Consider the following 57,671-nt stretch of genomic DNA (forward strand, 5'->3'; position numbering starts at 1 on the left):
TATAAACGAAATAAACATAATGACCACACTTATTGAATTACAACCTTCTACAACTCTAGCTACAAATTTTCCTCTTACTATCAATTTCATTGAAAGCTCATTTTCATGTGGTTTAAGAACCGTTTCATAGCCAAACGTATTGAGAAGAGATTCACTTTGTTGAGCTACTAGATTGGTCATATAATCTGGATAGTATTTCGAACCATCAGAGAAATCTAAATAATATTTATAGGCTAATGTGAGCACAAAATATACCGAAAGAAAGGTCAGTATAAATTTGACGACCGACTTATATTTTACAAGAAGTGCTTTCATTGAGAGTTAAAATTATACAAAATGAATCTAGAAATAGCACTTTTTAAATACTTTTACCAAAATTTTTGAAACCTATGACATTTGAAACCCTAAAACCTCAAGTTGAAACTATACTTTCTAACACTACACAAACTGTTGACGAAAGACTATTAAGTGTATGCGAACTTCTTGAAAATCACATAGATTATTATAACTGGGTTGGTTTTTATTTTAAAAATGGAGATAAAAACGAATTAAAGTTAGGTCCCTATGTTGGTGAACCTACAGATCATATCATTATTCCTTTCGGAAAAGGGATTTGTGGTCAAGTTGCTGTTTCAAATGAAAACTTTGTTGTACCAGATGTTGCAGCACAAGACAATTATATTGCTTGTAGTATCACTGTTAAAGCTGAAATCGTTATTCCTATTTTTGTAAATGGCGAAAACATAGGACAAATAGATATCGATTCTAATACACCAGACCCTTTTACTGAAAAGGATGAACGTTTTTTAGAGTTTGTTTGTAAGAAAGTTTCAGCAATTTTGTAATTAAGCCTGCTCGTTAAACCTAGCTATTTTCATAACTAATGCAGTTATTAAAGACAGAAAACCAACGGCAGCTGCAAGATATAAAAACACACCTATCCAAAATTTATAGTTAGACATATCCCATGCCCAACCTACAGTTTTGTTAATACCATAGTTAAAATCACTTAATAACATAACCGCTATAAAAAAAGCTATTGTTAAAAGTGTCACTCTAAGAAAATACCACCAAAATCCTTTTCGAGAATAACTGCGAGACATAGACATATTATTAATTGGTTTAAGTTACATTCCTGTTCTAATAGCTTCAACTGGATCTAATCTTGAAGCTGTAATTGCAGGTATTACACCAGAGATTAAGCCAATAAATGTAGACAGAGAAAACCCTAAGAATATATTAGAAAACGACAGCACAAAATCAAAATCTAAGGCTGCTGTAGCTATTAAAGAAATTAACCACACCATTATAATGCCTATTAAACCTCCTAAAACAGATAAGATAACTGCCTCAAATAAAAACTGAAACATTATAAATTTGTTTTTGGCACCCAACGACTTTTGAATTCCAATGAGGTTTGTACGTTCGCGAACGCTAACAAACATAATATTAGCAATACCAAAACCTCCAACTAAGAGTGAGAAGCCACTTATAATCCATCCGATCATATTTAAGGTGGCAATGATACCATCAATAAATGCAGTAAATCCAGATATTTTATTAATAAAAAAATTATCTGGCTCATCAGCTTTTAAACCTCTATATGCGCGATACTTTTGTTTTAAAACAGCTTCGAAAGCTCCCATATCAACACCTTTAACAGGTTTAATAATAACAGCTCCTGGAAGACCGCTGGCACCTCCATTTTTAAATCGTCGTACAAAATTAGCAGGCACATAAGCTTTTTCATCAGGAGAGTCTCCCAATCCTGTTCCAACTTTCTTCAATACACCAATCACAGTCATCTTTCGTCCATAAGCACGAACCGTTTTTCCAATAGGATTTGTAGTTCCAAAAAGATTTTCAGCTGTAGCACTACCAACAACCATTACATTAGCTCCAGAATTAGATTCGGCTTCAGAATAAAAACGACCTTCAGATATCTTCAAATTCTCAATTTCATAAATCCCATCAGATATTGGGGTAACATCTACTCCTGTAACTGTTGTTCCTTCATATTTTATATTTTCAGAACTCCCAAAAATCACATACGCAATAGCATCAATATCTGGCACATTTCGCTCTATAAATTGATAATCATCATGTTCGGTTTGCGGGAAATTCTCTCTTTGCCATCTTGGTACTTCCGTAGGTCCAAAAGAATATTTGGTAAGGTACATTGTGTTTTTATCTAAACCACTAAGTTGATCTTTAATACTCTTATCTAAAGAATCTACAGCTGCAAGTACAGCTATAATTGAAAAAATCCCTATCGTAATACCTAAAAGGGATAAAAATGTACGTAGCTTATTATTGCGCAATGCATTAATTGCAAACGAAAAACTTTCTTTGAATAACCTTAAATAAACGAGCATGAGATTGGTTTAGTTTTCAACGATTATAAAGATAGGACGTTTTCAACAATTTATTGTTACAAAAAACTTAAATAAACTGTGATTTCAATTTACATTAACTCGTGATATTACGTATTTTTGGGCTTTAATTTTTCACAACTTCGAGAAATTCTCGAAACACAACGACAACAACACAGCAATGAGCAACAACAAAACCATTAAATCGGCTTTAATTTCGGTTTTTAGTAAAGACGGATTAGAACCTATTGTCAAACAACTTGACCAACAAAATGTAACTATTTATTCTACAGGAGGCACAGAAAAATTCATAAAGGATTTAGGTATCGATGTCGTTCCTGTTGAAGACATTACCTCTTATCCTTCTATTCTTGGCGGGCGAGTAAAAACACTTCACCCTAAGGTATTCGGAGGCATTTTAAACAGACAAAATAACGAAAGTGATGTTGCAGAATTAGTTGATTTTGATATTCCTCAAATCGATTTGGTGATTGTTGATTTATATCCTTTTGAAAAAACCGTAGCTTCTGGCGCATCTAATCAAGACATTATTGAAAAAATTGATATTGGAGGGATTTCTCTTATTAGGGCTGCAGCAAAAAATTACGCCGACGTGATTTGCGTCTCTTCAGTAGATGATTATGCCGAATTTTTAACATTGCTAAAATCGCAAAATGGAGATACTTCTGAAGCAGACAGAAAACAATTTGCAGCAAAAGCCTTCAATGTATCGTCTCATTATGACGCTGCTATTTTCAATTATTTTAATGCAGATCATAACATCGCTTCTCTTAAAATAAGTGAAACAAATGGTAAAGTATTGCGTTATGGCGAAAACCCGCATCAACGTGGTTTTTTCTTCGGAAATTTTGATGATATATTTACTAAACTCCACGGAAAAGAGCTGAGCTATAACAATCTTTTAGATGTTGACGCTGCTGTTAACCTCATGAACGAATTTAAAAACGAAGCGCCAACATTTGCCATTCTTAAACATAACAACGCTTGCGGCTTTGCACAACGTGACTCAATTCATCAAGCTTATGTTGATGCATTAGCGGGCGACCCTGTATCTGCATTTGGAGGTATTTTGATTGCCAACACAGAAATTGACAAATCAACTGCAGAAGCTATACATTCTCTATTTTGCGAAGTGGTTATTGCGCCTTCATTTTCAGACGAAGCCTTAGATATCTTAAAAGGAAAGAAGAATCGAATTTTATTAATCTTACATGATGTTGGTTTTTCAGAAATGACAGTAAGAACTTGCTTAAATGGTGTTTTGGTGCAAGACAAAGACAACAAAACGGATAATGTTGCCGATTTATCTCATGCTACTAACACGCAACCGTCTCAAAGTGAGTTGGACGATTTAATATTTGCTTCAAAAATTTGCAAGCACACCAAATCTAATACCATTGTCTTGGTGAAAGATAAGCAGCTATGTGCTAGTGGAACAGGACAAACTAGCCGTGTTGATGCTCTTAATCAAGCCATTCATAAGGCACAATCATTTAATTTTGATTTAAAAGGTGCGGTTATGGCAAGTGATGCATTTTTCCCATTTCCTGATTGTGTAGAAATTGCCGATAATGCAGGCATCACTGCTGTGATACAACCTGGAGGTTCTATTAAAGATCAATTAACTATCGATTATTGCAATGAACACGATGTTGCCATGGTGATGACTGGCACACGACATTTTAAACATTAAAGTGTCTTTTTAGGAGGACGTTTAATTCAATATTTTTTTTCAATTTGAAAAGTCCAAAAGTTAAAACCAAACGTTTAACTATAAAAAGTAAAGCGCTTAACTTTCATATAAATTGAAATTGAAATAAACAACAAATATTTCGTAAGTTTTATTACATTTACAACACGCCAAAAAATTAGTACAATAACGACCTCATAATATTAGAATAACGAATGGGATTTTTTGATTTCTTAACCGAAGAAATAGCCATAGATTTAGGTACCGCAAACACACTTATCATCCACAACGACAAAGTTGTAGTTGATAGTCCGTCAATTGTTGCTAGAGACCGAATTTCAGGCAAAATCATTGCCGTTGGTAAAGAAGCCAACATGATGCAAGGTAAAACACACGAAAACATCAAAACAATTAGACCACTCAAGGATGGGGTGATTGCCGATTTTGATGCATCAGAGCAAATGATAAGTATGTTTATTAAAAATATTCCTGCTTTAAAAAAGAAATTATTTACACCTGCCCTTCGTATGGTAGTATGTATTCCATCAGGTATTACAGAAGTAGAAATGCGTGCTGTAAAAGAATCTTGTGAGCGTGTAAATGGTAAAGAAGTGTATTTAATTCATGAACCAATGGCTGCTGCTATTGGTATTGGTATTGATATTATGCAACCAAAAGGAAACATGATTGTTGATATTGGCGGTGGTACTACTGAAATTGCTGTTATTGCTTTAGGTGGTATTGTTTGTGACAAATCTGTAAAAGTTGCTGGTGATGTGTTTACCAATGATATTATTTACTACATGCGCACGCAACACAACCTTTACGTAGGTGATCGCACTGCTGAAAAAATTAAAATTCAAATTGGTGCTGCTACAGAAGATCTTGACCTTCCGCCAGAAGAAATGAGCGTTCAAGGACGTGATCTACTAACAGGAAAGCCAAAACAAGTTCAAATTTCATATCGTGAAATTGCAAAAGCTTTAGACAAATCCATCTTAAGAATTGAAGATTCTGTGATGGAAACCCTCTCACAAACACCACCAGAATTAGCTGCCGATATTTACAATACAGGTATCTATTTAGCGGGAGGTGGATCCATGCTAAGAGGCTTAGACAAACGATTATCGCAAAAGACTGACTTACCTGTATATATTGCTGAAGACCCGCTAAGAGCGGTTGTAAGAGGCACGGGAATCACACTTAAGAATCTTGCTAAATTTAAAAGTGTATTGATAAAATAACTTAGAATACCTACATCGCATGCAACAAATTATCAACTTTGTCATTAGAAACAAAACCTCCCTTTTGTTTCTATTGCTGTTCGGTATTTCTTTGGCTCTCACCATTCAATCACATTCTTATCACAAAAGTAAATTCATTAATTCTGCCAACTTTATAACTGGTGGTATTTATGACAAAGCAAACGGTATTTCAAATTACTTTAACCTTAAAAAACAAAACGACATACTCATTGAAGAAAACACTAGACTTCGTTCTCAGGTTTTTAACGATGGTGATTCTACAACCAAATCAATTATTGACAGCACGTCATATGCTGGTAGATATAAATTACAGTCGGCAAGAATAATTAATAATAATTATGCATCGTCAAAGAATTATCTCACTATAAACAAAGGAGAACAAGATAGCATAAGTGAAGACCTTGGTGTGGTGACTTCAAGAGGAATTGTAGGAATCATAGACAACACATCTAACGGTTATGCACGTGTACTATCTATATTAAATACGAAAAGCCGTATTAATGCTCAACTCAAAACTTCAAATCATTTTGGGTCTTTAAAATGGGATGGTAAACTAGCATCCATAGTTCAATTAACAGATATTTCAAAGTTTGCTCCAGTTAGAGAGGGCGACACCATCGTTACGGGAGGAAAATCGTCTATATTTCCAAAGGGCATTCCAATAGGCACTATAGACGGATTTGACTTAGATATTAGCGGAGACACCTATACCATAAATGTGAAATTATTCAATGACATGACCAATCTTTCTCATGTTTATATTATTGAAAATTTAGATGCAGAAGAAATCAATCGTTTAGAAAACCCAATTGATGAATAGTCTAAATTTTAATAGCATCGTTAGATTTGTTGTGCTCATCTTAGCACAAGTATTAATATTCAGCAATATTAATTTTATGGGTTACATCAATCCATATCCATACGTACTTTTCATTTTATTATTCCCAGTTAACAATAATCGGCTACTTTTTATTTTTATGAGCTTTATGCTGGGATTATTTGTTGACATTTTTTCAGATTCTGGAGGGGTTAATGCAGCTGCATGCGTTACTATTGCTTTTATAAGACCTGCTGTATTGAAATTTGCATTTGGAATGATATACGAACACCAAAGTATCAAATTCAACAATACCGAATTTGGTAACCGATTAATTTACTTTTCTATTTTAATCGTCATACACCATTTTATTATGTTCTCATTGGAGATTTTTAACATTTCGAACATAATTTTAATATTAGAGAAGACGTTATTTTCAAGTATCTTTACGATTATCCTTTGTGTATTAATTTCTGTACTTTTTAGTAGCAAACAACGATGAGAAAACTTCTACTTTTATTAACAGTAGTTACTGTTGGACTAGTTTTTATTGCACGCTTGTTTTATTTACAAGTATACAATAACAAAAGCTATAGTCTATTAGACGACAATGCTATTAGAAAAGTATACGACTACCCTAAACGTGGTTACGTTTATGACAGGAATGGAAAACTTTTAGTTGCTAATCAGCCCTCTTATGATGTCATGATTATCCCAAGGGAAGTAGAACCTTTAGATACTTTAGAATTTTGCAGTTTACTAAAAATCACCAAGGAAGATTTTAAAAAAACTTTCGCTAAATCAAAAAATTACTCTCCAAGATTACCTTCGGTATTTGTACCTCAACTCTCCAAAACAGATTATGCTGTCCTTCAAGAAAAGATGCGAAAATTTAAAGGCTTCTATATTCAAAAACGTTTTTTACGTGACTATAGAACTTCAATTGGAGCAAATGTTCTAGGCGACATTGGAGAGGTTAATCGTCGTATTATTGAGAAACAACCCTATTATAAAATGGGTGACCTTATTGGTAAACAAGGCATTGAACTATCTTATGAGAATACTTTGAGAGGCGTAAAGGGAACAAAGTTCATTCAAAAAGATCGATTCAACAAAAATATAGGTCCGTTTAAAGAGGGGCGTTACGATACCTTGCCTAAGCCAGGAAAAGACATTACAATCACCATTGACTCGGCGTTACAGGAATATGGCGAGTTATTAATGACCAATAAACGTGGTGGAATTGTTGCTATTGACCCGAGTAATGGTGAAATTTTAGCTATGGTTACAGGCCCTAGTTATAACCCAAATTTACTTGTAGGTCGTGAGCGAAATAAAAATTTCTCGAAATTGTTTTTAGATTCTATTTCTAAACCAACTTTTGATAGAGGCTTACAAGCACAATATCCTCCAGGTTCTCCTTTTAAAGTCATTAATGCACTCATCGCCTTACAAGAGGGCGTCGTTGACACAAACGATAAGGTATCCTGCAGAATGGGCTATTATTATGGAAATAGAAGGCTCACAGGTTGCCATCACCATAAAAGTCCTGTAGACATGAACGATGGAATTGCACAGTCTTGCAACGCCTATTTTGTGAATGTATACCGAAGGATTATAGATAATTATGACGACGCTGGAAACGCCATGAATATTTGGGCAAATCACGCCAAAAGCTTTGGTTTAGGTGATTTTTTAAACAACGATTTGTCAGTTGGTAGACCAGGTAGAATTCCAGACGGAGACTATTATGACCACGCTTATGGTGACAATCGTTGGGGTTCAACCTATATTGTATCTAACGCCATTGGTCAAGGTGAAGTAGAAGCAACTCCTATTCAATTAGCAAATATGGCTGCTGCTATTGGCAATCGTGGATACTATTACACACCACATATTATTAAAAAAATTGAAGGAGAAACGATTGATTCTAAATATACAACTCCAAAATACACTACCATTGACAAGAGACATTTCGAGCCTGTTGTGCAAGGTATGTTTGATGTGTATAACAAAGGAACTGCAGCAACTCTCAGAATTCCTGGCATTGACATCTGCGGGAAGACGGGAACTGCTGAAAATTTTGTGAAAATTGATAGTGTTAAAACGCAATTGACCGATCATTCAATTTTTGTGGCGTTTGCTCCTAAAGACAATCCAAAAATTGCTATAGCCGTATTTGTTGAAAATGGGTATTGGGGAAGTCGTTTTGCTGGAAGAATGGCTAGTTTAATGATTGAAAAATATATTAAAGGTGAAATTACTAGAACCGATATGGAAAACTGGATTCTCACCCATAGTTTGGAAAATGAATATGCAAAACCTTATTCTGGGGAGCCCTTTAAGATTAATGGAGAAACCACCCTACAGGTCATAGACAAGGTTGAAAAACCGCAAAATGATGACCTCAACAATTCTATTAAGATACATGCAAACCGTCCAAATCCAAACTAATGTATAGAGAAAATCACAGAGGTTTTAGATTTGACTGGATTACCATTGTTTTATTTTTACTACTGGTTGGTTTTGGATGGCTAAACATCTTATCAGCATCACATGAAGGTGAAATCGTTAGCTATTTCGACATGAGCCAACTTTACGGAAAACATCTTGTTTTTATTGGTCTTACTTTAGTTTTAATTGTCATAATACTCTCTTTAGAAGCTAAATTTTATGAGCGTTTTGCAAGTATCATTTACATAACAGCCATGCTCGCGCTAGTGGGACTTTTTATTTTCGGAAAAGATGTTAATGGAGCACGATCTTGGTACGGTATAGGTAGCATGACTATTCAGCCCAGTGAGTTTGCAAAATTTGCAACTGCCTTAGCATTGGCTAAATATATGAGTGATCTTCAAACCAATATGAACACCTTAAAAGATCAACTTAGAGCGGTTGCCATCATAATAGTTCCAGCAGTTTTAATTTTACTACAAAATGATGCGGGAAGCACACTAGTTTATGCATCGTTCTTTTTTGTGTTTTATAGAGAAGGCTTGCAACAAATCTATTTAATCATCGCCCTATCAACCATTATTTTGGCGGTTTTAGCTTTAAAATTCGGATTGATTGCAACAACTATAGTAGCTGCTATTGTTCTCGTTGCTATTTACTTTTTCAGAAGAAAAAAACGTGTTTCTATCGTACAATCTGTCATTATTCTTTTGGTGTGTGTTTCGTTTTCGGCTGGTGTAAAACTATTCTATAACCACGTGTTACAACCACATCAGCAAAACAGAATTAGTCTATGGTTACGATTGGAAAAAGATCCTGTCTTGCTTGAAAAAATGAAAAAAGAAGAGGCTTATAACCTCATTCAGTCTGAGGAAGCTATCAGTTCTGGTGGTGTATTTGGTAAAGGCTTTTTACAAGGTACCAGAACCAAGGGAAAGTTTGTGCCAGAGCAAGAAACAGATTATATTTTCAGTACTGTTGGTGAAGAATGGGGGTTTTTAGGTAGTACAATGGTGGTTATATTATTTATGGCTTTAATTATAAGAATACTATACTTAGCCGAATCGCAAAAGTCACAATTTAGCCGCGTATATGGCTATGGTGTAGCATCTGTATTCTTTATTCATTTTACAATTAACACAGGAATGGTTATGGGACTAATTCCTACTGTTGGAATTCCCTTGCCTTTTTTTAGTTATGGTGGCTCCGGACTTTGGGGCTTCACTATCCTGCTATTCATTTTTGTAAAGTTAGATAGTAATAAAATCAACGAATGGTAAAAAAAAAGACCATTAAACTAATGGTCTTCTTTCTCTTTTATAAAATATCTATTTTCTTATTGTAAACTAGCTAAACTACCTTTAATAGTTTCAATTTTAGCTAAAGCATCTGATTCTTTTTTCTTTTCTGAAGCAACTACTTGTTCCGGAGCATTATTTACAAAACGCTCATTCGATAATTTTTTCTGAACTGATATTAAGAATCCTTCAGTGTAATTTAATTCCTCGGTAAGTTTCTTTATTTCTGCCTCAACATCAATACTGCCTTCCATTGGAATAAAATACTCATTTGATCTTACACGATACGTTAAAGCACCTTCAACTGTATCATTAACATAATCGAAACTTTCTAGGTTACCCAATTTCGAAATAACCGCATCAAAGGTGGTTGCCGTGTTTTCGTTATTGACTACTGAAAACTGAATAGCATCCTTAAAAGCAATGTTCTTTTGTTTTCTAATATTTCTGATACCAGAGATCACTTCAGAAGCAAATTCAAATTCAGAGATTAAGTTTTCGTTTATTGATTTTGGCTCTGGCCATTTAGCAACAATTAATGCTTCTTCAGAAGAACGATCCTTAATAAATTGCCAGATCTCTTCCGTGAGGAAAGGCATAAATGGATGCAATATTTTTAACAAGTCTTCAAATATACCATTCACCTCCTCTAATGTTTTCGCATCAATAGGTTGTTGATAGGCTGGTTTTATAATTTCTAATAACCATGACGCAAAATCATCCCAAATCAACTTATAAGTCGCCATAAGTGCATCACTTAAACGATACTTACTAAAATGGTCTTCAATCTCTAACAATGTTTTCTGAAACTTAGAAGAGAACCATTCTATGGCAATTTTGCTCGAATTTGGCTGACTTATTGTATCACTAACTTCCCATCCATTGACTAATCGGAATGCGTTCCATATTTTGTTAGCGAATTGTTTTCCTTGTTGACATAGATCTTCATCAAACATTAAATCATTTCCAGCTGCAGAACTTAATAATAGTCCAACCCTTACTCCATCTGCCCCATAATCATCAATTAACTTTAAAGCATCTGGTGAATTACCCAAAGATTTAGACATTTTTCTGCGTTGCTTATCTCTAACTAAACCTGTTAGATACACATTTTCAAATGGTCTAGAATCTTTATATTCATATCCTGCAACAATCATCCTTGCGACCCAGAAAAATAAAATGTCTGGCCCTGTCACTAGGTCATTGGTTGGATAATAGTATTTAATCTCTTCGTTTTCTGGGTTACGAATACCATCAAAAACATTCATTGGCCATAACCAAGCCGAAAACCATGTATCAACAACGTCGGATTCTTGAGTTAAATCAGACGCTTTTAATTCTGAGTTAGATGTTTTTTCACGAGCAAGTTCAACGGCTTCTGTGAGGTTTTGAGCCACAACAAAATCTTCTTTTCCGTCTCCATAATAATAGGCTGGAATTTGTTGTCCCCATCTTAACTGACGTGAAATATTCCAATCACGAATATTTTCCATCCAATGACGATATGTATTTTCAAATTTCTTTGGAAATAGCTTAACCTCTCCATTAGTTAGTACCGCATCTAAAGCAGGTTTTGCTAAATCTTCCATTTTTAAAAACCATTGATCACTTAGACGAGGTTCTATAACCGCTTTCGTACGTTCAGATGTACCTACATTATGTACAATGTTCTCAGTTTTCACCAACAATCCCATGTCTTCAAGTTCCTTGGCAACATCTTTTCTTGCTATTACGCGATCTTTGCCTTCATGATGCAACCCAAAACTATTCATGGAACCATCAGGATTTAGGACATCTATAACGTCTAGATTATGTCTATCTCCAATGTCTTTATCATTAACATCATGGGCTGGTGTTACTTTTAAGCATCCTGTTCCAAACTCTATATCAACATAATCATCTTCTATAATTGGAATTACTCTATCACATAAAGGAACAATTACCTTTTTCCCTTTTAGGTGCGTAAAACGTTCATCGTCTGGATTAATACACACGGCCGTATCACCTAAAATGGTTTCTGGTCTCGTTGTGGCAATTGTCACATACGCATTCTCGCCTTCAATTTTATACTTCACATAGTATAATTTATCTGTACGTTCTTCATGTATCACTTCTTCATCAGACAATGTCGTTTGCGCTTCAGGGTCCCAATTAACCATACGATACCCTCTATAAATTAAGCCCTTGTTAAATAAATCTACAAATACCTTAATTACGGCTTCACTCATATCCTCATCCATTGTGAACTTAGTACGATCCCAATCACATGAGCATCCTAATTTCTTTAGTTGCTCAAGAATTACGCCGCCATATTCTTCTGTCCATTCCCATGCGTGCTTCAAAAACTCTTCTCTAGATAAATCATTTTTATCTATTCCTTGAGCCTTCAACTTTGCCACCACTTTTGCTTCAGTAGCAATAGAGGCATGATCTGTTCCTGGCACCCAGCAAGCATTTTTTCCTTTAAGTCGTGCCCTACGAATTAATACATCTTGGATAGTATTATTAAGCATATGTCCCATATGTAAGACCCCAGTCACATTTGGTGGCGGAATTACAATGGTATAGGGTTCTCTATCATCTGGTGTTGAATGAAAGTAATTATGTGTCATCCAGTAGTCGTACCATTTACTTTCTACTGTTTGCGCTGAATATTTTGATGGAATGTCCATGCTTTGGTATTGTTTTTGCTTTATGACTGACAAAAGTACTTATATTTCTTTTTTTGCGAAATGATTAAAAGAAATAATGATCAACTAAATTGTAATTAATGTTAATTATAAGGTCATACGGCTAATTTATTTTGCAGAATCGTAAAAAGTAAGTAGTTTTGATAGTATCAATTTAAAATTAAAATGATGAAAAATTTAGTAATAATTTTATGTGTAGCGTTCTTAAGCATAGGTGTTTATGCTCAAGAAAAAGTAGCGAAAATTGAATTTAAAACAGATGTAATTGATTATGGAACCATAGAAAAAGGTTCTGATGGTGTAAGAGTATTTGAATTTACTAACACTGGAAATGCACCACTTATTATTTCTAATGTAAAGTCAACTTGTGGTTGCACTGTACCTAAAAAACCTAAAGGGCCTATTATGCCTGGTGAAACTGGACAAATTGAAGTAAAGTATGATACTAATAGAGTAAATCCTATTAGAAAAACTATAACTGTGACTTCTAATGCCGACACGCCTACTGTAGCCTTAAAAATAAAAGGTTTAGTAGTTGACCCTAGTAAAACGAGTGTTTTAGAGAAGAAAAATAAAAGTGTAATGGAACAGTAATCCAGTTATATTAAATAAAACTTATAGAACTCTCTATTTACTTAGGGGGTTCTTTTTTTTAAAAACATCTTCAAGTTTAAAATCGAAATTCATAATTTGTTTGTTTCGCTCAATTTTAAGTCTTATCGACTTACCTGGACGTTCTCTAAAATATGCTATAACTTCCTGAAGTTTTAGTAGATGTGCTTCTTTTCCGTTAATTCTTAAGACAATATCATCTATTTGCAAGCCTGCGCGTTCGGCAGGAGACCCTTTCCTTATGTCAACAATGGTAAATGCAGGCTTTAGTTTGAATTGGTATGACTGTACCAGATCAATTGCAACGCCTTCCCTATTTTGTCCATAGGAATCCAACACAGCATTTTTAGTGAGTTCTCTTACTACTCTAACACCATTTTGTTCTAATACAATGCCACTTCGATTATACTGAAATCCAGCCTTAAAATTAGAATTTTTCTTTAACGTGATCTTAGAGTTTCCGTAATCAATAATGAGATTAAAGCGTCTTAACATTTCAGCACCAATACTTCCATTTCGCTCTTTATGACGTCGTGCATAGCTTATTGCTAACGAGTCTGGGAAAGCGACATTAACATCATTTAATTCAAAATTATTTAGGCTTAACGACTTAACAATCGATCGCAAGCCATAAACATTTCCACTTAATCCTCTACCCAAAAAGTCACGAAAATAGTTATGATGGGTTCTAGAAATTCCATGCTTCTCATCTTCAAACAACCACAAAGCATCACTACTACCTGTATCTATCAATAGTTTCACCGGAACGTCTTTATCGCCAAACTTGGTTTTCAAATCTATATAAGGCTTATTATTGTAAAAAGACAAATTAAAAGTTTCACATTTCTTACAGGATTTATATTCGTAAGAACCTTTCCTATGAAGTTTTAGATATTTCGATCTGTAATTTATTTCAACCACAAAGTTTTTAAATAAATCATAACCTATAATGCCATGAACTGGAACACCAAGGCGTGGCGTAAAATTAATGTTCTGATCAAAAACAACATATACATCCTGATTGATATTAACAGCATTACCAATTTTAAAAAAGTTGTTATTAGACTTCAGAGCTTTTACAGACTCACCATCACCAAGACCACGTATAAAAATAGTCTCTACATTGTTAATCTGAAGAGAATCGGTATTTGTAATGTTAAACAACAAAGGTTTACTTACCCCTGTATCAAGTAAAAATGACAACTTAACCCCATTTATTTCTACAGGAATAATCATAAGATTATTAATAAGTTGAAACCTTATCTTGTCTGTTTTGCGTTTTGGCAAATTAAAATCACCTTGACCAAATGAAAAGGTAAAACTCATTACAAACAACAGAATAAACGCGTATGTTTTTTTTGAAAAAATCATAAGTATAAATAACAAGTTACAAATCTTTAGTTCATGATTAGTTTTTACTTCAATTTTTTAAATAAAATTTAAGATAATTTTCAGAACTTTACCATCTAAATAAATAAACATGCCAACGATTTCCAAAAAGGGAGGTGCGATGCCAGAATCTCCAATACGTAAACTAGTCCCGTTTGCTGAGAATGCAGAGAAAAATGGGAAAGATATTTATTATTTAAACATTGGTCAGCCAGATATTCATACACCTAAAGCTGCTATAGATGCCGTTAAAAATAGTTCCATAGATATTTTAGCTTATAGTCGTTCAGAAGGGTCGGAAGTTTATCGTCAAAAAATTGCGAACTATTACGCAAATAACGATATTCATGTAAATCACGATGACATTATTGTAACTACTGGTGGTAGCGAAGCTCTATTATTTGCTTTTGGAAGCATCATGGATGTTGATGACGAGGTAATTATCCCTGAGCCTTTTTATGCTAATTACAATGGTTTCTCTACAGCCTCAGGCGTAACTGTTGTTCCTGTAATTTCAAAAATTGAAAACAATTTTGCACTACCTCCGATAGAAGAGTTTGAAAAGTTAATTACACCTAAAACCAAAGCAATACTTATTTGCAACCCTGGAAACCCAACTGGGTACCTCTATTCAAAAGAAGAAATACAAAAGTTAGCAAGTATTGTAAAAAAGCATGATCTGTTTTTAATTGCAGATGAAGTATATAGAGAATTCGCTTATGATGGAGCTAAACACTACTCCATATTACAAGAAGGAGGCTTAGAAGATTATGCTATAGTCATAGATTCTGTCTCAAAACGATACAGCATGTGTGGCGCTCGAATTGGATGCCTTGTTTCAAAAAATAAAGCCGTTATAAAAACAGCATTAAAATTTGCACAAGCCCGCTTAAGCCCACCTACACTAGCACAAATAGCGAGTGAGGCCGCCTTAGATACACCACCGAGTTATTTTGACGATGTCATTGAAGAGTATGTTGAACGCAGAAATGTATTAATTGAAGAACTTAGCAAGATTGATGGTGTTAAGGTTGCAAATCCGAAAGGTGCGTTTTATTGTATCGCCGAACTTCCAATTAAAAATTCTGATGCGTTTGCACAATGGTTGTTAGAATCTTTTGATGTTGATAGGGAAACCGTTATGGTAGCTCCAGCGGCTGGATTCTATAGTACTCCAGGTGTTGGTTTAAACCAAATACGAATTGCTTACGTTCTTAATACTGATAAACTAAAAAAAGCTGTAAACATTATAAAAGAGGCTCTTAAAGTATATAAAGATTAGTGCAAATTCAAAATAACATATCGCTAAAACCGTACAACACTTTTGGAATTGATGTTAAAGCCAAACAATTTGTTTCGGTTAATTCTGTTGAAGATCTAAAAGCAATTTATGCGTTGGAACATACTCCTAATAAATTTATTTTGGGAGGCGGAAGCAATATGTTGCTTACTAAAGACGTAGACAGTCTTGTTATCCATTTAAACATTAAAGGCAAAGACATTATAGCTAAATCTGATTCTGAAGTATTAGTTCAAGCAATGGCTGGCGAAAATTGGCATGAGTTCGTTTTATGGACACTTGAAAAAGACTTCGGTGGATTAGAAAACCTGTCGCTTATTCCTGGAAATGTTGGTACCAGTCCAATTCAAAATATTGGCGCTTATGGTGTAGAATTAAAAGATGTTTTTCACTCTTGTGATGCCTTAAATTTAGACACACTTAATATTGAGACATTTACAAAAGAAGATTGTGGTTTTGATTATCGAAATTCTATTTTCAAACAACAGGCTAAGGGTAAATATATTATTGTAAGTGTTGTTTTTAATCTAAGTGTCAACGTTCACAGTTTACACACTAATTATGGTGCTATTCAATCTGAGTTAGAACGCATGCAGGTTAGCAAACCAACGATTAAAGATGTATCAAAGGCTGTAATTGCCATAAGAGAAAGTAAGCTACCTAACCCAAAAGAAATCGGAAACTCTGGAAGTTTCTTTAAAAACCCTATTATTTCCTCTAAAGACTTCTTGAAACTGAAGGAGAACTTCCCAGATGTGCCACATTATATTGTCTCAAAGGATGACGTTAAAATTCCTGCAGGTTGGCTTATTGAATATGCTGGATTTAAAGGTAAAACCTTTGGCACCTATGGTGTTCATAAAAAACAAGCCTTAGTTCTAGTAAATTATGGTGGTTCAAATGGTTCTGATATTTTAAAACTATCCGCTTTAATTCAGGATACAGTAGCCCGTATTTTCGATATTAACATAGAAGCAGAAGTTAATATTATCTAACAAAAAAGCCCCATAACATGAGGCTTATTGTTCACTACAGAATAGTTTTTGAAAATGCTATTAATCAATTTTCTTTTAGGAAGAAAAAATTCTATTCCACAGAAATTATATGTTAAATGGATTAAATTCCGTTCTAGTATTATTTTACTAATTTTACCACCTTAATCTATATACGTACGAAATTTAATTTTGGACGTTTAAAACAAATATTTTTTACTTTTTGAGTACTTCATTAGAACAACAAATAGTAGATCTTCTCGCCAAAGGAGACAAAAAAGCTCTTAATCTTCTCTATGAAAATTATGCAGACAGCCTATATGGTGTGATTTTAAAGGTAACTATTAATGAAGAACTTGCTCAAGACGCACTTCAAGAAACGTTTGTTAAGGTTTGGAAAAACTCCAAAAAATACGATTCGAAAAAAGCCAAATTGTTTACTTGGCTCTTTAGAATTGCCAAAAATACGGCCATAGATAAACTGCGTAGTTTTAACAATAGATTTGAAAAAGAAGTCCAAATTGACAAATCAAACGTATATATCTTACCAACAGCGAGTTTAAACCAAGATGTTTTGGATTTAAAAGAGCACGTTGCGCGATTAGACGAAAAGTACCAAATAGTCTTGAAAGCCTTGTTTTTTGAGGGTATGACCCAGCAAGAGGCAAGTGAAGAACTTGATATTCCGTTAGGTACAATAAAGTCTAGATTAAAAATTGGATTACGAGAGCTCAAAAAGGTCTATGATCCAGAAATAAATTAAGAAATGGAAAAAAAATTACATACTTTTTTTCAATCTGGTTTACTTGACAAGTATATACTAGATGAAACATCTGCTTCAGAAAGTCTGAAAGTAGAACATTACATAGAAACGTATCCAGAAGTGGAGAGCGAATACTTGAGGTTACAGGATAATCTTGAGATTTTAGCTAAAGCTGGTGCTGTAGAAGCGCCCAAATTCATTTTAGATGCTGTTAAGACCGAATTACAGGAAGAGGCAACTCCAGTGGTTACACTGAACTCTCCAAATCGTAGAAGAACACCATGGTATGGTATTGCGGCTAGTATAGTTGCTTTACTTTTTGCTGGTGGTTACTATATGAAGCATCAACAAAATCAGGAGTTACTAAAAGAAAATCAAGTTGTGGTTGACGAAATTTTTGATTTACGCAGTGATATTGAGGACAATAACAAAAAGTTAGATAACTTAATGCGTCAGTTTTTGAAACTTAACAACCCTGAAACTGAAAAATATGTCCTAAGAGGAAATGCACGTGCAAAGGATTTAAAAACAGTAGCTTATATTAACGCTGTTGAAAAAACATCTATGATTGACGTTGTGTCCCTACCTCAGCTTTCTGAAGATCAATTCATTCACCTTTGGGCAGAAATGGAAGATCATTTTGTAAGTCTTGGTATTCTTGATCCTTCAGAAAAAAACATGCAGTCTGTACCTTATATGGAAGACGCTCTTGGATTAAGCATTACCATTGGACCTAAGGAAAATGCCAATAAATCTGATAATGCGGTTGCAGAAATAGAATTAAAGAACAGAAACAACTAAGTTATTTCTTATAAATACAAAAGCCACTTTAAATTTAAAGTGGCTTTTTTTTGTTAAAAACAGATCAACTATTCTTTATCAAAAAATGCTTTATGAATTAGGCCTGCAATTATAGCTCCTGCTATTGGTGCTGCCCAAAATAACCATAGTTGCGGAACAAAGTCGCCTCCAGCTATTACGGCCTGACTTGTTGAACGTGCAGGGTTTACCGATGTATTTGTAATAGGAATACTAATTAAATGAATTAGTGTTAATCCAAGACCAATTGCAATAGGAGCAAATCCTTTAGGAGCTCTTACATTTGTACTTCCTAAAATAATAAGTAAGAAGAACATTGTCAATACAAACTCAGCAATTAAAGCTGCAATCATAGAGTAGCCTCCTGGAGACAAATCACCATACCCATTCGCAGCAAAAGCTCCTGCCTGTGTATTATCAATAACAAAGCCTTCCTTACCAGTCGCAATCATATATAAAACACCTGCGGCAACAAAGGCGCCAACGAGTTGAGCAATGATATAACCAATTAAATCTTTAGCCGGAAATTTCCCTCCTGCCCAAAGTCCGAATGATACTGCAGGATTAAAATGTCCCCCAGAAATGTGACCAACCGCAAAAGCCATGGTTAATACTGTTAAACCAAACGCTAATGCTACTCCAGCAAAGCCAATACCTAATTCTGGAAATGCCGCAGCAAATAATGCGCTACCACAACCCCCAAAAACAAGCCAAAACGTACCGAAGAATTCAGCAAATAATTTTTTCATAATAATTAATATTAGTTAGTTAAAAGTTTAATTTATTAATTATAAGACACTTAAACAAATCTCGAAGTCACAATTAAAGGCTAATTGCCTCGAATAGAGTACATAATTATGATTAAATGATATACAAAATCTATATCTTTGCACAAACAAAAACAATAATTAGAAGCAGATGAAACTCGTTCTTATTACTTTGGTACTTTTAGGTTTAGGGGTTGCGGGAATAGCAATTAAAATATGGGCTAAAAAAGATGGAAAATTCGCTGGTACTTGTGCTAGTCAAAACCCAATGCTTAATCAAGAAGGTGAAGCATGCGGTTTTTGCGGAAAAACGCCAGACCAGTTTGAGAATTGTAACGAACCTCAACACTCATAACCATTGTTGCTTCTTTTTGACGTATTCTTCTACGTTTTTATTGGCATTGTTGTCATTCAAGTCATTTACTACGGAATTATCTTCGGTAGGTTTGCTACGCTGAAACGAAAAAAGACATCGCCTAAAAACTTACCTATTTCGGTAATCATATGTGCAAAGAATGAAGCTGAAAATTTAGAAACCAATCTACCTTCTATTCTTTCTCAATCCTATCCTAATTTTGAAGTGGTTCTTATTAATGATTATTCTTCAGACAATACTTTGGCTGTAATGCAAAGTTTTGCGCAAAATCATGACAATATTAAAATTGTAGATGTAAAACCTATTGAAGCGTTTTGGGGCAATAAAAAATATGCCCTAACATTAGGGATTAAAGCAGCCAAATACAATACACTTTTATTTACAGATGCAGACTGCAAGCCTATATCTAAACATTGGATTAGCAAAATGACCGAACATTTTGATTCTAAAAAAGCACTCGTCTTAGGCTATGGTCCTTATCAAAAAATTAAAGGGTCATTTCTAAACGCACTGATTAGGTTCGAAACCTTTATGACAGCCGTTCAGTACTTTTCATACACGCTTATTGGGCAGACGTATATGGCTGTGGGAAGAAATCTCGCCTATAAAAGAGAACTATTTTACGAGGCCAACGGTTTTATGAATCATATGAATATACGATCGGGAGATGATGATTTATTTGTAAATCAAGTCGCAACATTATCAAACACTGCCATTTGTATAACCAAAGAAAGTTTTACAGAGTCTGTTCCTAAAAAGACATTTTCATCTTGGTTTCTTCAAAAAAGACGACATATAAGCACTGCCACTCATTATAAACTAAAGCATAAAATACTTTTAACTTGTTTTTACTGTTCGCAATTTTTGTTTTGGGCTCTAGCCATTACCCTAATCGTCGCCATGCATCAATGGCAACTTGTTATAGCGTTAGTATCTCTAAGGTTTATTATCCAGTATACAACTCTTTACTCTGCTGCAGCAAAACTTAAAGAAAAAGACTTAATGCTATTTATTCCGTTTCTAGAATTGTTTTTAATTACTTTTCAATTCTTTATATTTATAAAAAATCTCTTATCAAAACCACACCATTGGAAGTAAAAGACGCTATAAAAAAAGCTAAAAAAAATGATCAAATTGCTTTCAATTTTCTACTAGACAAGTTCTGGAATATGGTATTTGGCTTTCAATTAAAACGTACTGAAAATGAGAATGATGCTGAAGACATTACCATTCAGACCTTTTCAAAGGCTTTTGATAAAATTAATACTTACAATGATAAATATGAATTCAAAACATGGCTAATAACCATTTCTAAAAACATTCATATTGATCTGGTTAGAAAACAAAAATCAACAATATCCAGTCGATCTAACAGTGATGAAGATGATGAATTCTATACAATAATTGATGAATCTCCTTCACCAGAAGACAAGTTAATAACCGAACAAAACTTAGCTAAACTGCTGCGAGATATCAAAAAGCTAAAACCGCATTATCAGGAAGTCATCAATTTAAGATATTTTCAAGAATTGAGTTATAAAGAAATTTCTCAATATTTAGATGAGCCTATTAATAATGTTAAGGTAAAGCTACTAAGAGCTAAAAAGTTACTTGCTGAGATTATCAAAAAAGAATAATGGCTTTTAATCTTAAAAAAATTGGCCCAGGTTTATTGTTTGCAGGAGCTGCAATTGGTGTGTCTCACCTTGTTCAATCTACAAGAGCAGGAGCCGATTTTGGTTTTGGGTTAATTTGGGCTTTGTTACTGGTGAACATTTTCAAATATCCTTTTTTCCAGTTTGGTCCACGTTACGCGATGGCCACTGGAGAAACACTTTTAGATGGCTATAGAAAACTAGGCAAAGGTGTCTTAATTACATATTTCATTCTAACATTTGCCACAATGTTTACAATTCAAACTGCAGTAACTATTGTTACGGCAGGCCTAGCTAAATCCATTTTTGGATTTTCAATATCTACTGAAATATGGACCGTTATTATACTTGGTATTTGTTTTGTGATATTATCTATTGGAAAGTATAGTTTTCTAGACAAATTGATGAAATTTATCATTATTACATTAACAATAAGCACTATAGTAGCGGTGTTCTTTGCTTTCAATAATTTAGAAAAATCAATAACTACTACTCAAATATTTCCAAACGCCATGGAATTTGGTTTTCTTATTGCCTTTATGGGCTGGATGCCAGCTCCTTTAGATATTTCAGTTTGGCACTCACTTTGGGCAATTGAGAAGAAAAAAGAAGACACAACATTCTCTGTTAAATCTTCGCTTTTCGACTTCAACGTAGGCTATTTTGCAACTATTATATTAGGGCTTGGATTTTTAACATTAGGCGCTTTAATTATGTTTAACAGTGGAGAGAACTTTAGTGGAAATGCTAAGGATTTTTCTAATCAGCTCATTTCAATGTATACCTCTAGTTTAGGAAATTGGTCTTATGTCATTATTGGAATTGCCGCTTTTACAACAATGTTTAGCACAACACTCACTACCTTAGATGCATCACCAAGAGCCATGGCCAAAACAACACAATTATTGGTTGGCAACCTTATAAAACAATCCTATTTATTATGGCTTTTAATCTTAATGTTAGGAACCATACTTATCTTCTTTTTCTTTCAGTCTGATATGGCATTACTTATTACAATAGCCACCGTTTTGTCGTTTATTACAGCTCCTCTGTATGCTATTGCTAATTACGTTCTTATTTCTAGCAAGCATACGCCAAAAGAATGGCGCCCTTCAAAACGTATTCATGTTCTGAGTTGGCTGGGACTGCTATTTTTAGTTGGTTTTAGCCTATGGTATATCGTCCTAAATATAGATATGTTTACTCAATTTTATGATTGGCTAACTCAATTACTTTAAACGAATAATTAAGAGAATACTTCGTATCTTTGAGGTCTCTAATTAAAGTAGATGGATACAAATACCGAATCAAAACCAATAGTAGGACGTCAGCCCAAACCAAAATGGCTTCGTGTTAAACTTCCAACTGGAAAAAAATACACCGAATTAAGAGGTCTTGTTGACAAGTATAAACTCAATACAATTTGCACATCGGGAAGTTGCCCTAACATGGGTGAATGCTGGGGAGAAGGAACAGCTACTTTTATGATTTTAGGAAATGTATGCACGCGCTCCTGTGGTTTTTGTGGCGTAAAAACGGGAAGACCAGAAACTGTAGATTGGGACGAGCCTGAAAAAGTTGCCCGATCAATAAAAATAATGAGTATCAAACATGCAGTCTTAACTAGCGTTGATAGAGATGACTTAAAGGACATGGGAAGCATCATGTGGAGTGAAACCGTAAAAGCGGTAAGGCGCATGAATCCCGAAACCACCTTAGAAACACTTATTCCAGATTTTCAGGGCATTGAGCAACATATAGACAGAATTATTGACGTTGCGCCAGAAGTTGTATCACACAATATTGAAACAGTAAGACGTTTAACCCGTGAGGTTCGTATACAAGCTAAATATGATAGAAGTATGCATGTACTTAAATACCTAAAACAACAAGGCCAACGTAGAACAAAATCTGGTATTATGTTGGGCTTAGGTGAAACAAGAAAAGAAGTTATTGAAACGCTTCATGATTTAAGAGAGAATGATGTTGACGTAGTTACTATTGGACAATACCTGCAACCAAGTAAAAAGCACTTACCAGTTAAGCAATTTATACAACCCGATCAATTTGATGAATATAAACAAATTGGTTTAGATCTAGGGTTTCGTCATGTTGAAAGTAGTGCTCTCGTGAGATCTTCATATAAAGCGCAAAAACATATTAATTAATGATTCGAGTTGCAATAAATGGATTTGGTCGTATTGGTCGGCGCGTGTTTAGACTCATTCAAGACCGAGATGATATTCTTGTTGTAGCCATTAATGATCTTGCAGATGCAAGAACCTTAGGTCATCTTTTAAAATATGATAGTATTCATGGTGTGTCTTCTCAAGACATTTCAGCAACTCAAAATTGTATTGTTTTAAATGGTCGTGACATACCATTGCTTAACAATGAGCATCCAAAATATATTGATTGGACACCATTTGATGTAGATTTCGTTATTGAAGCTACTGGAAAATTTAAAACTTCAAAAGATTTAAATCATCATATTAATAACGGTGCTAAACGGGTGATTTTATCGGTTCCACCTATTGAAGATGATATAAAAACAGTAGTACTAGGTGTTAATGATGATGATATAAATGGTACAGAATTAATTTTATCTAATGCGTCCTGTACCACGAATAATGCAGCACCCATGATTAGCATAATTAATGAACTCTGCGGTGTTAAGCAGGCCTATATTACGACTGTGCATTCATACACTACAGATCAAAGTTTGCATGACCAACCTCATAGGGATTTAAGACGTGCAAGAGCAGCAGGCCAATCTATTGTTCCAACAACAACTGGTGCCGCTAAGGCCTTAACTAAAATATTTCCAGAATTATCAGATGTGATTGGAGGTTGTGGTATTAGAGTCCCTGTGGCTAATGGATCATTAACAGACATTACCTTTAATGTAGAAAAAACCGTTACCATTGAAGATATTAATAGTGCTTTTCAAAAAGCAGCTAACGCTCATTTTAAAGGTATTCTTCAATATACCGAAGACCCAATTGTGTCCATAGATATTGTTGGTAACACACATTCCTGCATATTTGATGCTCAAATGACATCGGTTATTGGTAATATGATAAAAATTGTAGGTTGGTACGATAATGAAACAGGCTATTCAAGTAGAATTTTAGATTTAATTTGCAATTTATCGATGAAATAGTGTCTTTTATCGAATAAATATTTATATTTGTCCAAATGAAAGTGGCCAAATATGTCCCAAGTTAAGTATTACATAGTTACTTTTTTAATAAGTTTTTCGTGCACTCTATTTGCTCAAACCAATAGCGATGAGGATAGTGAGGTGCTCAAATTACGCATTGAAAACACCATTACATTATCTGGATTTGATAGTGAGCGTGGTGATTATTTTAGTGCTATGGATAATTTAGAAAAGGCTTTAGAGCTAGCGATTAGTATAGACGATAAAAAAAGTCAAGGTATTATCCATACCAAAATTGGTGAACTCCAAATTGCGATTAAAGAATATGATAAGGCTCTTGCCTCTTTAATTAAGGCAACAGATATTCAAAGACAACTAAACGATTCACAAAACCTTGCCACAACCTACAGTGTCAAAGGTACGCTTCATGCTATAAAGGAAGAATATAAAGACGCTCTAGGATATTTAAAATCTGCCAAAACACTTTTTGAAGAAGCAGATTTAGAAAGTGAAATCCCTGAAATCACATTAACGCAAGCGAAAATTCATTTTAATTTAAAAGATTATAAAACCGCAAAATCGTTATTAGAAAACACCATTGTTTCCGCTAAAAAAAATAATCAAAATGACATTTTAGCCAATGCACTAATTTATAGTGGCAAGACATTAGATAAATTAGGAAATAATAAACAAGGTATTGCGCTAGCAAATGAAGGTCTTCAAATTGCAAAAGATGGTGAATTGGTTGATAACATAAATGAAGGTTATTTGACTTTAAGTGCCATTTATAAAAATGATAATAACTTCGAACAAGCCCATCACTACCTTCAAAAGCATGTGCAGTTTACAGATTCGATACTAAGTATAGAACGTGCAAATCTATCTCCAGAAAAAAGAGCAGAACACATAAACGCCTATAACGCTGAAGAGTTTAAAAAGTTAAAAAAGCAAGTTGAAGATCAAGAGTCTGATAGCAACCTAGCAAAAATCACCACTATATTAAGTATAGCACTTATCACAATCTTATCATTGTTAACGCTATCGCTTTATAAAAACAACAACATTAGATTAAAGTCTAATAACATGCTTCAAGAGAAAAATGATGACCTCATCGAAGCCATGAAAAGAGCAGAATTGGCATCAAAAACAAAAGCTAATTTCTTATCTACAGTAACCCACGAGTTAAGAACACCTCTTTATGCCGTTACAGGTTTGACCAACATGTTATTAGAAGAAGAACCTAGTGAAAAACAAATACCGCATTTAAAATCTTTAAAATTTTCAGGAGACTATCTATTGACATTTATTAATGATATTCTTCAAATTAATAAAATCGAGGCCAATAAAGTTGAGTTAGACCCAGTATTATTTAACCTTAAAACTAAGGTTGAGAATGTCTGTTCTGCGCTCAACAATTCGGCATTAGACAATAATGTAATCATGCATTATGATTACCAAAAAGATTTACCAGAAACCTTTATTGGTGATAATCTTAAAATTTCTCAGATCCTTATCAATCTTATTGGTAATTCTATCAAATTTACCAAAGATGGTGATATTTGGGTGAGAGTATATAGTATTTCTAATAAAGGAAATGACTATACTTTAAGATTTGAAATTGAAGATAATGGTATTGGTATTTCTAAGGAAAAACAAGACAATATGTTTGAGAGCTTCTCCCAAGGCTCAATACAAATCAATAGAAAATATGGCGGAACAGGTCTTGGTTTATCTATTGTAAAAGGTCTTATTGAAATATTAAAAGGAAAAATCTACCTAAAAAGTGAACTCGGAAAAGGAACAACATTCTTCTTCGAAATTCCATTAACCTACGCTCCAGAAACTGTTAAAATCGAAAAAGAAGATTATTCTAAAAACATTAGCAAATTGGACATTAGCAACATTAAAATCTTAATCGTCGAGGACAATAAGATTAACCAAATGATCACCAAGAAGATTCTTAACAAGATGAATCTTGAATGTGATATCGTAGACAATGGAGAAGCCGCTGTAGAGAAAGTCAAAGAGAACAACTACAATGTTGTCTTAATGGATATCCACATGCCAGGAATTAGCGGCTTAGAAGCCACAAAAATTATCAGAACCTTTGATAAAGAGTTAACCATCTTTGCACTTACAGCTGTAACACTAGAAGATAAAATGCATGAATTTGACGAAGCTGGCTTTGATGACATTATATCAAAACCATTTAAGCAAGAAGATTTTGAAAAGAAACTCTACGAAGTACTTGCATCTAATCAAAATACAGCCTCCTCTTTTTAAACAGACTTTATGTACGATAACAATTGAGCGTTAAACTCATCGCTATTGTCTATTTTAAAAGTGATTGGCAAATAATAAAGCTGCGTCGATTTAGCTTCAAAACTATCCTGTAATCGCATAAAATCTTTTTCGGTTGTTAAAATAACCTCCTTTTGTTTCAAGACTTCAATTTCAGAGGCACTAAACACATGATGATCACTGTAATTTAAATGTTCAAAATCTATATGTTTAGAGTTTAAATAACGAACCAATGGCCCAGGGTTTGCAATTCCAGTAACCAAGGATACTTTCTTTCCTTTTAAATGGGTAAATTCATAACACCCATCATTATTCCATATCGTTTCATCATATGAAATCCAACTAAAATACACCTTTTGATGTGCTAGCGGATTTATTTTTTTTAGAATTTGATTTTTTTCAGAAAGCGCTAACGACTCAGGACATTTAGTTACCACGATATTATCTGCACGTTTAGCCCCAGTTATAGGTTCCCTCAAATCACCAGTTGGCAACATCATATCATTATAATACAAGTTATCATAAGCCGTTAGCAAAATAGTATAGCCTGGCTTCACCTTTCTATGCTGAAAGGCATCATCCAACAAAATAACATCGGGTTGTTTTAGATGTATGAGTTGTGAAATACCACGCTGCCTATTCTCATCAACGCTAACAACAATAGTATCAAACTTTTTATAAAATTGAAAAGGTTCATCACCAATAGTGCGCGCTGATGCTTGCTTGTCTGCAATTATAAAACCTGATGTATCTCGCTTGTATCCACGACTTAAAGTAGCCACATTATAGTGGTCGTTTAACAATCTAATTAAATATTCTATTGTTGGTGTTTTACCTGTTCCACCTGTGCTTAGGTTTCCAACGCAAATAATTGGTAAATCGTAAGACTTTGAAGCCATCCACCCCAAATCATAAAACTTGTTTCGTAACCAAGTTATCACATAATAAACCGGAACAAATGGAAAAAGTATTTTTCTGAGTAGCTTCATTAGAACGAAGTTAATATTTTATATTTGTTTTTAAACTTAACACCGTAAATAATATGATTGTTCAAGATGTTATGAATTATCTAGAAGATTTGGCTCCTTTGGCATATGCAGAGGATTTTGATAATGTAGGTCTTCTTGTTGGCGACAAAAATGCCAAAGTATCAGGAGTTCTAGTAACCTTAGACACTCTCGAGACGGTTGTTGACGAAGCTATTAGAAACAATTGTAATCTTATTGTAAGTTTTCATCCCATTATTTTTAAAGGCTTAAAATCTCTTACAGGAAAAAATTATGTAGAGCGTACTGTTTTAAAAGCCATTAAACACGATATTGCTATTTATGCTATTCATACAGCCTTAGACAATGCGCTTAAAGGAGTTAACGACATTATTTGTGACACACTTAATTTAGAAAATAAGTCCATACTAATTCCGCAGAAAGGAACGATAAAAAAATTAACCACTTATGTTCCCTTCGGAAATGCCAATGCCCTAAGGCATAAACTTTTTAGTGCTGGTGCTGGAAATATTGGCAACTACGATAACTGTAGTTTTAATAGCGAAGGAATTGGAACCTATAGAGGTAATGAAGCATCTAATCCAACATTAGGTAAAAAAGGAGAATTGCACGAAGAACAGGAGGTCCAAATCTCAGTGACCTTTAATAAACATATAGAGTCTAAACTATTAAACACTTTGTTTGAACATCATCCATACGAAGAAGTCGCTTTTGAAGTGGCCACACTCGACAATTATGATCAAAATATTGGTATGGGTATGGTTGGAGAACTTAAAGAAGGGCAATCAACAGCATCTTTTTTAGAATTTGTAAAAGAAAAAATGAATGTCTCATGTATTAGACATTCAGAAATTACAACAAGCACGATTAAAAAAGTAGCGGTATTAGGTGGTTCTGGAAGTTTCGCTATTTCAGCAGCAAAGCGGGTTGGAGCCGACATTTTAATTACGGCAGATCTAAAATATCATGATTTCTTCTCTGCAGATGGCAACATAATTGTAGCCGATATTGGACATTATGAAAGCGAACAGTTCACAAAAAACTTTTTAGTAGACTATCTCTCAAAAAAAATTACTAATTTTGCAGTCGTTTTATCAACGACGAATACAAATCCGGTAAAGTATTTATAATTATGGCAAAAAAAGCTGAAGCATCTGTTGAAGATAGATTAAGAGCACTCTATGATTTACAATTAATCGACTCTAGAGTAGATGAAATAAGAAACGTTAGAGGTGAATTACCTCTTGAGGTTCAAGATTTAGAAGATGAAGTTGAAGGTTTAAATACGAGACTTGAAAAGTTGGCAACTAATCTTGATTTAATTGACGACCAAATTAAATCAAAAAAGAACTTAATTGAAGAAGCCAAAGCGCTTATCAAAAAGTACACAGAGCAACAAAAGAATGTTAGAAATAACAGAGAATACAATTCTTTAACGAAAGAGGTTGAGTTTCAAGAATTAGAAATTCAGTTAGCTGAAAAGCACATTAAAGAATTTAAAGTTCAAATAGAACAGAAAAAAGAAGTGATTGATGAGACAAAAGATCGTCTTAAAGATCGTAAAACACATTTAAAGCATAAACGTGGTGAGCTAGACGCAATTTTAGCTGAAACACAAAAAGAAGAAGAAGCTCTAATTAAAAAATCTGAAGATTTTCAGAAAAAATTAGACGAGCGTCTTGTTAATGCTTATCTACGCATTAGAAACAATGTAAAAAACGGATTAGCTGTAGTACCAATTGAAAGAGGTGCTTCTGGAGGATCTTTCTTTACAATTCCACCTCAAATTCAAGTTGAAATAGCTTCTCGTAAAAAGGTTATTACAGATGAGCACAGTGGTAGAATATTAGTTGATGCACAACTCGCACAAGAAGAAAAAGAAAAAATGGAGAAAATGTTTTCTAAACTTTAATCCAAATAATATTTCAAAATAAAAAAAGACCTCAATCAATTGATTGAGGTCTTTTTATGTTTAGTTCTTACCTTATGTAACCCATAGATAGGTTTCATATATAACAAACCGATTTTCATTTTAATAAAACTTTTACAAGCTTCATATTAAGGTTTCTTATCTTTAATCGACTGATTGCAAAAGAAAGTAAAACATTATGAAAAGATTATTCACAACATTAGCTATCGCGCTACTATTTAGTTGCCAACATAGTGCTCAGGTCAACGAGAAACAACAAGCCGTAATTGATGCCAAACCTATTGAAGTTCCTCTAAAAGAAGGTAAAGCTAAAGCCTATTTTGCCAGCGGATGCTTTTGGTGTGTTGAAGCGGTTTATGAAAGTGTAAAAGGTGTAGACGAAGCTATTAACGGTTACTCTGGCGGCTACACAAAAAACCCAACATACCAACTTAGTAACACCGGAAGAACTGGTCATGCTGAAGCTGTTGAAGTTATTTACGATCCTAAAGTGGTAAGTTTTGAAACTTTAGTAGATGTGTATTTTGCATCGCAAGATCCAACACAAGTTAATGGTCAAGGGCCAGACAAAGGGTCTCAGTATCGATCTATTATCTTCTATCAAAATGACGCTCAAAAGAAAATTATAGAAGAGAAGAAAGCTGCGCTTGCCAAAAAGTTAGGAAAAACTATCGCAGCGGAAGTTTATCCTTTTCAGAAATTTTGGGTTGGGGAGGACTATCACCAAAACTATGAAAGATTACACCCTAATCAAGGTTATATTAGAAATGTATCAATTCCTAGATTGAATAGATTTAAGGCCAAAATGCCAGATGTTTTGAAGGAAAAACACTAATGTTAGTGCATTTCATCGATAAAATTTGGTTGTTTATCGATAAAAAGTGTATTTTAGCGATTCAGTAATTAAAGATTGCCCAAATCTAAAATACACTTATGATGAAAAAAATTACGTACCTACTCTGTTTTGCTATGCTTACTAGTGTAGCTTATGCACAAACTCCAGGAGTACCTATGTACTCTAATCCAAATCAATACATAGAATATATTCCTGGAAATTTACCTATCATTATATCTGCACCTCATGGTGGTGTTCTTCAATCTGGACAAACTATTGGTGGTGTATTTTATCCCGATAATGACCCAAATTTACCAGATAGAACTTGTGGAACAAATGAAAGAGATGACAATACCGATGTACTAATTCGTCGTATTCAAGATGAGATTTATGCCCAAACTGGAGGTTATGCTCATATTATCATCAATAACTTGCATAGATCTAAAATGGACCCAAATCGTATGCCTAGTGAAGCGTCGTGTGGAAATAGTCATGCCGCATCTTATTGGAGTGACTTTCAATACTTTATTAATGATGCCAGTGCTAGTGTAGAAGCGAATTGGGGAAAAGGTCTATACATTGATTTACATGGTCAAAGTCATACAGTTCCGAGAATAGAAATTGGATACAACATTACGGCAACAGAACTCAATTCGAGTGACCTCAATGATGTATCGATCATTGACAAATCAACAATTAAAAACCTTGTTACGTCTAATTTAAATAGTCTATCACACAATGACTTGGTTAGAGGAGAACATAGTCTTGGACAATTATTTCAAGAAGCTCCAGGTACTTTTTATAACTCTATAGATCCATCAGGATCAGCAACAAGTTACCCTGGCTGTGGAGTATCTTCTGGCTATAGAGCTGTACCAAGTAACTCAGATTACGGAAATACAAGTTGTGACGACACAATGCCTCATAGCAACTCCTATTTCGACGGAAATTTTTATAATAACCGAAGACATGGCTCTGGTGATGGAACAGGAGGTCCAGTTAGTACAGGTGGTGGTGGTAGCATAGATGGCATTATGACTGAAGTCAACAGACGTGTAAGAGATTTAGGAGCTCCTTATGACTCTAGACCTAATACATTAGAACCATTTGCCATAGACTATGCCAACGTAGTTTTAGAATATCTGAGCATTCATTACGATAATTTTTCTGAGTTCAACTATGATGCTATAACTTATGACGTTACCGATTCTGATCCCACACCAGCATTAACAAATGGTGTTGCAGGAGGAATTTACATTAGTACTCCAGCAGGATTAGTTATTGATCAAGATACTGGTATCATTGATGTATCGGCTTCAACGGTTGGAAATTACACGGTAACGTATTCGGTTGGACCAACATCTGCAATGAGTTCACCAAATAGATTTTATAGTACATCTAGAAGTATTGAAATAACAGATGACGCCTTAAGTGTTTCTGATGAAAACTTAATAACTGTAAAGTTATACCCTAATCCAACAAAAGGATTATTAAATTTCGAATCTAATATTCAAATTACAGAAATTAAAGTATATAGTATTCTTGGTCAACGTGTTAAAACAATAGAAATCAATAATGACCAATCATCCATAGATATTTCTAATTTAAGAACAGGATCTTACCTAGCAACGTTTTACACCAACGAACTATCTTTAGGATCAAAGCTTATTGTTAAAAATTAAAGCTTTGTTGCCTTTATTTCAAATATAAGAGGGTATAGTTTATCCTTGGTTTCATAATTGCCAGATTTAGTTTTTACTAGGTCTGGCAATACATTATAAGGGCTTTCGTCATGTTCATTTAAATAGTCAATTTTTAAACCACCTTCTATAAGCGCATTTACAATTTCACTAAACCCATGATTCCAACCATATTCTTTGCTTATCATTTTTGAGTTTTGGTCGGCATAAGTACCTTCATATTCTTCATAAATAGCTTCGTCTTGCATATAACCATAGCGCATTACCGATTTACCATCTAAATAATCAAACATCCAAACAATAGGATGAAACTCTACCATGTAGAATGTTCCTCCTTTTTTTAGTCGTTCTCCAATCATTTTTCCCCAAGGTTTTAAGTCTGGTAACCAACCTATAACGCCATAAGAGGTATACACAATATCAAAAGTATCTTCGATATGCTTTGAAGTATCCAAAACATTACAACATTCAAATTGCGCATCTAATCCAAGCTCTTTATTTAAAGACTTAGCCAAGGTAATGCCTTCATCACTCAAATCTACACCAACACACTTAGCCCCAAGTCTGCTCCAACTTAAAGTATCTTGACCAAAGTGACATTGCAAATGCAATAATGATTGTCCGCTAACATCTCCTAAAGCATTTAATTCATAAGACATTAATGAGGATTTTCCTTTTTTAAAAGCATCTAGATCATACATCTCACTTTTAGAATGTATTTTTACCTTTTCGTTCCAAGTTGCCTTATTTACTTCAAAATGATCTTCGCTCATAATTTTTAAAATTTGTGGCTCTAAAGTAATAAAACTTCTGAAATATAAAGATTCCATACCTTTACAAAAAAACAAATGAAGCAACTCCTTACCTTATTGTGTCTTTGTTCAATTTTAGCATCTTGCAAAACTGAAACTAAAGAACAAAGCAATCAAACCGAGACTATTTCCGAAGTAAAACAAGAATTAACAATAGCCGAAAAAATAGCTAAAGCTCATGGCTATGACCATTGGAACGCTATTGGACGTATCGATTTCACTTTCAATGTGGACAGAGGCGAGAATCATTTTGAAAGAAAATGGATCTGGGAACCTAAAAAAAATCAAGTCGCTTTTTCAACAGGCGGCGATTCTATTGTAGTTTTTAATCGAAATAAGATAGATTCTACAACTATTGAACTAGACCAAAAATTCATTAACGACAAATATTGGTTATTAGTCCCTTTTCAATTAATTTGGGATAAAGGCACAACCATTTCAAATCCTGTTAAGGGCCTTGCTCCTATATCAAAAAAAGAGTTACATAAAATTGTACTTACTTATGGAAATGAAGGTGGTTATACGCCTGGTGATGCTTATGATATTTTTTATGATGATGATTTTATAATTAGAGAATGGGTGTTTAGAGAGGGAAATCGCAAAGAACCATCAATGGCAACTACTTTTGAAAACTACCAAGATTTTAATGGTCTCAAAATTGCGAAAGATCATAAAATGACAGATGGAAATTTCAACCTTTACTTTTCAAACGTAAAGGTGCAATAACATAGCAAATCTTAAAAAAATATTAAAGTTTGAAAAATCTTGTAAAGAAGACATCTAACTTACGACTTAAGGACGTATATAAAGTATAATATTCCGCGTTAGCGTCCATATATATTCAAAGCGCTTCATCTAAGTTTAGACGAAGCGCTTTTTACTTATCCTTTAAAACCATCTTTTACATGCGCTCCGTCGCAATATGGTTTGTTGTTTGAGGCTCCACATCTGCAAAAAGCAGTAGTTCTATTTTTCGTTTCTTGGCTTCCATCTTTACGAGTTACCTTTAAGGTACCATAAACTAAAAGAGGCCCATCTTCCAGCACCTCTACCTTGGTTTCTAAAGTTTCTGCTTCTTCGTTCTCCTCATCGTTCATGTAATACCCCAAGGCACCTGATGGACAAGCCTTAACCTGTTTAATCAACGCTTCTGTAGATGCTGCATCCATTTTTATCCAAGGACGTTCTTTAGGTTTAAAGACCTCACCTAACCCCTTTACACATATGGCCGAATGGATACAAGCCTCTGGTTTCCATACTATCGTAACCTCTTCATTACTATACTCTTTTGTCTTTCCCATATCATTATACTTTCTTTAAAGATACTAAAAAAAGTATTTCTTTTCCATACAGAAAATGCCGCTTTCATCGCTTTATTTCTTGATATATAATCCTTATTTTTGTTAGACAACATAAAACTAAACATCTTGTCTAATTATCAATTAGGTCTTGAATTTGCTAAACAACAAGACCAGAATGACCAACTATCATCATTTAGAAATAAGTTCCACCTACCAAAAGATCATAACGGAAATGAACTTGTTTATATGACCGGAAATTCTTTGGGATTACAACCTAAAATCACAAAAGACTATATCAATCAAGAATTAGAAGACTGGGCAAATCTTGGCGTAGAAGGACATACAGAAGGCAAGAACCCTTGGTTACACTACCACGAATTCTTAACCAAAACCATGGCAAACATAGTTGGTGCAAAACCTTTAGAAGTTGTGGTAATGAATTCCTTAACGGCTAATCTTCATTTTATGATGGTAAGTTTTTATAAACCTACCTCTAAACGTTACAAGATATTAATTGAAGCAGATGCTTTTCCAAGTGACAAATATGCAGTAGAATCGCAATTGCGTCACCATGGTTATGACCATGAAGAGGGTCTCATTCTATGGAAAGCTCGTGAAGGCGAAGAACTAGCCAATTATGAAGACTTAGAAACTATCTTAAAAAATCAAGGTGACAACATCGCACTTATTATGATTGGAGGTGTGAACTACTATACAGGTCAGTTTTTTGACCTTAAACGTATTACAGATCTCGGTCACTCTTATGGTTGTATAGTAGGTTTTGATTGTGCACATGGTGCAGGAAATGTTAAACTCAATCTTCATGATTCTGGTGCTGATTTTGCCGTGTGGTGTAGCTATAAGTATTTAAACTCTGGTCCTGGAAGTTTATCTGGTGCTTTTGTTCATGAACGTCATGCTTATAGAAAAGATCTAAATCGATTTACAGGTTGGTGGTCGCACAACAAGCAAACGCGTTTTAGAATGCGCGATGAGTTTGATCAATTACCAGGCGCAGAAGGCTGGCAACTTAGCAACCCTCCTATACTTTCTATGGCAGCTATTAGAGCTTCATTAGATGTTTTTGCCGAAGCCAACTTTGACAAGCTTTGTGAAAAATCAAAACAATTAACTGGTTATTTCGAGTTTTTATTGCTTGAACTTAATAATTCAGATATAAAAATCATAACGCCAAGCCATCCAAATGAACGTGGTTGCCAACTATCAATACAGGTTTTAAATGCTGATAAAAGTTTACATAATAAACTCACTGAAGCTGGTATTATCACAGATTGGAGAGAACCAGATGTGATTAGATGTGCTCCTGTACCACTATATAATTCGTTCATGGATATTTATGAGTTTGTAGAACGTTTGAAAACTATTTTGAATTAAAATGAAACAACAAAATATACTTATTATAGGCGCAGGACTTTGTGGAAGTCTTCTCGCTTTAAGACTTGCTCAACGTGGATATAATGTCACTGTATATGAAAGTAGACCAGATTTGCGTACTACAGACATATCAGCTGGACGATCAATTAACCTGGCACTTTCAGACAGAGGCTTTAAGGCCTTGAGATTAGCTGGCGTGGAAGACAAGGCCAGAGACATATGTATTCCGATGATAGGCAGACTAATGCACGATAAAGAGGGGAACACCTTTCCTTCAAATTATTCGGGTCGAAAAGGAGAACATATTAATTCTATTTCTCGTGGTGACTTAAATGGTCTATTATTGACTGAAGCCGATGCTTATGACAACCTAACAATTCACTTTAACATGGAATGTACAAGGGTTGATTTAGATACGAATACCGCGTTTTTTATAAATCATGTCACCAAAAAAGGATTCAATGTTGAAGCCGATGTTATTTTTGGAACTGATGGCGCAGGCTCTGAATTACGAAAAAGTTATTATTTAGAACGAAAATTTCTATTTAGTTATTCCCAACAGTTTCTTACCCACGGATATAAAGAACTAGAAATCCCGGCCTCAAAAGACGGGAAACATCAAATTAGCAAAGATTATTTACATATTTGGCCTCGTGGAGATTACATGTTAATCGCCTTGGCTAATTTAGACGGTAGCTTCACCGTAACGCTCTTTTTAAGTCATGAAGAAGGTGAACATAATTTTAAAGATTTATCTTCAGATGAAAAAATTAACGATTTCTTCTTACAGCAATTCCCTGATGCCTTGCGTTTAATTCCAAATATCGCTGAAGAATTTGCTAATAATCCTACTGGAGCTCTCGGTACTGTGAAATGCTCGCCTTGGTATTATAAGGGAAAAACGCTCTTAATGGGTGATGCGGCACATGCTGTAGTTCCTTTTTACGGACAAGGAATGAACGCATCCTTCGAGGATGTTACGGTTTTAGATGGTTTTATAGAAACCTACGAAAATGACTGGGAAACCATATTTAAATCGTATCAAAAAGCACGAAAGGCCGATGCCGATGCCATTGGCGAATTAGCCGAAGAGAATTATTATGAAATGCGCGACCATGTTGCTAACCCATTATTTAAAGAAAAACGAAAAATAGAAATGACTTTGGAACAACAGTTTCCAAACGATTATTTTTCTAAATATTCTTTGGTGACATTTAACGAAAATATTGGCTATCATGAAGCTATGACTAGAGGCCGAGCCCAAGATAAGGCCATTTTGAATATGTTAGATGATGGTACCATTTCTCCAAATGACAGCCCAAAAGATCTACTAGAAAAAGTAAAAAAAGAAACCCTAGCGATTTTACAAGACGACAAAGTCGCTGGATTACATTAGAATTATGAGTAAAAATATAGTAACCCCAAGAGGCGCTTATCCACATGTAAAACAAGTTGGTGATTTTATTTTCGTGTCAGGAACGAGTTCTCGAAGACCAGACAACTCTATTGCAGGTGTTGATATTATTGATGAGATGGGAACCAAACGTCTCAATATTGAAACCCAAACGCGCGAGGTATTAAAAAATATTGAGGGTAATTTAGCAAAGGTTGGAGCTTCTCTTAAGGACGTTGTAGATGTCACGTCTTTTCTAGTTAATATGAATGATTTTGCAGGTTACAATAAAGCCTATGCAGAGTTTTTTGATAAAGCTACAGGTCCTACACGTACTACAGTGGCAGTGCATCAATTACCACACCCCGACTTGGTGGTTGAAATTAAAGTTATGGCTTATAAAAAACAATAGACCTTTCTTTGAGTAAAACTTACACATATAGTATAATACTATTACTACTTTATTCATGTAATAATACACATCGAGATCAGTTAGATTTTGACGAATACAGAAAACCCATTGTCTCAAATAATTTTAAACTAGATTTCTTAAAAGTAATCTTAGAAGATACGTCGCAAGTAAAACCAAAATGGTATAAAGACCCATATATTTTTATATCAAATATTGAAAAAAAAGATGATCCAACAAAAATAGATACGACGTTGAAATTTTTAAATGAAGTCGAATATCTATCCTTTCATTTAAGAACAGAAGACACGTCATTTATTAAACATCAATTAAATAATAAAATAGTTACAGAAGACCTTATAGATTATGGCTTTAAAACTGTGAATTGGACCAACCTAGTAGACTACCATTTTGAAAACACCGATTTAGACACAGAGTATTTTGTTTCAAAAGATTCTATTGAAACAATTGAAAATTTATTGAAAGAAAATGGTATTCTGTATTTGAGCTCACCCGTATTCAACAACAAATTAAATCTTGCTTATATAGAAACTAGCCACGGGATTACAGGAGAGCATATTCTTTTTGAGAAGAAGAATGACAAATGGATAACGAAACTTGTAATTAGTCAATGGATTAAATAAATCATCCTATAGTTCAGAACGATTAGCTTATTCATAAAAATCTGGCAGAATTTATCGCAACGATAAAATAACACATACTGTTTACGAATCACTTAATCAAATGGTTTACAAAATCTAAAGAGGCCTTCACAAAATTAACCTCAGGCCTAAAAGAAGACGTTCAAAATTAATTTTTCATCAAAATTTTAACGATATTGAACACATAATTTTTTGAAGAGAAAATAAAAAATGGACATTCAAAACTACATCAACGGAAAATTTATGGCACCTGTTGCCAATGAATGGATTGACAACTATAATCCATCAAATGGAGAAATTTATGGGCAAATCCCAAATTCATCAAAAGACGATGTAGAGAACGCATATATTGCCGCAAAATCTGCTTTTCCTAATTGGTCGCAAACCACTTTAGAGGAGCGCAGCCGAATTCTTATTAAAATTTCAGAGTTGCTAGAACTCAATTTAGATCGTTTTGCTCAAGCCGAAAGTAAAGACAATGGAAAACCTATTTCTTTGGCCAAAGCTGTTGACATACCAAGAGCAGCTAGCAATTTTAGATTCTTCGGAAATGCTATAACACAATTTGCTAGTGAAAGCCATGAAAGTGTTGGGCAACAAGCTATCAATTATACGCTTCGCCAGCCTATTGGTGTTGTAGGTTGTATTTCACCTTGGAATCTCCCACTATACCTATTTACTTGGAAGATTGCACCTGCATTAGCTACTGGAAATTGCGTTGTAGCCAAACCTAGTGAAGTGACACCTATGACAGCTTATCTTCTTGGTGAAATATGTAACGAAGCTGGTTTACCTAAGGGTGTGCTAAATATTGTTCATGGTCTTGGAGGCTCTACTGGTCAGGCGATTATAGAACACCTAGATATTAAGGCCATTTCATTTACTGGAGGAACTGCTACAGGAGCGCACATTGCTAAAGTGGCCGCACCAATGTTTAAAAAATTATCGCTCGAACTTGGAGGTAAAAACCCAAATATCATCTTTGCAGATTGTGATTATGAAGATATGATTAACACAACTGTTCGTTCTTCATTCGCCAATCAAGGTCAAATTTGTCTCTGCGGAAGTAGAATTTTTGTAGAAGCATCGATTTATGATCAATTCAAAAGTGATTTCGTTTCTAAAGTAAAACAGCTTAAAGTAGGACATCCATCGCATGCCAATACAAATATTGGTGCTTTAGTATCCAAACCACATTTAGAAAAAGTGAAAGATTACATCCAAATTGCTCAGGATGAAAATGGCATTGTACTATGTGGTGGAAATGAAGTTCATGTTGAAGGCTCTGATAATGGATACTATTTAGAACCTACTGTTATTGAGGTGCCAAACGATGAATGCAGAGTAAATCAAGAAGAAATATTTGGTCCTGTGGTTACTATTATGCCGTTTCAAACTGAAGATGAAGTTTTACAAATGGCCAACAAAGTGAAATATGGTTTATCTGCAACACTTTGGACTAACGATTTAAAACGTACCATGCGAATGAGCAACCAATTGCAAGCAGGTATTGTCTGGGTTAATACTTGGATGATGCGTGATTTACGTACGCCTTTTGGTGGTGTAAAAGCATCTGGCGTAGGGCGTGAAGGAGGTTTTGAAGCACTTCGTTTCTTTACCGAAGCTAAAAATGTTTGTATAAAGTATTAGTTTCTTTACTAATACAAATTCTGTAAATGTACCGTGAAACAGGAAGTTTCAGTTGATAAGGCTATAAAAAGAGGACATTTAATGATTAATGTCCCTGTAATGATTTGCTTGATTGGCAGCCCTGCCGCTGGTATCTATTTATCTGCTCACGATTATATTCCCAACTGGGGACTAGCCATTGCCATAGTGTTAGGTATAGGTTTAGGATGGCTCTTTTGGAGTATTATGATTACCAAATGGCGCATTTGGGCCTTTGAACATGTGAGAAATGTGCATGAACTCAAAGAAAGAGCTATACATGAAAAACTAATTTGGGGTGACGGACATATATTTGAACGGACAGAAATTAGATCCAAAAAAGAGCAGCGAAAATTAGACGAGCTCAATTTAAAATTTAGGGCAGATGATCTTTTTGAAGAGGACCCCTCTATTTCCTCAGTTACAGAAATCTATTTCTCTAAAGGGCATGGTTTATTTTTACTGATTTTTGGAATCGTAACACTAATAGTTAGTATTACTCTTCTTTTAAACGAAAGCCTCAGAAGTTATATACTCGGAAGCATTTTATTAGCAGGTGGTGGATATTTTGTGTTTTCTGCTATTAAAAAATTAGTTAATAATGCCGTTCAAATTACTATAGACAATAATGGTATAAAACTAGGATCTGAACCTAAAAGGAGTTGGTTCGAAATTTTTGAAGAGACCGTTACTTACGAGGGAATTGGAAAATCATCAACAGCTCATCTTACTTTTTATGATGCCGATGATAGGTTTTATAAAATTCTCCTTGAAGATTTAAGAATAAAACCTGCCCAACTAGAAATCATATTAAGAACCTATAGAATTCGCCACGCAAAAAATAACACCTAAGAACATATATCATTGAATAATTTATGTACTTTGACTAAAAATACACAAGAGATGAAAAAACTAACTTTACTTATCTTCCTATTATCAATTAATGTTACGTTTTGTCAAGAAAAATGGACGAACTTCGAAAATGCGACTTATGCTATTGAGTATCCAGAAAGTTGGACATTTGATGATTCTGGTCAAATGCAGACCACATTCTTTATCAATTCCCCTCTTACCGAAGACGATACTTTTAAAGAGAATATTAATCTCATTATTCAGAACTTGAAAGGACAAAACATCAACATGAAAGATTATGTTGAATTAACACAAAAACAAACAAAAGGAATGTTAGATGACGGTAAGATCCTCGAAAGTAATGGTGATGATAAACAGCATGTTATGGTATTAACAGGAAAGGTTTCAGGTAATGCATTGAAATTCAAACAGGTTCTTATTTTTCATCAGGAAGTGATGTATATTCTAACCTTTTCTGCACTCGAAAAATCCTATGACGACTATATCAAAACAGGAAATACAATTTTAAATAGTTTTAAACTAAAATAAATGAACTTAGAATTAAACAATAAATACGCATTAGTTTGTGGAAGCACTGCTGGAATAGGTAAAGCAACAGCATTTGCATTAGCCGAAGAAGGCGTTCAAATTACTTTAATTGCAAGAAACGAAGACAAGTTACAAGCTACCCTCTCACAATTACCTCAGCATAGAGACCATGATTATATTGTTGCCGATTTTTCAAATCCGAAAGCATTAAAGGAAAAGGTTGAAACTTACATTAACAACAATCATGGCTTTCATGTATTGGTCAATAATACGGGTGGTCCCAAAGGAGGCCCAGTATTTTTGGCAGAAGTAGATGAATTTGAAAATGCATTCACACAACATTTAAAGTGCAATCATGTTTTAGCTCAAGCTGTGGTTCCTTTTATGAAAAGTGAAAACTATGGTCGTATTATCAATGTGATTTCAACCTCTGTAAAACAGCCTTTAGATGGATTGGGTGTGAGTAACACCATTCGTGGTGCCGTTGCTAATTGGAGTAAGACCTTGGCTAATGAACTTGGTCAATTTGGCATTACTGTAAACAATGTACTTCCTGGAGCAACTGGAACAGAACGACTAACAGAGATCATAAAAAACAAATCGGCTAAAACTGGAAACACAGAGCAAGAAGCTGCAAATGCCATGAAAAATGCAGTTCCTGCAAAACGCTTTGCAAAACCAGAGGAATTGGCAGATGCTATTACATTTTTAGCAAGCGAACGCGCTGCCTACATTAATGGAATTAACCTTCCTGTTGATGGAGGACGAACAAAGTCGTTATAAGGGCATAATTTCGTTTTTTATTATTAATTTTATTGAATTGATGAATTTGCGTTAAGGATTGAAAGGTTTGTTTGAGCTCATCTCTGATAGCGAGCCTTGAAAGCCTGACCTCATAAGGGAACGCCAAAAAAATATATACCATGAGTACATTAGTTTCGCCTATAAACTTTAAAGAATGGATTGAAGAAAATCGTCATTTATTAAAACCGCCAGTAGGCAACAAAGTGGTTTGGAAAAATGGAGATTTTATTGTTATGGTTGTTGGTGGACCAAACAGCAGGAAAGATTATCATTATAACGAAACGCCAGAATTTTTCTATCAGGTTGAAGGTGATATTACACTTAAAGTCATAGATAAGGGTACACCTAAAGATATTCATATTAAAGAGGGCGAAATGTTTTTATTGCCTCCTAAAGTGCCTCACTCACCTCAACGTGGCGCTAATACAGTTGGATTAGTCATTGAATATCCAAGAGACGAAGGTGTTCAAGATGCGCTGTTATGGTTTTGTGAAAATTGCACAACCAAATTATATGAAGAAGATTTTACATTGGATAATATTGAAACTGATATGCCAAAAATTTTCGATAAATATTATGGAGACAAAGACAAGCGTTCATGCCCCAATTGTGGTGAAGTGATGCAACCTCCAAAAAAAGTACAACTTGACGGCTAGTATATGATAGAAGTCGCAAAACAAAGCTTTTACAAACAAGGGTTTATGAAAACCCTTGGAGCTCAGCTGATTTCTATTACAAAGGGCGAAGTTGTTATTTCATGTACTTTAAATGACACACTCACGCAACAACATGGTTACTTCCATGCTGGAGTAATAACTAGTATTGCAGATGTGGCCTGCGGATATGCCGCATTAAGTACCATGCCTGATGGATCTGATGTGCTGACTGTAGAATTTAAAACAAATTTTATTAGAGCAGCAGAAACCGATACCATCGTGGCAAAAGGGTCTGTTATAAAATCTGGTAGGACGCTCACCTTTTGCGAAGGTGTTGTGACCAACAAAGCAGAAGATGTGATCTATGCAACAATGCAAGCCACAATGATATGTTTAAAACCTAAATTATAAATGAAAAGAAAACTTCGAATAAACGGCCATTCTCACCTACTTCCTTATCCTGAGGAAATTCCTCAGTTTATGAAAGACAAAGGTATTTTTTGGGTTGACAAAGACCGAAAATTCATGCTACAAAAAGATTGGAATCGCCCTATTACGGATTCTAGTTTCTTTTTAAATGAAAAACTAGCATGGATGGAACGCTTCAATATTGATCATGCAGTTGTTCTAAACTTATCACAACTCTACGGAAATGGTTTACGTGTGGAAGAAATGAAGCAGGCCTTGCGTTTTCAGAACGATTTTAATGCAAAGATTCAGCATGAAAACCCAAGTAAGTTTACTTGTGGATTTGTAGTACATCCCGGATTTGTAAGAGGCGCTTGTTGGGAAATTGAACGTTGCGTTGAAGAGTTAGGCATGCAACTTCTTTGCTTACCTACGCACTATATGGACACTATTGGAACATGGCGTTGTATTTTTGATGAAGAGAACGAGCCTATTTTTGAACTGGCCAACAAATACAATTTGGCTGTTGAAATTCATCCTTATGACGGAGAAAAATTTATTAAGCTAGAAAACACGTCTTGGCGTTTTCATCTTATTTGGATGTTAGCGCAATGTGCCGATGCCTATCATTTTTTAACCTTAAATGGTTATCAGGATAAATATCCAAATATGCGAACTTGCTTTGCGCATGGTGGTCAATTAGCTCAAATAAATTTAGGTCGTCGTATTCAAGGCTTTGATGGTCGTCCTGATTTGTTTGAAGGGAAAAGCCACCCAAGAAAAGCCGTAGGCCATCCAAATATCTTTTTTGACACCTTGGTGCATGATACTGGCGGCTTACAACTATTAATTAAAAATCAAACTTCGAAACAAGTACTAATGGGACTTGATGATCCTTATCCGCTTGGTGAAATGGAAAGTGAAAAGCAGTCTTCTTATCCAGGAAAAATTTTAGACCTTGCTATAGAACGTGATATTATTACTGAAACAGAACGTGATGCCATCTGGGAGGACAACGTGATTCAATGGTTATGTGGTGACGACCTAAACGCCAAAGAGAAACTGGTAAATAGAATTTTAGGCAACTAACCATGACTGATGTTTCTGAATTTTATATTCTTTCACATATATTTATTTCATTAGTTGGAGCTACTTTACTTTTAGCCATTTGGTCTAACATTAGACAGCGTTTTAAACAAATATTAGAAGAAAATGACACTCAAAAACGCGTAGACAAAGGTCTTCTATACTTGAGTTTAGCTATGTTTGTTTGGGTTGTTTCGGGTATTTGGTCATATGCAGGGCATTACTTTTCGTTTAAAGAAACCACTTTTTTTCAGTTTGGAATTCATTTGCTTTCAATAGTGAACAATATGTTCTTATTGTTAGCTTTGTTTTACTTCTATTATGCTCCGCGCTTTATTTATAATAACAAAAAGAATATCAGGATTATTCTGTTTGTCATTATCTTAACAGCCTTAGTGACTATAGGACTCTCCATGTTTCCTAAGGTAAACGCTTACAAAAGTATTAATGTAAGCGCCATACCAGATCTCATTCTTTCCGCATTTTTATGCGCTCTTCTAGGCATCTCTCTCTTTAGAACATTTGCGTATCGTGGATTAAAAATAGTTGGTGTCATCTCTACTTTAGTCATACTGTTAGTATTTTCATCTCAATTGTCTGAAGTCTTTGTGAATTACGCCAATGACTTTAGTAACAATCTCATTAAAATAATTGCTAAGACCTCCTTAATTTCAATATTTCTGGTGTTAGCTACTACTTGGGTTATTAGGTTAGCAAATATGCCCAAGCCTAACGAGATGACGATTAGCTTTCTAGATTGGAGCTTGGTAAAAATTAGTATTCCAACAAAAGGCGTTTTTGACGAAACTATTGATTTTGGTTCTAAAACTACACAGTATAAAAATTTACTGAAATTTGCTATTAGACGCAAATATGGTGAAGGCGATGCCCAGAGCTTAATTGTAAGTTTAGGCGGTGAAATCAAAAACCAAACGTATCTCACTAGAATAATAGATAATATAAACTCTATCTTAGAATTAGATCCAACACAACTTCTTGAACGACGAGATCTTTTTACTTTTATTGGAGAAGGACGCTATAGATTACGAATGATTCCAAACCACATTTCCATAGATGCGACTCTTTTAGAAGAGTTTTGCAAAACACCAGAAAATGATACTTATAACGCACTTTTAAGCTAACAATTTGTGAGTTACAATTAAGCACAATTGATTATAATTTGATATAATTAGTTACAAAGTTCGCTATTGAGACATGTTGTAAATACATTGTCCTCAAATCAAAAAATCGAACAAATGTCTATCACAAATTCTAATGAAGTCTTCGGACATCCAAAAGGTTTAATCTATTTATTTTTTGCGGAGTTATGGGAACGTTTTTCTTTCTACGGAATGCGCGCTCTTCTCGTACTCTATATGACCAAACAATTATTATTTACTGATGATATGGCTTTTGGTGTATATGCCGCTTATATGTCTTTAGTCTATGTAACACCTTTAATTGGTGGTATTTTAGCCGATAAAATACTAGGATTTAGAAAAGCCATACTTCTTGGAGGGGTTTTGATGGCACTTGGGCATTTTTTTCTCACTTTTGAGCAGCCTATATTTTTTTATGGATCATTAGGGTTAATCATTGTAGGAAACGGGTTTTTTAAGCCTAATATTTCTTCCTTCGTTGGAGATTTATACCATGAAGGAGATGCAAGGCGTGATTCTGGATTCACTATATTTTATTTAGGCATCAATCTAGGAGCTGCAATTGCTCCTCTGGCCTGTGCATGGTTCGCAGAAACTTATGGCTGGCATTATGGGTTTGTGCTTGCTGGAATTGGAATGGTTTTAGGTCTACTTGTTTTTAACAGAGGGCTTAAAGCCAACATATTTGGCAATAAAGGTTTGGTTCCAAATCTCCCTGTTTACCAAAAAAAATCATTTGGAATAAATCAAGGGCAACTCATCTCTATAATTGCCTTTTTATCTGTTCCCATTTTCGCACTCATTGTTAAATTCCATGAGTTTGAACATTTTCTAGTTTGGATTATTTCGGCCTTTCTAATTGCTTATATTATATACATCCTGACTACTGTTAATCTTAAAGAAAAAAAGCGATTAATTGTTGCTGTATACTTTACTGTACTTTATACGCTTTTCTCTGCTATTTTTGAACAGGCAGGAAGTTCATTGACTTTGTTTGCCGATAGAAATGTAAATCTTGTGGGTATGGATGCGGCAGGAACCAATAGTATTAATGCCGGTTTTATTATTTTATTGGCTATTCCTTTCTCATTATTATGGACGTTTCTAAGTAAGAGAAAAAAGAACCCAAATTCTGCCATAAAGTTTGGCTTAGGATTGGTGTTTCTGGGGTTAGGTTTTGTGGTATTTGCTTTGTCGGCACATAGTATTGACGCTTTTGCCAGAACTTCCATGACGTATTTAGTTTTGGGTTATTTAGTACTTACAATCGGAGAATTATTCTTATCTCCAATAGGGTTATCTAAAATGACTGAGCTATCTCCACTAAAATATGTTGCCTTTATCATGGGCGTTTGGTTTTCGGCGAATTTTTATGGCCATTTCTTTGCTGGTAAAATTGCCAAGCTTACCACTGTTACCGAAGGAGAAACCAATGTCTTTACTCAAGGCATATTTGGAGACATTGTAGAATTCATTACTGGTATTACGCCTGAAATGGCTATGCAAAATAGTGAGAGTTACCAACAACTCTACTCCTATCTTTCCGTATATGCCAGTTTTGGTGTGATTAGTATATTGGTTGGACTAATAGCCATTTTAATTTCACCAAAGATTAAAAAAATGATGGTTGGTGTACATTGATTGCTTAACAGCTTTATTGGTTTTGGAATTATTTCATATATTGAGGTCTAACCAAAACTTATAACATGAAAAAAATTGGAATGTACATCGCTCTTTTTGGAGTATTAGCTATTGTTTTACCCTTTTTTGAATTACAACTCAGACTTTTAAGTTGGATAGATAATTGGGGAGAAACGACATCATGGATAATTAAAATTGGACTCATTGTCGTTGGTGGAATTCTCTTTTTTATGGCTTCAAAGAATGAAACCAACGTTACAAGCGAAAATCAAGGCGAATAATTCCATTCTTAATACAATTACAAACCTCATGACATCTGTTTTTCATGAGGTTTAATTATTTTTATCTATGCACTTTTTACCAGAAAAATTAGATGATTACATTGTGGCACATTCTGAAGAAGAACCAGAATTATTGCAACAACTTACTAGAGAAACTTATCAAAAAATATTACAACCCATTATGCTAAGCGGACCTTATCAAGGTCGCGTTTTAAGTATGATTTCTAAACTAATTCGTCCTTCCACAATTTTAGAACTGGGTACGTTTACTGGTTACGCAACATTGTGTTTAGCAGAAGGCCTATCAAGCAATGGAGAGATTCATACAATAGATATTAATGAGGAGCTCGTTGATTTTCAAAGACGTTATTTTGATAAATCTGAATTCGGCGCTCAAATTCATCAGCATTTGGGTAGTGCTTTAGATATTATTCCAACACTAGACATGACTTTTGATCTGGTCTTTGTTGATGCTGACAAGCCCAATTATGTTAATTATTTTCATTTAATAGTCGATAAATTAAATGCTGGTGGCATTATCATTTCAGACAATGTTTTATGGCATGGAAAAGTAACCGAGCCTTTAAATAATAAAGACCTTTCAACTAAAGCTGTTTTAGAATACAATACTCTTTTAAAAAATGACGAACGTATCGAAACCGTTTTGCTACCAATTAGAGACGGACTTACAATAAGCAGAAAAAAATAAATTAAGATACTTTGACTAATTTAAAATCTGATTTCACATCTATTGATTTTGTTTTTTGAATTTGCTCAGAAATAGTTTGAAAAAATTCATAATTATCAAAAGGTTTGGTAATGATACCATCAAATCCAATTAGTTTATAGTCTTCTTTAACTTGTTCAATATCGGCTGCAGTTAATGCAATAATAGGTGTTTCGGGATCGAACTCACGGATAGCTTTAGTAGACTCATTTCCATTCATTACAGGCATATTAATATCCATTAAAATTAAATCGAAAGCGGTTTGTTTATGAGCCTCTAAAGCCTCTAATCCGTTTTTAGCAACAACGCACTCATAGTTTTCGCGTTGCAACAAGTTTTGAGTTACAATCTGATTGATTTTATTGTCTTCGGCAACCAGAATCTTATACTTATGTGTATCGGTAATAGCTTCTCCTTTTGCTTGTTTTGTTTTTACTTTTTTGACCTTTGCTTTTTTGTCTATTTCAAAGGTAAGATCAAAACTAAAGGTAGTACCCAAATCTATTGCGCTATCTATATCTAATGTGCTTCCAAATAATTCAATAATGTTTTTTGTAATTGGCAACCCAAGTCCTGTTCCTTGATAATTTGTATTGCTATTTTTATCCAGCTGAGAGAAGTTCTCAAATATCATTTTTTGCTTTTCTTTTGGAATCCCAGGACCATTATCTTCAACTTCAAAACGCAGAGATACTTTATCTTCTAAAGTGTTTAACAGTTTTAACCTTACTTCTATTTTTCCATTTTCAGTAAACTTGATACTATTACCAATTAGGTTGATTAGAACCTGAGACAACCTTACATTGTCGCATTTAATGAACTCTGGTATGTTCTTGTCAATTGAAATTTGTATCTGATTATTAGTTTCTTCCAATCTATAATCAAACGAATTCACTAGATTTTCTATGAGTACTCTCAAATTAACTGTAACGTTTTTAAGTTCAATTTTTTGAGATTCAATTTTTCCTATTTGTAAAATATCATTGACAAGATTGAGGAGATAATCGCCAGAATACTTTAACGATTTTAAAAACTTAGTGTCTTTAGAGCTTAAGTCGTTATTTTTTAAAAGTAATGATGTTAACCCAACCACGCCATACAAAGGTGTTCTTAATTCGTGAGTGACATTGGAAATGAAATTACTCTTTAATTCGGAAGACTTTTCTGCCTTATTTTTTGCAATTTCTAATTGGTTGTTTTTAGTTTTCAAAATATTACTTAATCGTCTTTTAGATATGTAACTTCGATACATGGTTAACAACGATATAAACAATAGAAATCCGGTAATTGTAATAATTATATTTACATTTTTTATTTTATTACTGGCGGCTAACTGCTCAATTCTTTCATTATTAGCAAGCTGTGCTACGTTTTTATAACTTTCGATTGAAAACTTAGACTGTACAATAATATCTTGTCTTATTTTCTCTTCATTAAGTAGTTTATCTCTGTAGTTATTATGCTTTAACAATGCTTGATAGGCTTCTTCACTATTCTCTAACGCAGCATAAGTTAATGACAGTTCTTTATAGACATCATTTAAAAGCGCATTCTTATCTTTTACATTAATTTCACTGTGATTTTCTAAAATATTTATGGCTTCGATAAATTTAACATTGGCATTATTGTAAAATTCTTTTTTACTAAAATATTGTCCTTGGACAAAGTTCCATTGTGCTGTGGAATAGCCATGATCTTCTATGCGTTTTAAATTATCCTCAGCTCTAGATAAATAAATGAGCACTTTAGCGTAGTTATTAGTTTCTAAATAAAGCTGTGATAAGTTCAATCTTATTCGAAATAAGATCTCATCCCTTCTATCTACATTATCATGATCTCTAACATTATATTTACTACCAAACTGTATTGCTTTTTCAAAGAACGGAATAGCATCAGTAGGAGGCACTTTGTTCATATAAATTTGACCCAATTTCAGATATGAACTTGCCAACAAAAAATTATCACCTTCTTTTTTTGCGGCATGAATAACTTGATTATAGCTTTTTTCAGCTTTATCATAATCATGCATGAAATCGTAAATCTTACCAATGGTAAAATTTGCGACTGCGTTGCCATAATTATCATTGATAGAATCAGATAATTTAATGGCTTTATTAAATAAATTGAAGGACTTTGCAATATCATTACTTATGTAATGCTGTAATGCGAGGTCGTTAATACTATCAATTTTATTGATAAGTGTTCTTTCGGTCTGACCAAAAGACAATAACGAACAACATAGAAAACAGTATAGTAGGTTTGCTTTCATCATGGATTTAGGTTAATTTGGGATGGTTAAAGTATCTCTAAGTGAGTGACATATCAGAATATAATCGTTGAACACGCTTTTTTATCGGACAAACTTCACAAATTAAAAATGAAAATCGACGAAATGCATACTAAATTTCAAGGATTTAAGTTCAAAATCACCTCATCATTATAAAAAAACCTCTTCAAATATTGAAGAGGTTTTGTATATCATTCTATGTTAGAACTATCATTGAACAGCTTGTAATGCATCAATATTTCCATATCCATAGTTACTACTTTTACTAGGGTAAAAATCGGCAGATTGTTTCAGTCTATTAAGTACTTGAGTTCTACTCCAACTAGGATACCTAGCCCACACCAACGCTGCTATTCCAGCCGTAGTTGCAGTAGCTACTGAGGAGCCACCAGTATAGCGACGATCTCCATTATAAAATCCTAAAACAGGAGGTGCTTTGCTGGTATTATTATCACCTTCCATAATGATTGTGAAGTCAATTTTACTCCCACTATGACAGGTATCGCAGCGATCATAATTACTACCATCATCAACGCCGGTAACTGCTACAGTTTCACTCATCGTTGCCGGAAAAATCACTCCAAAGCCATTTGTGAAACTCGTTGATGTTCCTCCTGCAGCAAATATTAATTTCCCTTTACTATAAGCATACCTTACGGCATCCTTTATATTACCAATAGACCATACATAACCTATAGACATCGAAATTATTTTCACATCACTTCTGTTTCCTAGTTGTGTTAAGGCCTTAGAAACCCCTTTTCGTTCGTGATAATCGTTAAGTAACACATCTTCAGTTGCTCTATAAGCTACTAAGTTCGCATTATAAGCAACACCAACAGGCATTCCATTATCATTACGTGGAGATGCCATTGTAGATCCCATTGCAGTACCATGACCGCATTTATCATGTGGCCCATCATAATTGCTAGACCACCACCATGCAGAGTCTATAAATGTGCCATATTTTTGTACGAATCGGCCATTAGAATAGCCATCATTAATTCCAGAAGAATTTAATAAAGGTTGAGATGCTGATACTCCCGTATCAATTAAACCAATAGTAACTCCTGAACCTGTTGATAGGTTCCAAGCCTGCTGAATATTATGTTCATTAAAATGCCATGACACCTGCGCATTATTTGGGCTTGTTGTTGTATAATGAGCTGGATTGATATAATCTCCATTTTTATCGCAGCCAGAACTAGAACGTTCTGCATTCTCATTATAAGTGAACAAATTATAGCCATTAGGCTCTAAGTAACGTACGTCTTTATGCTTTTTAAGCGCTATAATCGTTTGGATGTTTTCAACTCCAACATCAACAACAGTTAGAATATCTTGTTCGACAAGGACAAGGTCTGTTTTATCTATTTTTTCATTATCGGCAACAATATCTAAAAGCCCATTTTTTTTAGCTTCTAGTTCAACATCTCTTGTTTCACTAAAACTCTGACCTTCATTTCCATAACCAATGGTTAAAACTTTTTGACCATGCATAACCGCACTCCATAAAAAATGCGCATCCTCTTTACTCCAATCGAAATCTCCAGTTTCTCGAATGGTTTTACTAATACGATCGTTAATTTGGTCTACTGTAAGTGGGTCTTTGGGGAATTGAATATCCTGAGATTCGGTTTCAATAATAGTATCTTCTTTAGAACAAGACACCATGGTAATTGCTATAAGTAACAATACCTTTAAGTACATTTTTTTCATTTAATAGTATTTAGATGGTTAATGATGTTCTAAATATATTAAATAATCAAAATTTAATTACATAAATAAATGTGATTTTACTAAAAGAAATCAAAAAATAATATGAATTCAATAATTACTGGTTTCTTCGGACAGAACCTGTAAAATCTTCTAGATCGTCTTTTACTTTATTAATCTCCTGCGTGATTTCTTTTGTAACGTTAGAATCGATGCCTTGCTTTTCTGCACTTTTAGTGATTTCAGATTTAATATCACTCGAAGCATCTTTTAGCATTCGCATTCCTTTACCTAAACCTCGAGCAATTTCAGGTATTTTGTCTGCACCAAATACCATTACTACAATAAGGAGGATAAAAATCACCTCAGTAGTTCCAATGAATAATAATGTTGCTTGCTGTATCACGATGCAAATATAATGAGTTGTTTGCTATTAAAATATTATTTAAATAAATATAGAGTTAAAAAAAGCCGATAGTCTATATATCGGCTTTTTTATAATGTAAATTACAAGAACGGTTTATCCTTTTACTTTATTTTTAAAATTATCAAACTCACTCTCTTTTACCTCTTTTGGCCATGAGTTATTTGATGTATTGATATCTGCAGTTTCTTGTTTCGGGTCTATTTTTATAGACACAATTTCTTTCACAGAAGCAACAGCTTTACTTATTTCTGTATCGTTAAGCCTCCAAACCTGAGCAGGATAAGTTTCTGTTTTAGATGTACCATCTGCGTATGTAAACTCAACAATAATTGGCATTACTAATCCTCCTGGTTTTTCAAAAGTAATATTGTAGAAATATTTAGGTTGTTTGATGTTTTTTCGCTCTTCAGGAGTGAAATTATCCATCATGTATTCTTTTAAAGTAGGTGAATTATCTGCTGAAGTTCCTTTGCGTAGTTTCTCATCAAATTCTTCACTTCCTTCTTCAACTAAATAGACTAAATCTAGGTCCTCTAACTTTAAATTTCTACTTGATGCATAGTTTTTTGCATATTGATTAGGCTCTGATGATACATAATATTTTTTCACGTCTTTAAGTCCAATATCTACCCAATCTGTAGTATAGAACCATCCTCTCCAGTACCAATCTAAATCAAATGCAGAAGCATCTTCCATAGTACGGAAAAAGTCTTCAGGAGTTGGGTGTTTAAACTTCCATCTGTGTGTATATTCTTTAAACGCATAATCAAACAATTCGCGTCCCATAACAGTTTCTCTCAAGATATTTAATGCTGTAGCTGGCTTTCCGTAGGCATTATTTCCAAATTGATATGTATTTAAACCTTTAGTCATAATTGGAGCAATATAGTCTTGATTACCTTCCATATATCTTATGATATTTTTGGCTGGTCCTCTTCGAGAAGGGTAGTGTTTATCTCCTGGTGATAAAGCACTTGGATACCATTCTCCAAAATCTTGTTCGGCAACATATTGCATAAATGTATTTAAACCTTCATCCATCCATGTCCATTGACGTTCATCACTATTTACAATCATTGGAAAGAAGTTATGACCTACCTCATGAATGATAACACTCATCATACCATATTTAGTTCTATCGTCATACTTTCCGTTTTTATCAGGTCTTCCATAATTCCAACAAATCATAGGATATTCCATCCCTTGACGTCTAGCATGAACCGAAATTGCTTTATGGTAAGGGTAGTCAAATGTCATACGAGAATACGTTTTTAATGTACTAGCCACTGCTCTTGTAGACCATTCTTCCCAAAGTGGGTTTCCTTCTTTAGAGTATAGCGAAACTGCCATAACATCCTTATTACCGATTTTCACGGCCATCATATCCCAAATGTATTTTCTAGATGTGGCAAATCCGAAGTCTCTTACATTCTCAGCATATAGTTTCCATGTTTTCTTTTTATTGGAATGTCCTTTTTCTCTAGCTTCAGCTTCGGCTTGAGTAGAAATAATTACGGGTTCGTCATATGATTTCTTAGCTTTTTCATAACGCTTCATCATATCTTTAGAGAACATTTCATCTCTATTGGTCAATTTCCCAGTACCATCTAATAAATGATCTGCAGGAACGGTAATATTTACTTCAAAATTTCCAAACGGTAATGCAAACTCATCACGCCCCCAAAACTGTGAGTTCTGCCATCCTTCAACATCATTGTAAACAGCCATTCTTGGGTAAAATTGGGCAATCACATAGTTTCTATTTCCGTCAGGAAATAACTCATATCCTGAGCGCCCTCCATCGGTAACGTGATTATTAATTTGGTACCACCATTTTATTTTAAAAGAAAACTTATCTCCAGTTTTCATTGCTGCTGGTAATTCTACCCTCATCATTGTTTGGTTGATTATAAATGGTAAAGGCTTACCATCTGTTTTGGTAACACTTTCTATGTTAAACCCACCGTCAAAACGTTCAGACATATATGACGACGTAAACCTTGAAGCTGACATTGCAGGTGTTATTCTACTAGATCTAATGTCTTTTGATGGTGAATCTTTTTCACGAACATTTTGATCTAATTGAACCCACAAGTATGTTAATTCATCTGGAGAGTTATTGGTGTATGTAATGGTTTCATTACCACTTAACACGGCAGTATCATCGTTAATTTCGATGTCCATTTTGTAATCTGCCTGTTGCTGATAGTAAGCTGGGCCTGGAGCACCAGATCCTGTTCTAAACATGTTTGGCGTTGCAAACTCTTCATTGAGTTGCCTAAACTTATTATGGTTGGTATGACCAGGTTTGCGCTCTTGTTCTTGGTCTTGCGCTATCGCATTCAAAGATATAAATGCGATGGATAAACAAAGGAATTTTACTAATTTCATAGCTATTATTAAAAAGGTTGATTTATTTAAAATTTAAGTATTGATTTCGGTCTTCTGAGGTAAATATCAAATTATTTACTTCAGAATTTATTTTCGTTTTAACAACATTTTTTTGCTTCGGAAACAAATCGAAAAGTACAGTATTACTAATTTCTATTGTTGCTATACTATCGACATTCTCTATTTCTAAGTAACACACAACAACGTCATTATCATATTCCTTTCCTATATATTCAAAGGCAACATCTTGGGTATTAATTTTAATCTCTATTTTTTGATTTAAGTACTTCTTGACATAGTCGTCAACCATAGGCTTTTCATCAATTGTGGTCATTTTGATATTTTTATCATACCGTTCTTGTAGCGTTAATTCTAAATCGGCAATATCAATTCTGGAAATAATTTGGACTGATTTTTTTTCTTTTACATAACTCATCTGTGTTACACTCACATAATATTTATGTGCAGTTAACATAACCACAGGAAAAATAACAGCCAGAAAAATGGCTTTAAAAAAGTTCATAACAATCAATAATTCGTAAAAATAGCCATTTTACTAATTAATTTTAGCTTAAAAATGTTAATAATATCTTTAAATTTCGGTGTAGTTAATCTTTAGATGTGTCATCGGTATCGTTAAAGGAATAGAGTTTCTGTATTAAAAACTCATAGGTTTTTAAACTATTATCTGCCTTACACAAATCTAAAAACTTAGGATCATCAGATACATAATAAAAGAAAGCCGTTTTTAAATGTGCTTCAATGTCATAGTTTTCAAATAACAAATCTGAAAACTCTTCTGTTACTTTCTTTAAGCATTTATCTTGTTTTTCTAGCGTTACTGCTCGTTTAAGTTTTTTCGTTCGGCCTGATATTTTATTTAAAATTTTATGAATATTTATACCTATAAATAAAGGTGCTATTACAATAGATTTTCCAGCATCTGCTTCATATAATTTTCGTTCTCTTTGTGTTTTAGGTTTGCCAACATAGCCTGGTATTCCTACATCATAAAAGTTAATATCACGTTTAGCATCACTATTTTCGATGTCAGATAATAAATCTCCCGTTAAAATCTTGCCTACAACCACTTCATCTAGTTCATTCACTCTATCTGACAATGTAATTACAATAGACCTCATTTCAATGGTTGTTTTAGTTACAGCAATATTTTGGGGTGTATATTGAACGCTTGATATAAGCAGAGTGTCATTGAGTTTAGCAGGGATCTCAAAATCTCCTTTATCATTAGTAACGGTAAATTTTTGTGCCGTTATATTAAGTACATGTATGCTTTCTAAATCTGAACTAGCAACGACTTTCCCTTTTAAAATAATGGTCTGAGCATTTCCATTCACCAACGTAAATATGGAAACAATTATAACTAGTATGTAATCAATCTTCCTCAATTTGCAGTTTAAATGCTTTAAGTTTTTCCTTTAAAAACTCAAGCATTTTGAGTTCATTATTTGTTTTACTTAACGGTAAAAATTTAGGATCGTAACCACTAAAGTAGAAAAATTCTTTTCGTTTGGTTACATCTAAAGTGTCTGTTTCAAATAACAGTTCGGAGTAAAGTTCTTCGGTTTTGTCTATAGCTCGATTTAATTCCTCGCGTTTAATTTGCTCTTTTAATCGTTTTGTTCTTCCAGATATCCAATTAATTAACGGGTTTAAAGGTAAGAGACCACCTCCACTATTGGCCTCATACAATCGACGCTCACTTTGCTTCATTCTTGGGCCAGTATATCCAGGTATTCCAACATCATAAAAATTAATCTCGCGTTTAACATCACTGTTTTCGATGTCAGACATCAAATCTCCAGTAAGCACTTTTCCAACAACTACCTGATCTAACTTATTAACATTCTCCTCTAAATTTACCGTAACCGATTTCGTTTGTAAGATAATATCAGTAATAATAAATTCTTCAGGTTTGTATTGAATTCCTGAAATCATGATCGTATCATTCAACTTGGCAGGAATCACAAAACCTCCTTTATCATTACTTATGGTAAATTTACTTGCTGTTTTGTTAATAATATGAATGCCTTCTAAATCACCCTTAGCAACAATTTTTCCTGAAATATCTTTGGTTTGTGCTAGTAAATTTGAAGACAGTAAAACGGCAAACACAAAAAAACAGAGCTTATTCTTTATCACTATCTTTCTTTAAAAATTCTTTACTTTTTTTATTAAGAACTTCAAGAAATTCTAGTTCTCGCCCATAATTTAAAAGACTAAAATCAAAGGTTTTATCGTCTTCAACGAATTGAATAAATTCTTCAACACGATGCTCTGGTATTTTGAAATTATCCATTATAAATTCTGATCCAAAGTAGTATTTAATAGATGCTACAGGAACCTCAGGAATGCCTTTCTTTTTTTTATCCTTTACCTTACTTCTAAATAATGGTAATAACAATTGATCAACGACATTCACAACGTTCAGCCCATTTACCATTGTTTTTGATTGCGAATGCATAGCTTCATTTTTAATCTGAGAGCGCTCGTCATCAGAAAAATCATATTCATCACTCTTTTTTATCCCAAAATATAACGCATCTAGCTTAGGATTAAATGTTTTAACCGTTGACACATCTGTTTTTAAATCTCCCGAAAGCCCTTTAGTTAACACTAAAACCTCATCCAATTTATTGATTTCTTCAATTAAGAAAACGCGCATGCGTTTAGACTTGATAATTGCCTCTGTTATTTGTAAATCGAAGTTTTGATATTGCAAAGCTCTAAACTCTACAAAATCATTTAAAGCAACTTCAATCGTAAACTCTCCATTTTCATTAGTTATTACACCTTTATTTGAAGATGT

Annotated in this window: 56 protein-coding genes (2 of these 56 only partly in view); 38 read left to right on the forward strand and 18 right to left on the reverse strand. The window is 34.1% G+C overall.

Going from position 1 to position 57,671, the window contains the following annotated elements; translation table 11 throughout:
- Positions 1–315, reverse strand: partial view of an exosortase family protein XrtF gene (gene xrtF / locus Q0893_RS11435; RefSeq protein ID WP_298902406.1) — the 5' portion only. 243 nt of this gene lie to the left of the window's left edge; the window shows 315 of its 558 coding nt (coding positions 1–315); it begins with the start codon at positions 313–315; its stop codon lies beyond the left edge, outside the window.
- 74 nt (positions 316–389) lie between these two features.
- On the opposite strand from xrtF, the gene Q0893_RS11440 reads away from it, so the two are divergent.
- Complete coding sequence (locus tag Q0893_RS11440; protein WP_298902404.1) at positions 390–845, forward strand: GAF domain-containing protein; 456 nt, start codon at positions 390–392, stop codon at positions 843–845.
- Here Q0893_RS11440 and Q0893_RS11445 read toward each other — a convergent pair whose 3' ends face one another.
- Both Q0893_RS11445 and Q0893_RS11450 read right to left on the reverse strand, forming a co-directional pair.
- Positions 846–1,109 (reverse strand): hypothetical protein, encoded by a 264-nt coding sequence (locus Q0893_RS11445; RefSeq protein ID WP_298902402.1) that lies wholly within the window; start codon positions 1,107–1,109, stop codon positions 846–848.
- Positions 1,110–1,127: 18 nt separating this feature from the next.
- Positions 1,128–2,375: an ABC transporter permease gene (locus Q0893_RS11450; RefSeq protein ID WP_298902401.1), complete on the reverse strand. Its 1,248-nt coding sequence runs from the start codon at positions 2,373–2,375 to the stop codon at positions 1,128–1,130.
- Between the two features lie 178 nt (positions 2,376–2,553).
- Between Q0893_RS11450 and purH the strand changes: the two genes are divergently transcribed.
- The 3 genes from purH (at position 2,554) to mreC (ending at position 6,168) form a co-directional block, all read left to right on the forward strand.
- Complete coding sequence (gene purH, locus Q0893_RS11455) at positions 2,554–4,086, forward strand: bifunctional phosphoribosylaminoimidazolecarboxamide formyltransferase/IMP cyclohydrolase (protein ID WP_299275672.1); 1,533 nt, start codon at positions 2,554–2,556, stop codon at positions 4,084–4,086.
- Positions 4,087–4,298: 212 nt separating this feature from the next.
- Complete coding sequence (locus tag Q0893_RS11460) at positions 4,299–5,327, forward strand: rod shape-determining protein (RefSeq protein ID WP_091423306.1); 1,029 nt, start codon at positions 4,299–4,301, stop codon at positions 5,325–5,327.
- 19 nt (positions 5,328–5,346) lie between these two features.
- Positions 5,347–6,168 carry a rod shape-determining protein MreC gene (gene mreC, locus Q0893_RS11465; protein ID WP_299275677.1) on the forward strand — a complete coding sequence of 274 codons (822 nt, stop codon included), beginning with the start codon at positions 5,347–5,349 and terminating at the stop codon, positions 6,166–6,168.
- Between the two features lie 81 nt (positions 6,169–6,249).
- On the opposite strand, the gene Q0893_RS19595 is transcribed toward mreC, so the two are convergent.
- Entirely contained in the window at positions 6,250–6,474 is a 225-nt protein-coding gene (locus tag Q0893_RS19595; RefSeq protein ID WP_366915885.1) for a hypothetical protein, read from the reverse strand.
- Between the two features lie 189 nt (positions 6,475–6,663).
- On the opposite strand from Q0893_RS19595, the gene mrdA reads away from it, so the two are divergent.
- Complete coding sequence (gene mrdA, locus Q0893_RS11475) at positions 6,664–8,619, forward strand: penicillin-binding protein 2 (RefSeq protein WP_299275681.1); 1,956 nt, start codon at positions 6,664–6,666, stop codon at positions 8,617–8,619.
- Complete coding sequence (gene rodA, locus Q0893_RS11480; protein WP_298902385.1) at positions 8,619–9,899, forward strand: rod shape-determining protein RodA; 1,281 nt, start codon at positions 8,619–8,621, stop codon at positions 9,897–9,899. Before mrdA ends, rodA begins: the two co-directional genes overlap by 1 nt.
- Positions 9,900–9,955: 56 nt before the next feature.
- Here rodA and Q0893_RS11485 read toward each other — a convergent pair whose 3' ends face one another.
- The gene (locus Q0893_RS11485; protein ID WP_299275685.1) at positions 9,956–12,589 is read right to left on the reverse strand and encodes a valine--tRNA ligase; all 2,634 of its coding nucleotides are present in this window, start codon (positions 12,587–12,589) and stop codon (positions 9,956–9,958) included.
- Positions 12,590–12,775: 186 nt separating this feature from the next.
- On the opposite strand from Q0893_RS11485, the gene Q0893_RS11490 reads away from it, so the two are divergent.
- Positions 12,776–13,201 carry a DUF1573 domain-containing protein gene (locus Q0893_RS11490; protein ID WP_299275688.1) on the forward strand — a complete coding sequence of 142 codons (426 nt, stop codon included), beginning with the start codon at positions 12,776–12,778 and terminating at the stop codon, positions 13,199–13,201.
- 33 nt (positions 13,202–13,234) lie between these two features.
- On the opposite strand, the gene Q0893_RS11495 is transcribed toward Q0893_RS11490, so the two are convergent.
- Complete coding sequence (locus Q0893_RS11495; protein WP_298902382.1) at positions 13,235–14,545, reverse strand: aspartyl protease family protein; 1,311 nt, start codon at positions 14,543–14,545, stop codon at positions 13,235–13,237.
- A gap of 154 nt (positions 14,546–14,699) precedes the next feature.
- Here Q0893_RS11495 and Q0893_RS11500 point away from each other — a divergent pair, with 154 nt between their 5' ends.
- The 4 genes from Q0893_RS11500 to Q0893_RS11515 all read left to right on the forward strand — a co-directional run bounded on the left by Q0893_RS11500 (position 14,700) and on the right by Q0893_RS11515 (position 18,464).
- Complete coding sequence (locus Q0893_RS11500) at positions 14,700–15,890, forward strand: pyridoxal phosphate-dependent aminotransferase (protein WP_298902381.1); 1,191 nt, start codon at positions 14,700–14,702, stop codon at positions 15,888–15,890.
- Positions 15,890–16,903 (forward strand): UDP-N-acetylmuramate dehydrogenase, encoded by a 1,014-nt coding sequence (murB, locus tag Q0893_RS11505; protein ID WP_298902380.1) that lies wholly within the window; start codon positions 15,890–15,892, stop codon positions 16,901–16,903. The genes Q0893_RS11500 and murB overlap by 1 nt, the downstream gene beginning before the upstream one ends.
- 220 nt (positions 16,904–17,123) lie before the next feature.
- A complete protein-coding gene (locus tag Q0893_RS11510; RefSeq protein WP_298902379.1) occupies positions 17,124–17,663 on the forward strand; it encodes an RNA polymerase sigma factor in 540 nt (179 codons plus the stop codon).
- Between the two features lie 3 nt (positions 17,664–17,666).
- The gene (locus Q0893_RS11515; RefSeq protein WP_299275695.1) at positions 17,667–18,464 is read left to right on the forward strand and encodes an anti-sigma factor; all 798 of its coding nucleotides are present in this window, start codon (positions 17,667–17,669) and stop codon (positions 18,462–18,464) included.
- 68 nt (positions 18,465–18,532) lie between these two features.
- On the opposite strand, the gene aqpZ is transcribed toward Q0893_RS11515, so the two are convergent.
- Positions 18,533–19,231, reverse strand: coding sequence for an aquaporin Z (gene aqpZ / locus Q0893_RS11520; protein ID WP_298902376.1), 699 nt, complete (start codon positions 19,229–19,231; stop codon positions 18,533–18,535).
- A gap of 169 nt (positions 19,232–19,400) precedes the next feature.
- Between aqpZ and Q0893_RS11525 the strand changes: the two genes are divergently transcribed.
- From Q0893_RS11525 to Q0893_RS11555, 7 genes are read left to right on the forward strand one after another with little or no spacing between them, the layout of a single operon-like run.
- Complete coding sequence (locus tag Q0893_RS11525; RefSeq protein WP_298902375.1) at positions 19,401–19,604, forward strand: membrane or secreted protein; 204 nt, start codon at positions 19,401–19,403, stop codon at positions 19,602–19,604.
- Positions 19,605–19,607: 3 nt separating this feature from the next.
- Positions 19,608–20,723, forward strand: coding sequence for a glycosyltransferase (locus Q0893_RS11530; protein WP_367180662.1), 1,116 nt, complete (start codon positions 19,608–19,610; stop codon positions 20,721–20,723).
- Positions 20,714–21,262: a sigma-70 family RNA polymerase sigma factor gene (locus tag Q0893_RS11535; protein ID WP_298902372.1), complete on the forward strand. Its 549-nt coding sequence runs from the start codon at positions 20,714–20,716 to the stop codon at positions 21,260–21,262. The genes Q0893_RS11530 and Q0893_RS11535 overlap by 10 nt, the downstream gene beginning before the upstream one ends.
- Positions 21,262–22,518 (forward strand): Nramp family divalent metal transporter, encoded by a 1,257-nt coding sequence (locus Q0893_RS11540; RefSeq protein WP_299275701.1) that lies wholly within the window; start codon positions 21,262–21,264, stop codon positions 22,516–22,518. The genes Q0893_RS11535 and Q0893_RS11540 overlap by 1 nt, the downstream gene beginning before the upstream one ends.
- 51 nt (positions 22,519–22,569) lie before the next feature.
- Positions 22,570–23,448, forward strand: a complete 879-nt coding sequence (gene lipA, locus Q0893_RS11545; protein WP_298902370.1) for a lipoyl synthase — start codon at positions 22,570–22,572, stop codon at positions 23,446–23,448.
- Positions 23,448–24,443 carry a type I glyceraldehyde-3-phosphate dehydrogenase gene (gene gap, locus Q0893_RS11550; RefSeq protein ID WP_299275706.1) on the forward strand — a complete coding sequence of 332 codons (996 nt, stop codon included), beginning with the start codon at positions 23,448–23,450 and terminating at the stop codon, positions 24,441–24,443. Before lipA ends, gap begins: the two co-directional genes overlap by 1 nt.
- 51 nt (positions 24,444–24,494) lie before the next feature.
- On the forward strand, positions 24,495–26,726 hold the full coding sequence (locus tag Q0893_RS11555) for an ATP-binding protein (RefSeq protein ID WP_298902367.1): 2,232 nt from the start codon (positions 24,495–24,497) through the stop codon (positions 26,724–26,726).
- Here the strand turns inward: Q0893_RS11555 and lpxK are convergent.
- Complete coding sequence (lpxK, locus tag Q0893_RS11560) at positions 26,723–27,733, reverse strand: tetraacyldisaccharide 4'-kinase (protein WP_299275709.1); 1,011 nt, start codon at positions 27,731–27,733, stop codon at positions 26,723–26,725. The genes Q0893_RS11555 and lpxK overlap by 4 nt on opposite strands.
- Positions 27,734–27,786: 53 nt before the next feature.
- Here lpxK and Q0893_RS11565 point away from each other — a divergent pair, with 53 nt between their 5' ends.
- The 4 genes from Q0893_RS11565 to Q0893_RS11580 all read left to right on the forward strand — a co-directional run bounded on the left by Q0893_RS11565 (position 27,787) and on the right by Q0893_RS11580 (position 32,198).
- Positions 27,787–28,881, forward strand: a complete 1,095-nt coding sequence (locus Q0893_RS11565; protein ID WP_298902365.1) for a Nif3-like dinuclear metal center hexameric protein — start codon at positions 27,787–27,789, stop codon at positions 28,879–28,881.
- 2 nt (positions 28,882–28,883) lie between these two features.
- On the forward strand, positions 28,884–29,663 hold the full coding sequence (locus Q0893_RS11570) for a C4-type zinc ribbon domain-containing protein (RefSeq protein ID WP_298902364.1): 780 nt from the start codon (positions 28,884–28,886) through the stop codon (positions 29,661–29,663).
- Between the two features lie 196 nt (positions 29,664–29,859).
- Positions 29,860–30,516 carry a peptide-methionine (S)-S-oxide reductase MsrA gene (msrA, locus tag Q0893_RS11575; RefSeq protein WP_298902362.1) on the forward strand — a complete coding sequence of 219 codons (657 nt, stop codon included), beginning with the start codon at positions 29,860–29,862 and terminating at the stop codon, positions 30,514–30,516.
- Between the two features lie 101 nt (positions 30,517–30,617).
- Positions 30,618–32,198 carry a T9SS type A sorting domain-containing protein gene (locus tag Q0893_RS11580; RefSeq protein ID WP_299275715.1) on the forward strand — a complete coding sequence of 527 codons (1,581 nt, stop codon included), beginning with the start codon at positions 30,618–30,620 and terminating at the stop codon, positions 32,196–32,198.
- Here Q0893_RS11580 and Q0893_RS11585 read toward each other — a convergent pair.
- Positions 32,195–32,989: a class I SAM-dependent methyltransferase gene (locus tag Q0893_RS11585; RefSeq protein ID WP_298902358.1), complete on the reverse strand. Its 795-nt coding sequence runs from the start codon at positions 32,987–32,989 to the stop codon at positions 32,195–32,197. The genes Q0893_RS11580 and Q0893_RS11585 overlap by 4 nt on opposite strands.
- 75 nt (positions 32,990–33,064) lie before the next feature.
- Here Q0893_RS11585 and Q0893_RS11590 point away from each other — a divergent pair, with 75 nt between their 5' ends.
- Entirely contained in the window at positions 33,065–33,754 is a 690-nt protein-coding gene (locus tag Q0893_RS11590) for a hypothetical protein (protein ID WP_299275719.1), read from the forward strand.
- Positions 33,755–33,909: 155 nt separating this feature from the next.
- Here the strand turns inward: Q0893_RS11590 and Q0893_RS11595 are convergent, their stop codons facing one another.
- Positions 33,910–34,329 (reverse strand): (4Fe-4S)-binding protein, encoded by a 420-nt coding sequence (locus Q0893_RS11595; RefSeq protein ID WP_298902356.1) that lies wholly within the window; start codon positions 34,327–34,329, stop codon positions 33,910–33,912.
- A 126-nt stretch (positions 34,330–34,455) separates the two neighbouring features.
- Between Q0893_RS11595 and kynU the strand changes: the two genes are divergently transcribed.
- From kynU to Q0893_RS11670, 15 genes are all read left to right on the forward strand, one after another.
- Entirely contained in the window at positions 34,456–35,724 is a 1,269-nt protein-coding gene (gene kynU / locus Q0893_RS11600; RefSeq protein ID WP_299275723.1) for a kynureninase, read from the forward strand.
- A gap of 1 nt (position 35,725) precedes the next feature.
- The gene (locus tag Q0893_RS11605) at positions 35,726–37,120 is read left to right on the forward strand and encodes an NAD(P)/FAD-dependent oxidoreductase (protein ID WP_299275726.1); all 1,395 of its coding nucleotides are present in this window, start codon (positions 35,726–35,728) and stop codon (positions 37,118–37,120) included.
- A gap of 4 nt (positions 37,121–37,124) precedes the next feature.
- Positions 37,125–37,529 carry a RidA family protein gene (locus Q0893_RS11610; RefSeq protein ID WP_299275729.1) on the forward strand — a complete coding sequence of 135 codons (405 nt, stop codon included), beginning with the start codon at positions 37,125–37,127 and terminating at the stop codon, positions 37,527–37,529.
- Positions 37,530–37,537: 8 nt separating this feature from the next.
- Positions 37,538–38,170, forward strand: coding sequence for a hypothetical protein (locus tag Q0893_RS11615; protein WP_299275732.1), 633 nt, complete (start codon positions 37,538–37,540; stop codon positions 38,168–38,170).
- A 228-nt stretch (positions 38,171–38,398) separates the two neighbouring features.
- Positions 38,399–39,838, forward strand: coding sequence for an aldehyde dehydrogenase (locus Q0893_RS11620; protein ID WP_299275735.1), 1,440 nt, complete (start codon positions 38,399–38,401; stop codon positions 39,836–39,838).
- Between the two features lie 33 nt (positions 39,839–39,871).
- The gene (locus tag Q0893_RS11625; protein ID WP_298902346.1) at positions 39,872–40,708 is read left to right on the forward strand and encodes a hypothetical protein; all 837 of its coding nucleotides are present in this window, start codon (positions 39,872–39,874) and stop codon (positions 40,706–40,708) included.
- 51 nt (positions 40,709–40,759) lie between these two features.
- Positions 40,760–41,257 (forward strand): hypothetical protein, encoded by a 498-nt coding sequence (locus tag Q0893_RS11630; RefSeq protein WP_298902343.1) that lies wholly within the window; start codon positions 40,760–40,762, stop codon positions 41,255–41,257.
- Positions 41,258–42,040, forward strand: coding sequence for an SDR family oxidoreductase (locus Q0893_RS11635; protein WP_298902340.1), 783 nt, complete (start codon positions 41,258–41,260; stop codon positions 42,038–42,040). It begins immediately after the preceding gene.
- Between the two features lie 140 nt (positions 42,041–42,180).
- Entirely contained in the window at positions 42,181–42,717 is a 537-nt protein-coding gene (locus Q0893_RS11640) for a 3-hydroxyanthranilate 3,4-dioxygenase (RefSeq protein ID WP_298902339.1), read from the forward strand.
- A 45-nt stretch (positions 42,718–42,762) separates the two neighbouring features.
- Positions 42,763–43,128 carry a PaaI family thioesterase gene (locus Q0893_RS11645; RefSeq protein WP_298902338.1) on the forward strand — a complete coding sequence of 122 codons (366 nt, stop codon included), beginning with the start codon at positions 42,763–42,765 and terminating at the stop codon, positions 43,126–43,128.
- Entirely contained in the window at positions 43,129–44,214 is a 1,086-nt protein-coding gene (locus Q0893_RS11650; RefSeq protein ID WP_298902337.1) for an amidohydrolase family protein, read from the forward strand.
- A 2-nt stretch (positions 44,215–44,216) separates the two neighbouring features.
- Entirely contained in the window at positions 44,217–45,353 is a 1,137-nt protein-coding gene (locus Q0893_RS11655) for a hypothetical protein (protein WP_299275743.1), read from the forward strand.
- A gap of 114 nt (positions 45,354–45,467) precedes the next feature.
- Positions 45,468–47,012 (forward strand): peptide MFS transporter, encoded by a 1,545-nt coding sequence (locus tag Q0893_RS11660; protein ID WP_298902333.1) that lies wholly within the window; start codon positions 45,468–45,470, stop codon positions 47,010–47,012.
- A gap of 65 nt (positions 47,013–47,077) precedes the next feature.
- Positions 47,078–47,293 carry a hypothetical protein gene (locus tag Q0893_RS11665; protein ID WP_299275747.1) on the forward strand — a complete coding sequence of 72 codons (216 nt, stop codon included), beginning with the start codon at positions 47,078–47,080 and terminating at the stop codon, positions 47,291–47,293.
- Between the two features lie 67 nt (positions 47,294–47,360).
- Positions 47,361–48,002 carry an O-methyltransferase gene (locus Q0893_RS11670; RefSeq protein WP_298902329.1) on the forward strand — a complete coding sequence of 214 codons (642 nt, stop codon included), beginning with the start codon at positions 47,361–47,363 and terminating at the stop codon, positions 48,000–48,002.
- A gap of 1 nt (position 48,003) precedes the next feature.
- Here Q0893_RS11670 and Q0893_RS11675 read toward each other — a convergent pair whose 3' ends face one another.
- From Q0893_RS11675 to Q0893_RS11710, 8 genes are all read right to left on the reverse strand, one after another.
- Positions 48,004–50,292 (reverse strand): ATP-binding protein, encoded by a 2,289-nt coding sequence (locus Q0893_RS11675; protein WP_299275751.1) that lies wholly within the window; start codon positions 50,290–50,292, stop codon positions 48,004–48,006.
- 225 nt (positions 50,293–50,517) lie between these two features.
- Positions 50,518–52,026, reverse strand: coding sequence for a S8 family serine peptidase (locus tag Q0893_RS11680; RefSeq protein ID WP_299275754.1), 1,509 nt, complete (start codon positions 52,024–52,026; stop codon positions 50,518–50,520).
- Positions 52,027–52,141: 115 nt separating this feature from the next.
- A complete protein-coding gene (locus Q0893_RS11685) occupies positions 52,142–52,429 on the reverse strand; it encodes a twin-arginine translocase TatA/TatE family subunit (RefSeq protein ID WP_298902326.1) in 288 nt (95 codons plus the stop codon).
- Between the two features lie 114 nt (positions 52,430–52,543).
- Positions 52,544–54,841, reverse strand: a complete 2,298-nt coding sequence (locus Q0893_RS11690) for a M1 family metallopeptidase (RefSeq protein WP_299275757.1) — start codon at positions 54,839–54,841, stop codon at positions 52,544–52,546.
- Between the two features lie 22 nt (positions 54,842–54,863).
- Positions 54,864–55,364, reverse strand: a complete 501-nt coding sequence (locus Q0893_RS11695; protein WP_298902324.1) for a DUF6702 family protein — start codon at positions 55,362–55,364, stop codon at positions 54,864–54,866.
- A gap of 85 nt (positions 55,365–55,449) precedes the next feature.
- Positions 55,450–56,250 (reverse strand): carboxypeptidase-like regulatory domain-containing protein, encoded by an 801-nt coding sequence (locus tag Q0893_RS11700; RefSeq protein WP_299275761.1) that lies wholly within the window; start codon positions 56,248–56,250, stop codon positions 55,450–55,452.
- Positions 56,237–57,004, reverse strand: a complete 768-nt coding sequence (locus Q0893_RS11705) for a carboxypeptidase-like regulatory domain-containing protein (protein ID WP_299275764.1) — start codon at positions 57,002–57,004, stop codon at positions 56,237–56,239. Before Q0893_RS11705 ends, Q0893_RS11700 begins: the two co-directional genes overlap by 14 nt.
- Positions 56,991–57,671, reverse strand: the 3' portion of a protein-coding gene (locus Q0893_RS11710) for a carboxypeptidase-like regulatory domain-containing protein (RefSeq protein WP_298902320.1). 132 nt of this gene lie beyond the right edge of the window; the window shows 681 of its 813 coding nt (coding positions 133–813); its start codon lies beyond the right edge, outside the window; the stop codon is at positions 56,991–56,993. Before Q0893_RS11710 ends, Q0893_RS11705 begins: the two co-directional genes overlap by 14 nt.

The organism is uncultured Psychroserpens sp., assembly GCF_947494225.1.
GTDB lineage: Bacteria > Bacteroidota > Bacteroidia > Flavobacteriales > Flavobacteriaceae > Psychroserpens.

Coding starts and splice junctions, on each gene's coding strand:
- Q0893_RS11440 (WP_298902404.1), top strand. CDS start 390: ATGACATTTGAAACCCTAAAACCTCAAGTTGAAACTATACTTTCTAAC.
- Q0893_RS11445 (WP_298902402.1), bottom strand. CDS start 1,109: ATGTCTATGTCTCGCAGTTATTCTCGAAAAGGATTTTGGTGGTATTTT.
- Q0893_RS11450 (WP_298902401.1), bottom strand. CDS start 2,375: ATGCTCGTTTATTTAAGGTTATTCAAAGAAAGTTTTTCGTTTGCAATT.
- purH (WP_299275672.1), top strand. CDS start 2,554: ATGAGCAACAACAAAACCATTAAATCGGCTTTAATTTCGGTTTTTAGT.
- Q0893_RS11460 (WP_091423306.1), top strand. CDS start 4,299: ATGGGATTTTTTGATTTCTTAACCGAAGAAATAGCCATAGATTTAGGT.
- mreC (WP_299275677.1), top strand. CDS start 5,347: ATGCAACAAATTATCAACTTTGTCATTAGAAACAAAACCTCCCTTTTG.
- mrdA (WP_299275681.1), top strand. CDS start 6,664: ATGAGAAAACTTCTACTTTTATTAACAGTAGTTACTGTTGGACTAGTT.
- rodA (WP_298902385.1), top strand. CDS start 8,619: ATGTATAGAGAAAATCACAGAGGTTTTAGATTTGACTGGATTACCATT.
- Q0893_RS11485 (WP_299275685.1), bottom strand. CDS start 12,589: ATGGACATTCCATCAAAATATTCAGCGCAAACAGTAGAAAGTAAATGG.
- Q0893_RS11490 (WP_299275688.1), top strand. CDS start 12,776: ATGAAAAATTTAGTAATAATTTTATGTGTAGCGTTCTTAAGCATAGGT.
- Q0893_RS11495 (WP_298902382.1), bottom strand. CDS start 14,545: ATGAGTTTTACCTTTTCATTTGGTCAAGGTGATTTTAATTTGCCAAAA.
- Q0893_RS11500 (WP_298902381.1), top strand. CDS start 14,700: ATGCCAACGATTTCCAAAAAGGGAGGTGCGATGCCAGAATCTCCAATA.
- Q0893_RS11515 (WP_299275695.1), top strand. CDS start 17,667: ATGGAAAAAAAATTACATACTTTTTTTCAATCTGGTTTACTTGACAAG.
- aqpZ (WP_298902376.1), bottom strand. CDS start 19,231: ATGAAAAAATTATTTGCTGAATTCTTCGGTACGTTTTGGCTTGTTTTT.
- Q0893_RS11525 (WP_298902375.1), top strand. CDS start 19,401: ATGAAACTCGTTCTTATTACTTTGGTACTTTTAGGTTTAGGGGTTGCG.
- Q0893_RS11540 (WP_299275701.1), top strand. CDS start 21,262: ATGGCTTTTAATCTTAAAAAAATTGGCCCAGGTTTATTGTTTGCAGGA.
- lipA (WP_298902370.1), top strand. CDS start 22,570: ATGGATACAAATACCGAATCAAAACCAATAGTAGGACGTCAGCCCAAA.
- gap (WP_299275706.1), top strand. CDS start 23,448: ATGATTCGAGTTGCAATAAATGGATTTGGTCGTATTGGTCGGCGCGTG.
- Q0893_RS11555 (WP_298902367.1), top strand. CDS start 24,495: ATGTCCCAAGTTAAGTATTACATAGTTACTTTTTTAATAAGTTTTTCG.
- lpxK (WP_299275709.1), bottom strand. CDS start 27,733: ATGAAGCTACTCAGAAAAATACTTTTTCCATTTGTTCCGGTTTATTAT.
- Q0893_RS11565 (WP_298902365.1), top strand. CDS start 27,787: ATGATTGTTCAAGATGTTATGAATTATCTAGAAGATTTGGCTCCTTTG.
- Q0893_RS11570 (WP_298902364.1), top strand. CDS start 28,884: ATGGCAAAAAAAGCTGAAGCATCTGTTGAAGATAGATTAAGAGCACTC.
- msrA (WP_298902362.1), top strand. CDS start 29,860: ATGAAAAGATTATTCACAACATTAGCTATCGCGCTACTATTTAGTTGC.
- Q0893_RS11580 (WP_299275715.1), top strand. CDS start 30,618: ATGAAAAAAATTACGTACCTACTCTGTTTTGCTATGCTTACTAGTGTA.
- Q0893_RS11585 (WP_298902358.1), bottom strand. CDS start 32,989: ATGAGCGAAGATCATTTTGAAGTAAATAAGGCAACTTGGAACGAAAAG.
- Q0893_RS11590 (WP_299275719.1), top strand. CDS start 33,065: ATGAAGCAACTCCTTACCTTATTGTGTCTTTGTTCAATTTTAGCATCT.
- Q0893_RS11595 (WP_298902356.1), bottom strand. CDS start 34,329: ATGGGAAAGACAAAAGAGTATAGTAATGAAGAGGTTACGATAGTATGG.
- Q0893_RS11605 (WP_299275726.1), top strand. CDS start 35,726: ATGAAACAACAAAATATACTTATTATAGGCGCAGGACTTTGTGGAAGT.
- Q0893_RS11610 (WP_299275729.1), top strand. CDS start 37,125: ATGAGTAAAAATATAGTAACCCCAAGAGGCGCTTATCCACATGTAAAA.
- Q0893_RS11620 (WP_299275735.1), top strand. CDS start 38,399: ATGGACATTCAAAACTACATCAACGGAAAATTTATGGCACCTGTTGCC.
- Q0893_RS11630 (WP_298902343.1), top strand. CDS start 40,760: ATGAAAAAACTAACTTTACTTATCTTCCTATTATCAATTAATGTTACG.
- Q0893_RS11635 (WP_298902340.1), top strand. CDS start 41,258: ATGAACTTAGAATTAAACAATAAATACGCATTAGTTTGTGGAAGCACT.
- Q0893_RS11640 (WP_298902339.1), top strand. CDS start 42,181: ATGAGTACATTAGTTTCGCCTATAAACTTTAAAGAATGGATTGAAGAA.
- Q0893_RS11645 (WP_298902338.1), top strand. CDS start 42,763: ATGAAAACCCTTGGAGCTCAGCTGATTTCTATTACAAAGGGCGAAGTT.
- Q0893_RS11650 (WP_298902337.1), top strand. CDS start 43,129: ATGAAAAGAAAACTTCGAATAAACGGCCATTCTCACCTACTTCCTTAT.
- Q0893_RS11655 (WP_299275743.1), top strand. CDS start 44,217: ATGACTGATGTTTCTGAATTTTATATTCTTTCACATATATTTATTTCA.
- Q0893_RS11660 (WP_298902333.1), top strand. CDS start 45,468: ATGTCTATCACAAATTCTAATGAAGTCTTCGGACATCCAAAAGGTTTA.
- Q0893_RS11665 (WP_299275747.1), top strand. CDS start 47,078: ATGAAAAAAATTGGAATGTACATCGCTCTTTTTGGAGTATTAGCTATT.
- Q0893_RS11670 (WP_298902329.1), top strand. CDS start 47,361: ATGCACTTTTTACCAGAAAAATTAGATGATTACATTGTGGCACATTCT.
- Q0893_RS11675 (WP_299275751.1), bottom strand. CDS start 50,292: ATGATGAAAGCAAACCTACTATACTGTTTTCTATGTTGTTCGTTATTG.
- Q0893_RS11680 (WP_299275754.1), bottom strand. CDS start 52,026: ATGAAAAAAATGTACTTAAAGGTATTGTTACTTATAGCAATTACCATG.
- Q0893_RS11690 (WP_299275757.1), bottom strand. CDS start 54,841: ATGAAATTAGTAAAATTCCTTTGTTTATCCATCGCATTTATATCTTTG.
- Q0893_RS11695 (WP_298902324.1), bottom strand. CDS start 55,364: ATGAACTTTTTTAAAGCCATTTTTCTGGCTGTTATTTTTCCTGTGGTT.